Source organism: Pseudomonas sp. NPDC090755 (assembly GCF_044769005.1).
Taxonomy (GTDB): Bacteria; Pseudomonadota; Gammaproteobacteria; order Pseudomonadales; family Pseudomonadaceae; genus Aquipseudomonas.
Genome location: NZ_JBIVXC010000004.1, coordinates 235,206 through 292,876 on the forward strand (window position 1 = coordinate 235,206; position 57,671 = coordinate 292,876).

A 57,671-nucleotide genomic window follows, 5' to 3' on the forward strand; every position below is an offset into this window, starting at 1 on the left:
CGAGTTTTTCGCACAACTGGATGGCCACGGTGTTGGCCATGTCCGAGAACGGGTTGGAATAGGCCAGCTGGCGTACCTGGTCGGCGATGGCCAGGGCCATTTCCTCGCGGCCCAGGCCGATGTTGGTGCACCACATGCCGCCGACGGCATCGAGGAAACGGTTGCCCTCGGAGTCACGAATGTAGGCGCCCTCCCCGGCGACGATGTTCAGCGCACCCTGCTCGCGGTGCTCGTCGAACATGTGGTAACCGTGCATGTAGTGGGCCTTGTCGGCCGCCACCAGCGGGTCGTGGGCGATGGGCGTGACGAATGCTTTGCTTGGCGTAGCCATGGGCAGTTCCTTGGCGATGAGAATCGAAAGGGTTCAAAAACCGGTCTTGACCGTGCTCCAGACCCGGGTGATGGCGCGCATGTCCTTCGGCTCGTGGGACTTCTGGGCGAACAGGCGCCCGCGGGTGGCGTCGTCGGGGTAGATCGCCGGGTCGTTGCGAATCTCGCGCGCCACCCGTTCGGTGGCCGCCGCGTTGCTGTTGGCGTAGTGGATGTAGTTGGTCACCTTGGCCATGGTCTGCGGTTGCAGCAGGAACTCGATGAAACGGTGGGCGTTGGCCGCGTGCGGGGCGTCCTTGGGCAGGTAGAGGTTGTCGAACCAGATCAGCGAGCCTTCGTCGGGGATGAAGAACGCCAGGTTGATATTCTTCTTCGCCTCGACGGCGCGGGCCTGGGCGGTGGCGTAGTCGCCGGACCAGGTCAGGGCCATGCACACATCGCCGTTGGGCAGGCTGGTGAGGTAGTTCACCGAGTCGAACTTGCGGATGTAGGGGCGGATGTCCAGCAGCAGCTTCTCGGCCGCCTTCAGGTCGGTGGCCGACGCGCTACGCGGGTCCTTGCCCAGGTACTTGAGGGCCAGGGGGATCACTTCGGTGGGGGCGTCCATCAGGGTCACGCCACAGTCGGCGAAGCGTGCGACGATCTTCGGGTCGAACAGCATGGCCAGCGAGCCGATGGGCGCATCCGGCATGCGCGCCTTGATCTTGTCGACGTTGTAGGTCACCCCGGAGCTGCCCCAGGTGTAGGGCGCCGAGTACTTCAGGCCCGGATCGTAGCCTTGCAGGTTTTCGACCACCTGGGCATCGAGGTTGTGCCAGCTGGGCAGTTGCTGCTTGTCCAGCGGCTGGAACACCCCGGCTTTGATCAAGGGTGGCACCAGGGAGGCGTTGAGCATGACCAGATCGTAACCGGAGCGGCCGGTCAGCAGCTTGGTCTGCACGGTCTCGTAGCCGTCGAAGGTGTCGTAGATGACCTTGATGCCGGTGGCCTGCTCGAAGTCGGCCAGGGTGGTTTCACCGATGTAGTCGGTCCAGTTGTACAGCCTCAGCGTGTTACCGGTGTCCGTCTCGCTGGCCGATGCGGCCGTGGCGGTGGATAGCAGCAACAGCGTACCCATCACCTTCAGTGCCTTGCGCATAGCAACTCCATCGTGTGATCGCTCCGGGGTGAGCCGATGGACGTACTATCGGGTGATTCGATTGGCCGGGCCATAACCCGAATGGGTAGGTGGTGGTTGGTAGGGGAATGGCGACCGCTGCGCGGTCGATCGCAGGCTTCGCCAGCTCCCACAACACCGGTGTACGCCGACCCCCTGTGGGAGCCGGCAGCGCCGGCGATGCTGCGCAGCAGCCCCGGGCCGGTCAGGCCAGCGGGTACAGCGCCTCGTCGAACTGCGACAGGCGCGGGAACGCCAGCGGCTGGTCATCCGACAGGTGCTCCAGGCGCTGGCGGTAGGCCTGCAGGAAGTCCTTGCGCGCCTCATCGCTGATGTACGGCACATGCCAGGCCACGAACGGTTCCAATACGTCAAAGCCGACATAGGCCAACGTCCCGCGCAGGATCGGCCGCAGCATGTCTTCCAGCGGCCCGTGGATAGCCCCCTCACCGAACATGTGCTCACGCCCGCCCAGGGTCACGGTCACCAGGGCCTTCTTGCCTACCAGCCCGCCCTGGTCATAGAAGCGCTTGCCGCCATAGCAGATGCCGGACACCAGCACCCGATCGATCCAGCCCTTGAGCATGGCCGGGGCCGAGAACCAGAAGATCGGGAAGTTCAGCACCACCAGGTCAGCCCACAGCAGCTTGTCCAGCTCTTGCTGGATGTCGGCGGCGATCGACTGGCTCTTGACCCCCAGGCGCTGCTCCAGGGCATAGACCAGGTAGTCGGGGTTCTCGCGGGTGACGAAGTCGCCCGCACTGGCCACCGGGTTCCAGTTCATCGCATACAGGTCGCTGACCTGCACCTGGTGCCCCTGGGCGGTGAAGGTCTCGACGGCCTGGTCACGCAGGGCGGCGGTGAAGGATTGCGGCTCGGGGTGAGCGTGGACGATCAGTACATTCATGAATACCTTCCTTTAAACAGGTTGCAAGGTGCCAGGGACGGCACGTTTGGCCAGCAAGCGGTCCAGCCAGTCAGGGTCCATTTCCGGCTCCGAGGACAGCAGCAGGCCGGTGTAGTCCCGATGCGGCGGGGTGAAGATGGCATCGCGGCTGCCGTGGTCGACCACCCGCCCGCGCTGCATCACCAGCACTTCATCGGCGATAGCGCGGACGGTGGCCACGTCATGGGTGATGAATAGATAGGCCACGCCCAGTTGCTGCTGGATGCGGTTGAGCAGCTTGAGCACCCCTTCCGCCACCAGCTGGTCCAGGGCCGAGGTCACTTCGTCGCAGATGATCAGTTGCGGCTCGGCAGCCAGCGCCCGGGCAATGCAGATACGCTGCTTCTGTCCGCCGGACAGCTCGCGCGGCTGGCGCTCCATGTACAGCGCCGGGTCCAGTTCGATCATCTCCAGCAGCTCGGCCACCCGCTTGCGCATGGCCTGGCCCTTGAGGCCCAGGTAGAACGTCAGCGGCCGGCCGATGATGTCGACGATGCGCTGGCGCGGGTTCAGCGCGGTGTCGGGGATCTGGTAGATCATCTGGATGCGCCGCAGCTGCTCCTTGCTGCGCTGGCGAAAATCGTTCGGCAAGGCTTCACCGTCGTACAGCACCCCGCCGCTGGTGGGCGGCAAGAGGCCGGTGATCAAGCGCGCCGTGGAGCTCTTGCCGCTGCCGGACTCGCCGATCACCGCCAGGGTCTGGCCCCGGTGCAGCGTGAGCGAAACGTCGTGCAGCACCGGTTGATCACCGTAGCTGGCGCTGGCCTTGCGCACTTCCAGCAAGGGCTTTTGCTGCCCCGGGCAGGCCTTGGGCTCGGTACGGAAACTGCGCACCGCCCACAGCGACTTGGTGTAGTCCTGCTGCGGCGCATCGAGCATGGTGCGGGTATCGGCTTCCTCCACCAGCTTGCCGTGGCGCAGCACCATGATCCGGTCGGCCATCTGCGCCACCACCGCCAGGTCGTGACTGATGTACAGCGCCGCGCTGCCATAGGTCTTCACGGCATCGCGGATGGCCGCCAGCACTTCGATCTGGGTGGTGACGTCCAGCGCCGTGGTCGGTTCATCGAAGATGATCAGGTCCGGGTGGCAGGCCATGGCCATGGCGGTCATCACCCGCTGCAACTGCCCGCCGGAGACCTGGTGCGGATAACGCTGGCCGATATGTTCGGGGTTGGGCAGGCGCAGCACCCGGTACAACTCCACCGCCTCGGCTTCGGCGCGGGCGCGGTCGATGCCGCCATTTTTCACGGCCGTTTCGACGTGCTGGTCGATCAGCCGATGGGCCGGGTTGAACGAGGCGGCGGCGCTCTGTGCCACATAGGCGATGCGCAGGCCGCGCAGCTTGCGCAGGGCCTCGCTGCCGGCACCGACCAGTTGCATGCCGTCGAACAGCACCGAGCCGCCGGTGATCCGGCAGCCATTGCGCACATAGCCCATGGACGCCAGGCCCAGGGTCGACTTGCCCGCCCCCGACTCGCCGATCAGCCCCAGCACTTCGCCGCGCTGCAGGGTCAGGTCGATGCCCTTGATCAGGGGATGCCAGGCGTCTTCGTAATGGCCTTCGATACGCAGGTCACGGATTTCCAGCAACGGTTTTTCAGAAACAGTCATGTTCAGCACTCCTTCAGGCCGCTGGATTGATGCAGCACCCAGTCCACGACAAAGTTGACGCTGACGGTGATCAGCGCCACCGCCAGTGCCGGCAGCAGTGGGCTGATGTCGCCGAACGTGATCAGTACGGCGTTGTCGCGGACCATGCTGCCCCAGTCGGCAGTGGGCGGCTGGATGCCCAGGCCCAGGAACGACAGCGCACTGATGAACAGGAAGACAAAGCAGAAGCGCAGGCCGAACTCGGCAATCAGCGGCGCCGCGGCATTGGGCAGCACTTCACGGGTCACCAGCCACCACAGCCCTTCCCCGCGCAGGCGAGCGGCCTCGACGAAGTCCTGGACCACCACGGTCATCGCCACTGCCCGCGCCAGGCGAAACACCCGGGTGGCATCGAGCAGCGCGATCACCAGCACCAGCGAGGTGGCGGTAGTGCCGACCACACTGAGGATCAGCAAGGCGAAGATCAGTTGCGGAATGGCCATGAGGATGTCCACCACCCGCGACATGCCCTGGTCGATCCAGCCGCCCTTGATCGCTGCCACCAGGCCGCAGAAACCGCCCAGGGCAAAGGCCAGGGTCGTGGTCAGGAAGGCGATGCCCAGGGTGTTGCGGGCGCCGTAGACCAGGCGGCTGAACATGTCGCGGCCCAGGTTGTCGGTACCCAGCAAAAATTCGCCGCCCCAGGGCGCGAAGCCCTCGCCCACCACCTGGGTCTCGCCGAATGGCGCCAGCAGCGGTGCGAACAGCGCCACCAGCACGTACAGCAGAATCACCAGCAGGCCGAACTTGGCGCTCAGCGGCGCGCGCAGCAGTTGTTTGATCAGGCTCATGGACTACCCCTTCGGATGCATCAGGCGTGGATTGCTGGCAATCGATAGCACATCGGCCGTGGTATTGAGCAGGATGTAGGTGGCGGCGAAGATCAGGCTGCAGGCCTGCACCACCGGGATGTCGCGCTTGGCCACCGAGTCCACCAGCAACTGCCCCAGGCCCGGGTAGACGAACACCACCTCGACCACCACCACACCGACCACCAGGTAGGCCAGGTTCAGTGCCACCACGTTGATGATCGGTGCCAGGGCATTGGGCAAGGCATGGTGGAAGATGATCCGTGCCTGGCTGATGCCCTTGAGCCGGGCCATTTCGATGTAGGGGCTGGCCAGGAGGTTGATCAGCGCTGCGCGGGTCATGCGCATCATCTGCGCGATCACCACCAGGCTCAGGGTCAGCACCGGCAGCAGCGAGCGCTCCAGCACCTCGGCAAGGCTTGCGCCCGGCGCCAGGTTGGAAATGCTCGGCAGCCAGTTGAGCTTGACCGCGAACACCAGGATCAGGATGTAGGCGACAAAGAACTCCGGGAACGACACCGCGCTCAAGGCACTGGTGTTGAGCAGCCGGTCGAACCAGCTGTTGCGGTACAGCGCCGCCAGCATGCCCAGTACAAGGGCCACCGGCACCGACACCAGCGCCGCCAGCAGGGCCAGGCTGAAGGTGTTGCCCAGGCGCGCACCGATCAGTTCGGCAATCGGCCGCTGGTTGGCCAGCGACACGCCCAGGTCACCGTGCAGCAGTTGCCAGGCCCAGTGGCCGAAGCGGTTGAGCGCCGGCATGTCCAGCCCCAGCTGCGCCCGCAGCGCCGCCACGGTTTCCGGGGTGGCGGCCTGGCCGAGCATGGCCTGGGCGACATCGCCCGGCAGCATGCCGACGGCCAGGAAGATGATCACCGCCACCGCCAGCAGCGACAGCAGGCCCAGCGCCAGACGCTGGCCAAGCAATTTGCAAAGACTATTCACCGTACAGCTCCTCGCACAGGTACACCGAAAGAAGGCTTGAAAGCACCGGCACTCAGGCCTGCCACCAGCGTTCGATCAGGCGCAGGCCGTCGAGCTCGCCATAGGGTGCAGTCAGCCCTGCGTGGGTGACCCGCTTGGAGCGCGCCGCTACGGAGCTGGCGAACAGCGGCACGATGGCCCCGCCTTCATCACGGCACAGCGCCTGCATTTCGTTGTACATCTCCTGGCGCAGCGGTGCGTTCATCTCGCCACGGGCGGCGGTGAGCAACTGGTTGAAACGGGCGTTGTCCCAGTGCGTTTCGTTCCAGGCCGCACCCTTGGCGTAGCCGATGCTGAACATGCGGTCGGCGGTCAGGCTGCTGTACCAGAAGGAAGTGGTGAAGGGTTGCTTCATCCAGACGTTGGTGAAGAAGCCGTCGGCCGGCTCGCGCACCACGTCGATGTCGATGCCGGCCTGGCGCGCCTGCTCCTTGAACAGCACCGAGGCATCCACCGCGCCGGTGTAGGCGGCGTCGGAGGCCTGCAGGCGTACCTTGAGCGAGTCCAGACCGGCCTGGCGCAGGTAGAAGCGCGCCTTGTCCGGGTCGTAGCTGCGCTGCTCCAGGGCATTGTTGATGAAGCGGCTGCCGGGCTGGATCGGGTGGTCGTTGCCGATCTGGCCGTAGCCATAGAGCACCGAGGCCAGCAGGGTTTCACGGTTGATTGCGTGCTTGAGCGCCAGGCGCACGTTGTTGTCCTGGAACTGGCTGCTATCGGTGAGCATCGGGAAGGTGTAGTGCTGGGCGCCCTTGGTTTCCTCGATGGCAAGATTGGGGTTGCGCTTGAGCAGCGCCACGGTTTTGAGGTCGACCTTGTTGATGACATCGACTTGGCCGGTGACCAGGGCATTGACCCGGGCGGCGCCGTCGGCGATGGCCAGCAACTCGGCGCTGGCGAAGTGCGCCCTGCCCGGCTTCCAGTAGTCGGGGCTGCGCTCAAGGTCCATACGCACACCCGGCTCGAAGGCCTTGAGGCGATAACCGCCGGTGCCGACCGCGGACTGCCAGTCGGCCAGACCGTCTTTGGACGGCATGATCACCAGGTGGTAGTCGGCGACCACGTAGGCGAAGTCGGCGTTGCCCGAGTGCAGCTCGAACACCACGCTGTCGCTGCCCTGGGCGCGCACCTGGGCGACATCGCCGAGCACGGTCTTGGCCGCCGAGGTGGATTTGTCGCCCAGGTGGTGCTGGATCGAGGCCACCACGTCGTCGGCGGTCAGGGTCTTGCCGTTGTGGAAGGTCACGCCCTGGCGCAGGGTGAAGGTCCAGATGCGCGCATCGGGGCTTGATTCCCAGCGCTCGGCCAGCTCCGGAATGGCGTTGCCGTCCACGCCGATCTCGCTCAGGGTGTTGTACACCGCCGAGAAGCCGACGAAGGTGAAGGTGTCGCTCCAGGAACCCGGGTCACGCGAGTCGGTGGTGCTGCCACCGGCCAGGCCCATGCGCAGCACGCCACCGGCCTTGGGCGTCTCCTCGGCCCATCCACGGGTGGGCAGGCCGAGGGAGAACGCACCGGCAACCGCTGCCGCTGCCGCGCTGTATTTGAGAAAATCCCGACGCGGTAGTCCGCCGTCGTGCATCGCTTGAGTAATCTTGTTGTTGTTATCGCTCATGGCATTGCCCCTGAAAAACCGCAGAGAAAAGGATTCAGTCGACCTCGCACGCATCGATGGTGCAAATATTTGTATTTGTCATCGTGACAATTACATTAGACTCAACAGCACACCGCTGCCAAGCCCTGCAAAAAGGTTTTTCGCAGGGTGTATATTTTCGATTTGCAAAGGGACTTTTCAGCCGATGAGCCAGTCGACCCGCCTGATCACCGCCTCGTACATCCTGTCGTTCGTGGCCGCCAACGCCCCGCAGAAGCTGCGTACCGAGACCATCGCCAAGTGGGTCAAGACCCACCCCACCCGCGTGCGCAGCCTGGTCTCGCTGATGGTCAAGGCCAATATCCTCAAATCCTGGCGCGGCGCCCATGGCGGCCTGACCCTTGCCCGCCCGGCCAGCGAGATCACCCTGCGCGAGGTCTACGACGCGGTGCAGGAAAGCTCGCTGATCGCCGAGAAGATCGACAACCCCTTCTCGGGCCTGGAAGACCACTGCAAGGTGTTCGAGGTGTTCACCCGCCTGTTCGCCATGCTCGAAGCCAACATGCGCCTGGACCTGGGCAGCATCACCGCCGACCAGCTGTTCGTGGCCTTCGACAAACCGGTGGAAAAAGCCGAGCAGGCCTGAGCCTGCTCGATTGTTGCGACCTCAAACCTGCATGGCCTTGATCTCGACGAACTCGGCCAACCCCTCCTCGCCCCACTCGCGGCCATTGCCCGACTGCTTGTAACCGCCGAACGGTGCCTGGTAGTTGAAAGCGGCGCCATTGATGAAGCATTGCCCGGCACGCAGTTGCCGCCCCAGCGCCATGGCCTGCTCGCGGCTGCCGGCCCAGACACCGCTGGAGAGGCCAAAAGGCGAATCGTTGGCCAGCTCGATGGCCTGGGCTTCATCGCGGTAAGGAATCAGGCACAGTACCGGGCCGAAGATCTCCTCCTGGGCGATGCGCATGCGGTTATCGACGTCGGCGAACAGGGTCGGCTGCACGTAGAAGCCACGCTCAAGCCCCGCGCCACCACCGCACAACAACCGTGCGCCCTCCTCCTGGCCGATGCGGATGTAGTCCAGCACCGTGCGCCGTTGCCCGGCCGAGCACATGGGGCCGAGGAAGCTGCGCGGATCCTGCGGGTCACCCATGACCAGGCGGCGGGTTTCGTCCAGGGCAATGTCCAGCGCCTGGGCATAGCGGCTGGCGGGCAGCAGCATGCGGGTCAGGGCCGTGCAGGTCTGCCCGGAGTTGATCATCACGTCCTGCACGCCATAGCGCACGGCGGCGTCGAGATCGGCATCGGCGGTGACCAGCAACGGCGACTTGCCACCCAGTTCCAGGCACACCCGCTTGACCGTCGGCGCCGCCGCCTGGGCCACCCGCACGCCGGCGCCGGTAGAACCGGTGAACGACACCATGTCCACCTGCGGATGCTTGGCCAGCGCCTCTCCGACCTTCGAACCCGGCCCGCTGACCAGGTTGAACACCCCGGCCGGCAAGCCGATGGCCTCGATCATCTCGGCCAGCAGAAACGCGTGCAGCGGGGTTTCCTGGCTCGGCTTGACCACCACGGTGCAGCCTGCGGCCAGGGCCGGAGCCAACTTGCCGATCAACTGGTGCAGCGGATAGTTCCAGGGGTTGATGAAGGCACAGACCCCCACCGCCTCGCGGTACACCAGGGAGTTGCCGACCTCGCGCACCTCATCCATCAGCCCGGCCAGCTCGATGTACTGCTCAAGGCCGACGATCGGCCCCTCGACCTGCACCGCCTGGCACCATTGCACGGGCATGCCCAACTCGGCCGTGATCACCCCGGCCATTTCCCCGGCACGTTGCTTGAGTTGATCGGCCAGCGCCCGGATGTAGCCGGCGCGCACGCTGGACGGCGTGCGCGACCAGCCGGCAAAGGCCTGGCGCGCCGCCGCCACCGCCCGGTCAACGTCCTGTTCGTCGCCCAGCGGCACCCGGCCGACAGCGGTTTCGCTGGCCGGGTCGATCACCTCGGCCAGGCCACGCCCGGACGGCATCTGCCAGGCGCCATCGATAAACAGCCGCGCGTACTCACGCATGGGCCTTGCCCTCCATCAGCTGCGTGGTGCACCGGGCGATGCGCTGGCAGGCATCGCGCAGCGGCTCGGTGTCCAGCACCAGGCCGAGGCGGATATGCCCGGCGGCGCTCGGTCCGAAGGCTTCGCCGGCCAATACCGACACACCATGGCGCTCCAGCAAGTGCTGGGAAAACGCCTGGGCACTGAGCCCGGTTTCGCGGATGTCGACCATCACGAACATGCCGCCATCGGGCTTGAGCGCCTTCAGGCCCGGGCAATCGGCCAGGCATTCGCAGACCAGGTCGCGGCGCTGGCGGTAGGCCTCGCGCATGGACTCAAGCTCCGGCAACGGCTGCTCCAGGGCCACCACGGCGGCATCCTGGATGAAGTCGGGCGAGCCGTAGAGCATGCACAGCGCAAGATTTTCCAGGTGCGCGGCCAACGCCGTCGAACCCACCACCCAGCCTACCCGCCAGCCGGTCATGGCATGGGACTTGGACAGGCTGTTGAGGGTCGCGGTGCGCTCGGCCATGCCCGGCAGGCTGCCAGGGCTGATGTGTTCACCTTCGTACAGTAGCTCGCTGTAGACCTCATCGGAGATCAGCCACAGGTCATGGCCGATGCACAGTTCGGCCAGGGCCTCCCAGGTGCTGCGCGGCAGGCTCGCCCCCGAAGGGTTGTGCGGGCTGTTCAGGGCCAGGGCGCGGGTGCGCGGGGTGATGCGCGCAGCGACATCCTGCGGACACACGCGAAAGCCGTTCTCCGGACGCACCGGCACCGGCACCACCGTGGCACCACAGGCGCCGAACACCGCCTCGTAGGTGACATACATCGGCTCGGCGACGATCACCTCGTCGCCAGGGTTGAGCACGCACTGGGCCACGCAGAACAGCGCGCACTGGGCACCGGCCAGCACCGTCACCTGGTCGGCGTCGACCGCCTGGCCGCTGCGCTGCTGGTGACGGCGGGCAATGGCCTGGCGCAGGGCCAGCTTGCCGCGCACGTCGGCGTAATGGGTATGACCGCCCTTGAGGCTGTCGATGGCCGCCTGGACGATGGGCGCCGGGGTATCGAAGTCCGGGTCGCCAACCGACAGCAGGAGGATGTCCTGGCCCTGGGCCTGCAACTCCAGGGCGCGGTAGTGGATGTCCCAGGCGGCGGCGCCGTCACCGGCAATACGTTGGGTCAGATCGGAAAAGCGCATGGCAATCTTCCTGAATTAAGGTGTAGGTCAGCGAGCGCAGGCGTGCTTGAGCTCGATCAGGGTCACGCCGTTGCGGGCAAAGCCGGCCGCCAGCTCGCGTTGCAGTTCATCCAGGCTGCGCGGCTGGGCGACGGTGCAGCCGAAGGCCCGGCCGAGCCCTGCGAAGTCCGGGTTGCGCGGCAATACGCCGATGGGCTCGATGTCCAGGCCCAGCATGTCGTCGCGGATCTGCCCCAGGGCATCGTTGTTCCACAGCAGCACCACCAGCGGGCGGTCCAGCTCTTCCACTGCCGTGGCCAGCTCCTGGGCGGTGTAGAGGAAGCCGCCGTCACCGACCAGTACCAGCCCCGGGCGATCGTCGGTTGCGAACATGCCGCCAATTCCGGCCGGCAGGCCGTAGCCCAGGGTGCCGTAGCCGGTGGGGTGCAGCCAGCTGCGCGGCGCCCGGCTGGCGAAGGCGTAGTTGCCGGTGTAGGCCAGCTGGGTCATGTCGGTGCTGATGAAGGCGTTGTCCGGCAGTACGGCCTGGATGCGGTCGAGAATGGCCTGGTGGATCGACTGCAATGGACCATGGCCTTCGCGCAGCGCAACACGCAAGGCCGCCACGGCTTCGATGGCCACCGCAGGATCGCGGTCGATCTCCGGCAGATGGTCCAGCAAGGCGGCAACGGTCTGTTTCGCATCTCCCTGCAAGGCCAGCGCACAAGGGTAGAAGTCGTTGAACTTGCGCGGGTCGATATCCACCCGCAGTAACTCGCCGTTAAGCGGCAGGCGCTCACGCCAGAAGTCGGTATCGGCCATCTCGGTGCCCACGGCCAGTACCACGTCGGCCTCGCCGATCAGATTCCAGCCGGGCTCGACGCACAGGCTTGCACCGGCGTTGAGCGGTGCGTGCGCAGCCAGCAGGCCCTTGCCGGCCACGCTGGTGAACAGCGGCGCGGCCAGGCGCGTGCTCAGTTGCTGCAGCACCTGGGCGGCCTGTAGCGCACCACCACCGGCAATGATCATGGGGCGTTTGGCCGCTGCCAGTCTGGCGGCAGCCTGTTCCAGCACGCTGCTGGCCGGCACACCCCGGCCGGGGCGGCGTACCACCTCACCGCTCCAGTCTCGCTTGACCGGTGCGGCCAGCACATCCAGCGGCACCGAGATATGCACCGGGCGCGGGCGCTCGCTGTCGAACACCGCGTAGGCGCGGGCGACCAGCTCCGGCAGGTCTTCGGCGCTCAGGGCCACGGCGGAGAACGCCGTGATCGGCGCGGTCATGGCGCGCTGGTCCTGGGTTTCGTGCAGGCAGCCCCAGCCCTTGCCCAGGCTCGCAGTGTGGTTGACGCTGGAGATCACCAGCATCGGAATCGAGTCGGCATAGGCCTGGCCGATGGCGGTGGCGGCGTTGGTGACGCCAGGGCCGGTGATGACGAAGCATACCCCCGGCTTGCCGCTGACCCGGGCGTAGCCGTCGGCCATGAAGCCGGCGCCCTGCTCGTGGCGGGTGAGCACGTGGCGGATGCCGCTGCCGGGCAGGCCGCGGTACAGCTCCAGGGTGTGCACCCCGGGAATGCCAAACACGGTGTCAACGCCGTAGTTGGCCAGCAGGCGCACCAGGGCCTGGCCGCCAGTCAATGGAGTAGTCATGTTCAGCTCCTCACGCCTTGCCCAGGCGGATCAGGGCGTCGACCGCGGTACTACCGCGCGGGCCGACCATCAGGGGGTTCACATCCAGTTCCAGCAACTGGTTGGCGTTCTCGCAGGCGTAGTCGGCCACTGCACGGATCGCCGCCACCAGGGCGTCGAGATCGGCAGCCGGACGGCCACGGAAACCTTGCAACAAGGTGGCGCTGCGCAGGCCCAGCAAGGCCGCGCGGATAGCCCCCTCGGTGGTGGGCAGCAACAGGCTGGTGCTGTCCTTGAGCAGTTCGACCAGCACACCGCCAGCGCCAATCACCAGCGCCAGGGCGAAGTCATTCTCGCGCTTGATGCCGACGATCAGCTCGGCCAGTGGTGCCTCGGCCATGGGTTCGAGCAAGACCTGATCGAACGCCACCCCGGGGGCATAGTCGGCAATCCGCCCACGCATCTGTTCCAGCGCGCGGCCCAGGGCGTCGGCATCGCGCAGGTTCAGCGCCACGGCGCCGGCCTCGGTCTTGTGCGGCAGTTGCGCGCTGACGGCCTTGAGTACCAAGGGGTAACCCACTGCTTGGGCATCACCTACAGCCTTTTCAGGTGAACTCAAGCGGCCAGCGGGAATGGGCAAGCCGAACGCCTGCAAGGCCTTTTTCGAGTCCCACTCATTGAGCAACTGGCTGTCACCTTCAAGCGCTTGCGGGCAAAGCGGCTCCAGGGCCGACTCGCCGCGTGCGAGCAACGCCTGGCGGTTGACCTGGTAGGCCGCGATTCGGCCCCAGGCCGCCAGGCCATCCTCGACCCCTTGCAAGGCGGCGATGCCATGGCCGTGCAGACGCTCACGCGCACTGGCCGGCAGCAGCTCGGGAAAGGCCGAAGTCACGAAGCCGGTCTTGCCGTGACGCTTGAGGGCCGCGCAGTAGAGTTCCAGCAGCAGGTCGCATTCCTTGCGCTCGCCGGTGAATTCTGCCGGATAATCGAGCACCAGCATGGCCGCGTCGGCCTCGGTACGCAGGGCGCTGTCGAGCATGCGTTCAAGCGCTGGGCCATCGCCCCAGATCGCCGTGGTGAAGTCCAGCGGGTTGACCAGGTTGGCGTAGCCGGGCAGCACCTGGGCAAGCTCAGCCACTTGCCCCGCGTCCAGCTTCGGCAGGCTCAGCTGGTTGCGCTCGGCATAGTCGGCAATCAGCCCGGCATCACCACCGGAACAGGCCAGGGCGATCAGGCTGCCGCCTTTGGGCAGGTTGCCACAGGCCGCGGCCTTGAGGGTTTCGGCAAAACTCACCGGCCCACTGACGCGAATCACCCCCAGGCGCCGGAACAGGCTGTCGTACAGGGCGTCGGAGCCGGACAGCGAGCTTGTATGACTCAAGGCCAGCTCGGCACCGATCTGCGACACGCCGGTTTTCAGGGCGATGATCGGAATACCCTTCTCCAGCGCCTTGTGCGCCGCGCGGGCAAAGCCCGGCACATTCTTCAGCCCTTCCAGGTGCAGGCCGATGGCGGTCACCCGTGGCTCGTCGAGCAGCGCCTCCATCAGCTCGGCAATGCCGATCTGCCCCTGGTTGCCGACCGAAGCCATGTAGGCCACCGGCAGCGAGCGGTCGCTCATCGACAGGTTGTAGGCGAAGTTGCCGCTCTGGGTCAGGATCGCCACGCCCTTCTCGACCGCCTTGCCGCCATGGGCCACCGGCCACAGTGCGCTGCTGTGCAGGTAGTCGAGCAAGCCGTAGCAGTTGGGCCCGAGCAAGGCCATGCTGCCGGCGGCCTCGATCAGTTGTTGCTGCAATGCCTGGCCTTCGGCGCCTGTCTCGGCAAAGCCCGAGGCGTAGCAGATCGCCCCGCCCGCGCCCTTGGCGGCCAGCTCGGCGACGCAGGTCAGGGTCAGCTCCCGGTTGGTGGCGATGAACACCGCGTCCGGGCCACAGGGCAGCTCGGCCACGCTGCGCACGCACGGCACGCCATCGATGCTGTCGTGCTGCGGGTTGACCAGCCACAGCTGGCCCTGGTAGCCACCTTCGGCGCAGCGCTTGAGCGCCCGGGCCATGCTGCGGCCACCGACGAAGGCCAGGTGACGCGGCGCCAGCAGGCGCTTGAGGTTGTCACGAATCGACTGCGACATACTATTCTCCGACCCGATCAACGCAGCAGTGGACGCAGCAATTCGCGGGAAATGATGTGCCGCTGGATCTCCGAGGTACCCTCCCAGATCCGCTCGATCCGCGCATTACGCCAGATCCGCTCCACCGGCCCCTCGTCCATCAGCCCCATGCCGCCGAAGATCTGCACCGCCTCGTCGGCGACCTTGCCCAGCACTTCACTGGCAAACAACTTGGCCATGCCGGCCTCGCCGTCGGTCATGGTGCCCTGGTCCATCTTCCAGGCGGTGTGCAGGGTCAAAAGCTCAGCGGCGCGGATCTGCGTGGCCATGTCGGCGAGTTTGAACGACACGCCCTGGTAGGTGCCGATCGGCTGGCCGAACTGCTTGCGGTCCGCCGCCCATTGCAATGACACATCCAGCGCCCGTTGGGCCTGGCCGACGCAGTTGGCCGCGACCATCACCCGACCTGCGGTAAGCCAGGCGTTGGCCACTTCCCAGCCCTTGCCCACTTCGCCCAAAACCTTGCTGGCCGGCACGCGGCAGTCGTCGAAGAACAGCTCGTAGGTGTGGTAGCCACGGTTGCTCACGCACTTGGGCCCGCGGCGGATGGTCATGCCCTTGGTGCCACGGTCGACCAGGAAGGCGGTCACGGCGTTGCGCTTCTTGCCATTGTGCTCGTAGGTGTCGGTCACGGCGAACACGATGGCGAAGTCGGCATGCCCGGCGTGGCTGATGAAGTGCTTGCTGCCATTGAGGACGAAATCGTCGCCCTCGCGCACGGCACGGGTCTTGATGGCGTTGGCGTCGGAGCCGGCACCCGGCTCGGTGAGGGCGAAGCAGTCGACCTTCTCGCCCTGGATGCACGGCAGCAGGTAGTCGTTGATCTGCTCGCCCTTGCAGGCCATGAGGATTTTCGAAGGGCGAGCGACGAACACGTGCACCGCCCAGGACACCTTGGACAGCTCGCGCTCGATCAGGGCCTGGGACAGGTAGTCCAGGCCACCACCGCCGACTTCCTCGGGCATGTTGAAGGCGTAGAACCCGGCGGCGATGGCTTTGCCGCGGATCTGTGCGGCAAGTTCCGGAGAGACTTCATCGGCGCGGTCCACTGCTTCCTCGTGAGGCAGCAACTCCTTGGCGACAAAACTGCGTACCGCTTCCACCAACATTTCTTGTTCTTGGGTCAGTTGGAAATTCATGAGTCGTTCCTGAAGAAAGTCTTCTAAGTTGTTGTTTACAAAAATTATTTACCGACGAAATGCGCGGCACGCTTCTCGATCGAAGCGCGCAGGGCCTCGGCCCCGTCCTCGCTGCGGCCACAGAGCAAGCCGGCCGCCATTTCCGCCTGCAGCTGCTCGGCCAGGGTGCGCTGGGCGCCGTCGCGAATCAGGCGCTTGGTCTGGGCGAAGGCGAAGGTCGGGCCATTGGCCAGGCGGCCTGCCAGCTCCGCGGTGACCGCCAGCAACTGCTCGTCGGCGCAGACTTCACCCACCAGCCCGGCTGCCAGGGCCCGCTCGGCGCCCCACAGCTCGTCGAGGAACAGCAGGCGCTTGGCCTGTTCGCTGCCGATCAGGCGCGGCAGGTGCCAGCTGGCGCCGGCATCCGGGCTGTAGGCCATGCTGGTGTAGCCGGCCTTGAAGCGGGCCGAGGCGGCGGCGATGCGCAGGTCGCAGCACAGGGTGAGGTCCATGCCGGCGCCAACGGCGGTGCCGTTGATGGCGGCGATGGTGGGTTTGTCGAGGCTGTGCAGGCGCTGCATAAGGGCATGGGCGGTTTCGGTCCAGCCGTAGGTTTCCAGGGCGCCACGGGCCTCGGCCTCGGCCCACTCGGCCAGGTCCGCCCCGGCGCAGAAGCTGCGCCCGCTGCCGGTCAGCACCACCACCCGCACGGCAGGGTCGCTGTTGAAGCCTTCCAGCAGGGCATGCAGTTGCTTGAGCGCAGGGATGTCCAGGGCATTGCGCTGCTCGGGACGGTTCAGGGTGATCCAGGCGACGCCGGCTTCGACCTTGCTGAGCAGAGACGGGGATTGAGTCATGGGGGCCTCGAATTATTGTGGTAGGTGCGAGGGGTAGGACCTGGAGAGATACTAAACGAGTGTTCAACAAGGAGACAATCGGGGGTTAATGTTGCTGTAACAGATTAAGTTACCTATCTATCAATCTGTTTTTATTGATGTTTTTTCTTCTTAAACTTCCAGTATCCGAAGAGCTGTTACAACTTTGTACAACTGCCTGAAACGCATCGCGGGGCAAGCCCGCTCCTACAGGCGTCCTGTAGGAGCGGGCTTGCCCCGCGATAGCGATATCAGACCGTAGGCGCAGTAGACGCCAGCACCCCCTGACGCTTGCGATTGATGATGAAGTACGCCGCGTAACACACTGCAATGAAACCAAAACCCCAGTACAACGAAGGCCGCTGGGTCTCATCCATCGCCAGGAACACGAACAGCGAACTGCACAAGGTGATGCACAGCAGCGGCACCAGCGGGTACAGCGGCGCACGGTACTTCAGCTCGCTGAGCTTGCCGCCATCACGCAGGTAGGCGCGGCGGAACTTGTACTGGGCCAGGGCAATCACGATCCAGGTCACGGTGCCGGACATCCCGCTCACCGCCATCAGCACCATGAACAGGGTGTCGGCGGCAACGAAGCTGGTCATCAGCGACACCAGGGCAAAGCACAGGGTGATGCTCAGGGCCCGCAGCGGCACACCGCGCTTGCTCAGCGGCGACAGGCTTTTCGGTGCCATGCCGGTCTTGGACATGGCCCAGAGGATGCGGGTGGAGGCATACAGCCCCGAGTTGCCTACCGAGAGGATGGCGGTGAGGATGACGAAGTTCATCAGGTCGGCCGCATAGGGAATGCCGACCATGTCGAACACCTGCACGAACGGGCTTTCCATCAGGCCCGCCTGCTGCCAGGGCACGATGGCCGACAACACCACGATGGCCAGCACGTAGAAGATCAGCACGCGGAACACCACGTTACGCACGGCGCGGGGGATGCTCTTTTCCGGCTGGTCGGTTTCACCAGCGGCCACGCCCATGATCTCGCAGCCCTGGAAGGCATAGACCACGGTCATCATCACCGCGAACACCGCAGACAAGCCGTTGGGGAACATCGAGTCGCCGATCAGGTTGTTCATCATCGGCGCCGGTTCGCCGCTGGTCAGCGGGATGGCGCCGAAGATCACCAGCACGCCGACGATGATAAAGCCCAGGATCGCCGCCACCTTGATCCCCGAGAACCAGTACTCCGCTTCACCGAAGGCGCGGGTGGCCAGGGCGTTGAGGCTGAACAGCACCACCACGAACAGGGCCGACCAGTACCAGATCGGCACCTCCGGGAACCAGCGCACCATCAGCATGCCGGCGGCCGTGAATTCAAGACCCACGGTGGTGGCCCAGCTCATCCAGTACACCCAGCCGATCATGAAGCCGGTGGCCGGGCCGATGTATTTGGTTGCGTGGGCCTGGAACGAGCCGGACACCGGCATCTGCACCGACAGTTCACCCAGGCAGACCATCACCAGGTACATCAAAAAACCCGCCACCAGGTAGGCCAGGATCGCGCCCATGGGCCCGCCCTGGTTGATGGTCACGCCCGAGCCCATGAACAGCCCGGTACCGATCACCCCGCCCAGCGACAGCATGAAGATATGCCGGCTCTTGAGCGCACGGGTCAGGTGAATGCCTTTACGTTCGGTAGATTCGCTCATGTCGGCACCTCAACAGTGGCGCAGGTGCGAAAGGGACATGGGATACGACGGGGGAAGATCAGCTTTACGGCAGTTCATTATTATTATCTCCAATAAGCTTCGAAGACCGCGTGCAGCGCGGTTGACGTCGATTATTGGAAAGCGATGTAAGGTGCTGTTGTACGTAAAGATCGAAGATGTAAAAAGTCGTAAGATTTTTGTACGTCAGCCCTGCAGCAGCCGTTCCAGGGTCTGCCGGGCCTGCTGCACCTGCGCGTGGAGCGGTGCATTCAGGCGCTGTACGGCCAGCGGGTCGTTACTCAGCGCCGCTTCTTCCAGCCCGCGCAGCACGTTGGCCAGCCCACGAAAACCCAGGGAATCGCTGCTGCCGGCCAGGCGATGGGCCAGGTGCGCGATCTCGGTAAAGTCCATGGCCTTGAGCGCTTCACCCAGCGCCTCCTGGTGTTGCCCGATCGCCTCGTGCAACACCGCCAGCAGGCCCTGCACTTTCTGCTCGCCCAGCAAGGTGCGGTGGGTCTGCAGCAACGCCCAGTCCATGCCCGGGTCAGCCTGGGGTTGCTCGATGGAAGGTGCCTCTTGCGCCAGCGCCTGGCGCAGGCTGTCCAGCTTCAGCGGCTTGGCCAGGATCCCCTGCATGCCGGCATCCAGGTAGCTGCTCACCAGTGCCGGCTGGACACTGGCGGTCAGCGCCAGGATCCGGCTATCCCGGTTGGGGCCCGGCGTCGCGCGAATCTGCCGGCACAACTCGACACCGCTGATACCCGGCAAGTGCACGTCGAGCAGGATCAGGTCGAAGCGCCGCTGGCTGCACAGCACCCGGCCCTGTTCGGCCTCCTCGGCCAGCCACACCCGATGGCCGTCGCGCCGCAGCAGGCCGCGCACCACCTCACGGTTCAGTTCCACATCCTCGACCACCAGGATGTCCAATGCCGCAACCGGCTGTGTCCCAGGCAGCGGTGCGACGCTGTCGCCAGCGCGTTGCAAGCCGACCTCGAACCAGAAGCAACTGCCCTGCCCCTCGTGGCTTTCCAGGCCGATGCGCCCCCCCAGCTTTTCGACCAGATGCTTGCAGATCGCCAGGCCCAGCCCGGTCCCGCCGTACTGGCGGGCCACCGCCTCGCTGGCCTGGACAAAGCGATCGAAGATCCTCGCCTGCATCGCCGGGGCAATGCCGATGCCATTGTCGCTGACGCTGATACGCAGGTGCTGGCGCTCGTCCTGCTCACCCAGCACCTGGACTGCGACCTTGACCTGCCCGGCCGCGGTGAACTTGATGGCGTTGGCCAGCAGGTTGCTCAGCACCTGGCGCAAGTACTGCTCGGCGCCATGCTGACGCTCGGCCAGGTGCGGATCGATGTGGCACTCCAGGGTGCTGCCGTTGCCCAGGGCCCGGGGTTCGAGCAGGGTCATGACCTCTTCGCACAGCTGGCGCAAGGAGAAGTCCACCGGTTCCGGGCGGCTTTGGCCTTCTTCCAGGCGGGCGAAATACAGCACTTCATTAAGGATCGTCAGCAGGCCTTCGGCGGCTTTGTACAAGGCGTCCAGGCGCTTGCTGTCCTGGCCGTGGAGCCCGGCACCGCGCAGCAGCTCGGCCATGCCGAGAATACCGTTGAGCGGCGTGCGCAGTTCGTGGCTCATGGTGGCGAGAAAGCGCGACTTGGCCAGGTTCGCCGCCTCGGCATCGTCCTTGGCGCGCATCAGGCTGGCGGTGCGGCGCTCGACCATTTTCTGCAGCTCATCGCGCTTGTCCTGCAAGGCCAGGCGGTCTTCTTCACGTCGCTCGATATCGCTGAGAATCGCCCGGCGCATGTCATCCAGGGCGTTGGCCACCATGTCGATCTCGTCGGGGCGTGCCGAACGGCGCTTGCCCAGGCGCAAGGGTTCCTGCCAGTCACCGGCGCCCACCCGCCGGGCGAATTCGGCCATGACCTTGAGGTGGCGCGTCACCAGGCGATAGAACAACCCCGACAAGGCCACGGCCAGGCCGCACAGGAACACGCTCATCCACAACAGGCTGGTAAGCCCCGTGGCGAACAGGCGCCGGTGTACCGCCCCGAGGTCGATGCTCACTTCCAGCTCACCCAGATGGCGCAACGGCCCCGACGGCGGCTGGAAATCCAGGGCGAAGCGCTCGATACGCAGCGGCCCCGACGGATTGGCCTCGCCCTGCAACAGGTTGAAGTCACTGCTGTTCAGACGCACCCGGGCGACATCGGAGAAGTCCACCAGACCGCGCAGTTGCACATTGAGTTGTTCCTGGTCGAGGTCCCAGAGGCTGCGTTCCAGGCTGGCCAGGTAGCCGCCGCGGATCAGTGCCATGCGCGCGTCGATGTCGCGCATTTCGCGGCGGTACTCGAAATACAGCTGCACGCTGCTGGCCAGCACGGTGAAGCACAGGCTGAACAACAGGATGAACAGCAGCAGGCGCCGCAGCAGGCCTCCCGGGGGCAGGCGCTTCATCGGGCATCCGCCGGCAGGTTGATCATGTCGCGGTAGGTGACTTCACTTTGCTCAAGCCAACGCTCGATCTCGCCGGCATCGGTCATGCGCTGCAGCTGCTCGTCGATCTGCGCCATGCGCTGGCTCAGCTCGCTGTGGCGTGACACCGCGACGCGCAGGTAATCCACGCTCAGGGCCCTGGGCAACACCTGGATGTCCTCGGCGCCCGGCAGGCGCTCGATATACAGCTGGCCGGTGCGCCGCTCCTGGATGACGAAATCGATGCGCCCACGAATCAGCTTGCCGAAGTTCTGCTGGCTGGACGACACCCATTCGATGTTCTGGTGGCGGGCGACGAAACGATCGAACTCGGCCCCGTAGCTCTCGCCGAACAACAAGCCGCCCCGGTAACTGGCCAGGTCTTCCAGACGCTCGAATTTCACCGGACGCTGGCGATTGAAGAACACCGCGACCTCTTCGCGCAGCACCGGCACGGCGGAAAAGCGCATGCCCTGGTCGCGCTGGTCGCTGTTGTAGGCCAGCACCACATCCACCCTGCCCTCGGCGGCATCGAGCAGGCAGCGCTTCCAGTTGCCCAACACGACGATCTCCACGTCATAGCCCAGGCGCCCGAACAGCTCGCGGACCACGGTCGGTGCCAGACCGCGCACCTGCTTGCCGTCGCTCCAGGACACCGGCGGGTACACCGGGTAATCGCAATAGCGGATGCGTTCGGCCGCCTGCGCAGGCAGCATCAGCAACAGCGACAGCAGCCCGAGCAGACGGAGCATGGCCGTCAGGCCGCCACGCTGGCGGTGAACAGGTAACCTGCGCCGTGAATGGTGATGATCAACTGCGGCTCGGCCGGGTCGTCATGCAGCTTGCGCCGCAGGCGGCCGACCAGCACATCGATGGAGCGGTCGTTGGGCACCCATTCGCGGTTGCGGATCTGATCCATCAACTGGTCGCGGCTCAGGGTGTGGCCACTGTTGCGCAGGAACACGCTGAGTAGCTGGAACTCGCCATGGGTCAGCAGGGTTTCCGCGCCTTGGGAATCGATCAGCCGGCGGCGGTCGACGTCCAGCGCCCAGTCGGCAAATTGTTTCAGGGCATGGGTAGTGGCGGTTGCCGGCCGCGATGCCTGGGCGTGGCGCACGCGGCGCACCAGGTTCTTGGCCCGCGACACCAGCTCGCGGGGGTTGAGCGGTTTGATCACATAGTCATCGGCGCCACATTCCAGGCCAACGATGCGGTCGATGTCGTCGTTGCGACCGGTGATGAGGATGATGCCGACCTCCGAGCGCACCCGCAGCTCGCGGGTCAGGGTCAGGCCGTCCTTGCCCGGCAGGCGGATGTCGAGCATCACCAGGTCGACGCTGTGGCTGGCCAGGAACTGCTCGGCCTGCTCGGCGGTGTCGGCGCAGTGGACGTCGTAGCCTTCCTGGGACAGGTAGGCGTGCAGCAAGTCGCGAATAAGCGGATCGTCATCGACGATCAGTACCCGAGGCGTCATTGCGTGTTGTCTCTTATAGGAATTGTTCTAGACCTGCGTCAGCAGCCTAACCCTTGTTGAACAACCGATCAACAGCCCTCGATCAGGGTGAAGCGCCGCCGCCCGCCGGCCTGCAGGCCGTCGACCCAGGCTTCGCAGATCTGAATGCCCTGCTCCGGGGTGAAGGTACCGGGGTTGAGTCCCGACTCCAGCCACAGGCCATCGAGCAAGGCGCTCAGGCTGATGGCCGCAAGGTCGGCATCGAATGCCTGCCAGCCCTCGTCGACGGCGAGCTCGCGCAGCAGCCGGCCCAGTTCGTTGCGGTATTCGCCGTAGGAGTGATCGTGCACCTGGTTGATCGCCTCGGCGGTCTTCACCGCGCCCCAGAAGGCCAGCCAGGCGTCGAGCAGTTGCGGGTCGAGCAGTTCGGCGCAGAACGAGGCGCGAAAGAACGCCGAGAGCCGTTCGCGGGCAGTGGGCGCAGCCTGGGCCATGGCCTCGCGGATCAGGCCCATGACCCGCCCGGTGACCGCCATGTAGGCCTCGGCCACCAATTCGTCCTTGCCCGAATAGTGATGGCTGATCAGCCCCACCGAGACGCCCGCCTCGGCACAAATCTTGCGGATCGAGGCGCCCTGGAAGCCATGGCGTTTCAGGCACACCAGGGTCGCCTCGACCAGGTTGGCCTTGCGCAGTTCCGGGACCATACGGCTGTAACGGGCTTCCTGGGTCATGGGCGGTTCTCGAACAGTGGCATCGGCAAAGTTGAACGACTGTACAACAAGGCCGGACCGTCGCGATAGCCGTACAGGTTTTACGACCGCTACGCGGCCGATCGCAGCCTGGTGGCAGCGGCTACACCGGGCCAGTCATGTCGGGCTCGATTGGTGTAGCCGCTGCCGAGGAACGAGGCTGCGATCGACTGCGCAGCAGTCGCCAGCGAGGGTCAGTCGCGGTAGTCCGGCGCCACCCGGTCCAGCAACCGCAGCAAGGCCGCCCAGGCCAGTTGCATGCCGTCCGGATCGCTCAACTCCCCGGCCTTCAACGGTCGCGCCGGCTCGTTGAACTGGCGTTCGGTGTGGGCGCAGATGGCCTCCTGCGGCAACAGGATCTCCCCTGCCGCCTGCGCCGCCAACTGGATCTCGCAGGCCTTTTCCAGGTAGTACATGCGCAGGAACGCCTGGCTGACCGTCTCGCCAACCGTCAACAGGCCATGGTTGCGCAGCATCAGCACCGGCTTGTCGCCCAGGTCGCCGACCAGGCGCCGCTGCTCATCCAGGTCCAGGGCAATGCCTTCGTAGTCGTGGTAGGCGACCTTGCCGTAGAACTCCATGGAAATCTGGTTGACCGGCAGCAAGCCGCACTTGAGCGCGGCCACGGCACAGCCGGCCTTGGTGTGGGTGTGCAACACGCATTGGGCATCCTCGCGGGCGCCATGGATGGCACTGTGGATGACAAAGCCCGCCGGGTTCACCGGATACCGCGACGCCTCCACGGCACGCCCCTGCAGGTCGATCTTGACCAGGTTGGAAGCGGTGATCTCATCGAACATCAGGCCGTAGGGGTTGATCAGGAAGTGATGCTCGGGCCCGGGAATGCGCACCGAGATGTGGGTGAAGATCAGGTCGGTCATGCGAAAGTGCGCGATCAACCGATAGCAGGCGGCCAGTTCCTGGCGCAGGCGGATTTCCGTTTCAGTCGGGTTCATGGATTGTTGTTCTCAGGCTAAGGGCTGGGCTGACAATAGGGCTGGACATCGATCGATGTCCAGCCACCGCGGGTTACTTGCTGGCCCAGGCGTTGAAGCGCTCTTCCAGTTCATCACCGTGATCGACCCAGAACTCGACGTTCATCGACAAGGCGCCTTCAAGGTTCTCCTTGGAGGTCGGCACCCAGCTGGCCAGGGCCGGGTCCAGTTGCGCCGCTGCCTGGGTGTTGGTCGGGCCGTAAGGAATGGTCTTCACATAACGCACCTGGGTGTCCGGCTGGTTGGCGTAGGCGATCAGGCGCTTGGCCTGGTCGACATGCCTGGACCCTTTGATGATCGCCCAGTAGTCCATGCCGTACAGGCTTTGCGGCCAGACCAGGGCCAGGGAACTGCCCTGCTGCGCGGCCACCGCCACCCGGCCGCTGTAGGTGGAAGTCATCACCACATCACCGGCGCTGAGCCACTGCGGCGGTTGCGCACCGGCTTCCCACCACTGGATATAGGGCTTGAGTTCGGTCAGTTTGGCGAAGGCGCGGTCCACCCCCTGGGGCGTTGCCAGCACCTTGTAGACGTCCTGGACCTTGACCCCGTCGGCCATCAGGGCGAATTCCAGGTTGTATACCGCGCGCTTGCGCAGGCCGCGCTTGCCGGGGGTCTTCTTCACATCCCAGAAATCGGCCCAGGAGGTCGGCGCCTGGGCCAGTTTGTTGCGGTCGTAGGCAATGGCCACGCTCCACACCAGGGCGGCAGAGCCACAGGCCTGGGCGGCCTCGGGAATCAATTGTTCGGCATGGCCCAGGCGCGTCCAGTCCAGCGGCTCGTACATGCCTTCGTCGCAGCCGCGCATCAGGTCCGGGCCTTCGATCTGCACCAGGTCCCAGTCGACGTTGCCGGTGTCGACCATCACCTTGATACGGGCCATTTCACCGTTGTATTCGCTCTGGATCAACTTACTGCCGTCCTGGGCACTGAAAGGCTGGAAGATCGCCGCATCCTGGGCTTTCTGACCGGCGCCGCCGTAGGCGACCACCACCATGTCCGGTGCTGCCTGGGCGCTGCCGAGCGCCAGGGCCAGCAACCAGGGAGTGCGTTTGAGCAGGTTCGATGTCATCGATGGTTCCTCATGCTGGTACCACGCCGGGCGTGGTCCGTTTTCTTGTTGTGCGAGGTGTGCCCCAGGACGCGGGGTGATTCGAACGCTAGTCAAAGCCAAGTAAAAAAACAAGTTGATTTTTTACTGGCGGTACACTTCTATAGAAAAATAATAACAACACCCCCGCTGGAGCCTGCACAGCATGTCGACCTTCACGCACCTGTTCGCACCGCTGGAAATTCGCGGCAAGCGTCTGAAAAACCGCATCATGTCCAGTGGGCACGACACCTCGATTCCCACCGACAACCTGGTCAACGAGCGCCTGATCGCCTACCACAAGGCCCGTGCCGAAGGCGGTGTCGGCCTGATCGTGCTGCAGGTGGCCGGGGTGCACGACAGTGCCCGCTACACCTCCCATGTGTTGATGGCCACCGACGATGCCTGCATCGAGGGCTACCGTCGGCTGGCCGAGACCTGCCATGCCCATGGCACCGTGGTGCTGTCGCAGATCTTCCACCCGGGGCGCGAGATCATGGAGTCCAGCGATGGCTTGCTGGCCGTGGCCTACTCGGCCTCGGCGGTGCCCAACGAGCGCTTCCGGGTCATGCCGCGGGCGCTGGACCAGGACATGATCGACGAGATCGTCCAGGGCTACGCCGATGCCGCCCGGCGCCTGCACCAGGCCGGCATCGATGGCGTCGAGGTGGTCGCCAGCCATGGTTACCTGCCGGCGCAATTCATCAATCCGCGCGTGAACCGCCGCACCGACGGTTACAACGGCGAGCTGGAGCAGCGCCTGCGCTTTGTGCGTGAGGTGATCGCTGCTGTGCGCGCCACCACTTCGCCCGACTTCATCGTCGGCCTGCGCATCAGTGCCGACGAGCGCGATGCCGAAGGCCTGACCGAGGGCGAATCCCTGGCCGCCGTGCAGGCCCTGCAGGGGTCGCTGGATTACGTGCACATCGTCGCCGGCACCTCCGCCTCGCTTGGCGGTGCCATCCATATCGTCCCGCCGATGGCCATCGAGGCCGCCTACCTGGCCCGCGAAGCCGGGACCTTCAAGGCCAGCCTGTCGATCCCGCTGTTCGTCACCGGACGCATCAACCAGCCCCAGGAAGCCGAGCTGATCCTCGCCCGTGGCCAGGCCGATGTCTGCGGCATGACCCGCGCCCTGATCTGCGACCCGCAGATGCCGAGCAAGACCGACAGCGGCCGGGTCGAAGACGTGCGCGCCTGCATCGCCTGCAACCAGGCGTGCATCGGCCACTTCCACCGGGGCCTGCCGATCTCTTGTATCCAGCACCCGGAAACCGGTCGTGAACAACAATTCGGCCAGTTGCAACCGGCCACCTCGCGTAAACGCATCATGATCGCCGGCGGTGGCCCGGCCGGTATGAAGGCCGCGGCGGTGGCGGCGGCCCGTGGGCATCAGGTGACCTTGTATGAAGCCAGCGCGCAACTGGGCGGCCAGGTGCAACTGGCGCAACTGCTGCCCCGGCGCGCCGAGTTCGGCGGGGCCAGCACCAACCTGCAGCGCGAGATGCAACTGGCCGGGGTCGAGGTGGTGCGCAACACCCGGGTCGATCGCGCCCTGGTCGAGCGTGAACAGCCGGACCTGGTGATCGTCGCCACCGGCGCCGAACCCTACTGGCCGGCCTTCGAGCGCGGTGGCGAGCTGCAAGTGGTGGACGCCTGGCAGGTACTGCGCGATGAGGTCAGCCTCGGCCGCTCGGTGCTGGTGGTCGACTGGCGCTGCGACTGGATCGGCCCGGGCATCGCCGAGCGCCTGGTACGCGCCGGGCACCAGGTGCAACTGGCGGTCAACGGCACCCATTGCGGCGAGAGCCTGCCCCTGTACGTGCGTGACCAGATGGCCGGCGAGCTGCACAAGCTCGGCATCCCGATCACCCCCTATGCCCGTCTCTATGGCTGCGACGACAACACCGTGTACCTGCAACACACCGCCAGCGGCGAGCCGATGATCTTCGAAGACATCGACACCCTGGTGCTGTGCCAGGGGCATCAGCCGGTGGACAGCCTCGCGCACGAGCTGCGCGGTGTGGTCGAGGTCAAGCGCATCGGCGACTGCCTGGCCCCACGCACGGTCGAAGAAGCTGTCTACGACGGATTGAAGGTCGCCTGGACCCTGTGAGGCTGTTTATACTCCGGCGTTTTGACCCTGCGGTTCGGAGCACGCCATGAGCAACAGCAGCAAGACGCCGCCCGCGGCGAGCCAGGAAGGCGCCGCCGCCCCGCAGTTTCTCGGCACCCGTATTCGCGGCCTGCGCAAGCGCCGGGGCATGACCCTGGCCGAGCTTGCGCAGCAGAGCGAACTGACTGCCGGCTACATCAGCCAGCTGGAACGCAACCTCTCCTACCCTTCGATCCCGGCGCTGTTCAACATCGCCCGCAGCCTGGGCGTGACCATCCAGTGGTTCTTCGCCAGCGAGGCCAACACCGACCCTGACGACAACGGCTATGTGGTCCGCAAGCACAGCCGCCTGAGTGTTCACTACGAAGACGGCATCGTCGACCAGTTGCTCACCCCACAGCCCAACCGCCAGCTGGAAATCCTTCACTCGCGCTTTCCACCGGGCACCTACAGCCAGGAGAGCTACAGCCACGAAGGCGAAGAAGCCGGCTACCTGCTGGCCGGCAGCTTCGAGCTGTGGGTGGGCGAGCGGTATTTCCAGCTCAGCGAAGGCGACAGCTTCAGTTTCTCAAGCCAGGAGCCGCACCGTTACGGCAACCCTGGCGAGGTGGATGCCGTGGTCATCTGGGTGATCACGCCACCGACCTTCTGACCCTGCGACAACAACAATAAAAGGCACTTCATGAACGACCTGATCACCCGCGAGCTGGACAAGGGCCTGCTGACCCTGACCTTCAACCGTCCCGACAAGCTCAACGCCCTGAACAATGCCATGTACAGCCAGTTGGGCGACCTGCTGCTGGCCGCCACCGATGACCCGCAGGTCGAGGTGATCCTCATGACCGGCGGCGCGCAGTGCTTCAGTGCCGGCAACGACCTCAAGGATTTTCTCGACAACCCGCCCAGCGACATGGACAGCCCGGTGTTCCGCCTGATGCGGGTGGTCATGGACCTGGACAAGCCCTTGATCGCCGCCGTTTCCGGTGCAGCCATCGGCATCGGCACCACCCTGCTGCTGCACTGCGACCAGGTGTTGGTCAGCCGCACGGCCAAGCTGCGCATGCCGTTCGTGCCCCTGGGCCTTTGCCCGGAATTCGGTTCCAGCCTGCTGCTGCCGCGCCTGCTCGGCCATGCCCGCGCCGCACGGTTGTTGCTGTGCAATGAGTTGCTCACCGGTGAGCAGGCCGTCGAGTGGGGGTTGGCCAACGAACTGCACGACGATGGCGAGCAATGCCTGGCCGCCGCCCGGCAACTGGCGGCGCGCCTGCAAGCCTTGCCGCAGGAGGCGCTGCGGGTCAGCAAGCGGTTGCTCAAGGATGCCCATCGGGCAGAGCTGCAAGCCACGGTTCAGCGTGAGGGGCTGCTGTTCATCGAACGGCTGCATACCCCCCAGGCCAAAGCGGCGTTGCGGGCGTTGGTCAAGGATTGAGTCCGGGCCCCAGCTCCCACAAAGGCAGTTGCGCCCACAGAAACCGCTACCAGGTCAGCACCGCCCCCAGCGCCAGGGTGTCGGTGTCCTCGTTCTGCGCATCGCCCTCATGCCCGTCGATCTCGAACTGGTTGTACTCGGCCACCAGCTTGAGGTTGTCGTTGATGTCGTGGAACAGGGCAACCCCACGGGTCTGATAATCGGCCCCGGTGTTAACCGCACCGTTGCCATCATCCTTGGTCTTGCCATAGGACAGCGCCAGGCGGTTCTGGCCGAAACGGTAGGAGCCCTGCACCAGGTAACCGGTGCTGTCCACCTCGCGCAGGGTCGCTTCGCCGGCATTGTTGGTAAAGAACGGGTTGATGCCCTTGGCCGTGAAGCCGGAGCCTGCCAGCGACCAGCCGCCCATTTTCGCCTGCACGCCGTAGCCAACCCCTTTTGAGGTCACCGCGTCGACGCGGCTGTCGGTGTTGTCCGACGTCTGGTAGCTGCCGTTGACCCAGCTGTAGATCTGCGCGCCACCCAGGTCGAACTGGTAGGTGATCTCGCTCTCGGTGCGCGGGTTCTCCTGGTAGGCCTTGCCCACCGCACTGTCGTCGTTGGTGTCGACCGGGTCCATGATCCCCACGGCCACGCGCAAGCCCTCCATCACCGGTGTGCGGTAGGTGATCTGCGAGGTGGGGAACGGGTACGGGTAGCCGCTGCCGATGTTGCCGAACGACACCCCGCCACCATCGACCAGGCCCAGGGTGTCGCTGACCTGACCGTAGCCGGCGAGCAGTTCGTCGAGCAGGATGTTGGAGCGGGCGAACAGCCCGAAGTCCTTGCCGATCAGCACTTCACCCCATTCGGGGTTGGCCACGGTGCCGTAGAACTGGCGCACGTCGATGGCCGTGTCGGTGCCGTTGGTTTCGCTGTCGTTGATGGTCACCCAGAACGAAGCGCGTGCGCCCAGTTTCAGTGGGTCGGCCTGGCGGGTCATGTTGAAACCCAGGGTGTTGGGCAGAAAGCCCATCTTCACCCGCGACTGGCGACGGTCGTACTGCTCGCCGGCGCGATCGATGTCGCTGTTGACGTAGAAGGCGTTGATATAGCCGTCGGTGGAAAAGGTGGTCTGGTCCTTGTCATAGAGCATGATGTCGGCCCAGGCCAGGGAACCGAGGCTCATGACCCCAAGGCCAGTGAGCAGGGGCAGGATACGGTGGTTGTTATTGTTATGCATGACGCTCTCCGCGATCAGGGGGAACCGATGTCGGAGGCGATTATCGAAAGCCATGCCACAGGGCCATACGCTGCCTTGGCGGCAGCAAGCCCCTGCTTTGGGCCGGGCGTGTGGGGGCCTGACGGACGGAACTACTCCCTTGTCCGCCAGGGTCACAAGGCTAAAGTGTCAGTCGACGATCCAGAAGGCGCGCCCGCCGTGCAAAAATGCAGATTCAAACTGCAGTTTTATCGATTGTACTGGGCAAATTTGCACTGCTAGGATCCCCCGATCCTCTAGCGCTTATCCAGATCGTGATAATTCACGTGGAAAATCAATAACAAAGCAGGGAGACAGCGATGACCGCGCACGCGCAACCGCCCATCGAGGCGACCATTCTGGCCGAGGTCCGTAACCATATCGGGCACTTGACCCTCAACCGCCCCGCCGGCCTCAACGCACTGACCCTGGACATGGTCCGCCGCCTGCAGCAGCAACTCGATACCTGGACCACCGACCCAGAGGTCAAGGCCGTGGTCTTGCGGGGCGCCGGTCCGAAGGGCTTCTGCGCCGGCGGCGATATCCGCTCGCTGTACGACAGCTACAAGGCCGGCGACAGCCTGCACCGGGATTTCTTCGTCGAGGAATACGCCCTCGACCTGTGCATCCACCGCTACGGAAAACCCGTCCTGGCACTGATGGACGGCTTTACCCTGGGCGGCGGCATGGGCCTGGCCCAGGGCGCCGAACTGCGCGTGGTGACCGAGCGCAGCCGCCTGGCCATGCCGGAAGTGGGCATCGGCTACTTCCCCGACGTGGGCGGCAGCTACTTCCTCTCGCGCATTCCCGGTGAACTGGGGACCTACCTTGGCGTCAGCGGCGTGCAGATCCAGGCGGCCGATGCACTGTACTGCGGCCTGGCCGACTGGTACCTGGACAGCAGCAAGCTGACGCTGCTGGACGAGCGCCTCGATACCCTGAAGTTTGGCGATCACCCGCTCAAGGACCTGCAAGGCGTGCTGGCCAAACTCGGCACCCAGACCCTGGACGACGCCCCGCTGGCCAGGTTGCGCCCGGCCATCGACCACTTCTTTGCCCTGCCCGACGCCAGCAGTATCGTTGAACAACTGCGGGCCGTGACCGTGGCCGACAGCCACGAATGGGCGCTGCAAACCGCCGACCTGCTGGAGACCCGCTCGCCGCTGGCCATGGCCGTGACCCTGGAGATGCTGCGCCGCGGCCGTCACCTGAGCCTGGAAGACTGCTTCGCGATGGAACTGCACCTGGACCGGCAGTGGTTCGACCATGGCGACCTGATCGAGGGCGTGCGCGCACTGATCATCGACAAGGACAAGAAGCCGCGCTGGAGCCTGGCCTCCCTCGCCGACCTGAACCGCTCGCGCGTCGACCAATTCTTCGAAGGCCTTTAAGGGCTGGAGTACGCAGATGCAAGACCTTGAACTGACAGAAGAACAGATCATGATCCGCGACATGGCCCGGGATTTTGCCCGCGGCGAGATCGCGCCCCATGCCCAGGCCTGGGAAAAGGCCGGCTGGATCGACAACGACGTGGTCAGGAAGATGGGCGAGCTCGGTTTGCTGGGCATGGTGGTGCCCGAGCAATGGGGCGGCAGCTACACCGACTATGTCGCCTATGCCCTGGCCGTGGAAGAAATCGCCGCGGGCGACGGCGCCACCGGCGCGCTGATGAGCATCCACAACTCGGTGGGCTGCGGCCCCCTGCTCGCCTACGGCAACGCCGAACAGCAGCAGACCTGGCTGCAGCCGCTGGCCAGCGGCGAGGTGATCGGCTGCTTCTGCCTGACCGAACCGCAAGCCGGCTCCGAAGCGCACAACCTGCGCACCCGCGCCGAGCTGCAGGGCGATCACTGGGTCATCAACGGCGCCAAGCAGTTCGTCAGCAACGCCCGTCGCGCGGGCCTGGCCATCGTCTTCGCGGTCACCGACCCGACGCTCGGCAAGAAAGGCCTCTCGGCCTTCCTGGTGCCCACCGACAATGAAGGTTTCGTGGTCGACCGCAGCGAACACAAGATGGGAATCCGAGCCTCCGACACGTGCGCTGTGACCTTGAACAACTGCCGCGTACCGGCCGCCAATATGCTCGGCGAGCGCGGCAAGGGCCTGGCCATCGCCCTGTCCAACCTCGAAGGCGGACGCATCGGCATCGCCGCCCAGGCCCTGGGCATCGCCCGGGCCGCGTTCGAGGCGGCATTGGCCTACTCCCGGGACCGCATCCAGTTCGGCAAGCCGATCAACGAGCACCAGAGCATCGCCAACCTGCTGGCCGACATGCAGGTGCAGATCAATGCCGCACGCCTGCTGATCCTGCATGCCGCACGCCTGCGCAGCGCCGGCAAGCCGTGCCTGAGCGAGGCGTCACAGGCCAAGCTGTTTGCCTCGGAGATGGCCGAGCGGGTGTGTTCCAAGGCGATCCAGGTGCATGGTGGCTACGGCTACCTGGAAGACTATCCGGTGGAGCGCTACTACCGTGATGCGCGGATCACCCAGATCTACGAAGGCTCCAGCGAGATCCAGCGCATGCTGATTGCCCGGGAGCTCAAGCACTACGCCTTGTGACAGGGTACGGGGCCGCTTTGCGGCCCATCGCTGGCGATGCCAGCTCCCACCGATCGTGTGGGAGCCGGCGATCTATTCGGTGACATGCACGCTGTCCAGGTAACTGCGCACGGCCCAGAGCGCTTCCTGGCTCAGATAATCCGCCATCTTCGGCATGTACACCCGGCCATCGCGCACCGCGCCGTTGCGCACCCGCTCGACAAACCATTCATCACCGGCAGCGCCTTCATCGAGCAGCCGCAGGTCCGGGGCAATGCCGCCCGATTTGGCCTCAAGCCCATGACACGCCGCGCAGTTCTGGTTGTAGGCCGACGCGCCAATCGCCACCGCCTCGTCGTGGTCCTTGCTGTTGCGGTAGGGGTTTTCCGTACGCCACGCTTCTCCGAGTTTCTCAAGATTGCCGATGTTGACCGCCGTCGGTGTGACGTTGCCATGGGCGAACACCCCTGCACTGCTCATCAGGCTGCCGGCCACGATCAGGCTCAACCAGGCGTTTTTTGCTGTTGTCATTGTTCTGCCCTCGACTGCTGTTTGCACGCGAACCCCTCTCGGCTGAAAGGTTGTCCGACAGCTTAGGCGGGCACAGGTCCTGCCCCCATGCTGCTTTGGAGGTCGCGTTCTACTCCCTTGGTCGTAGGGCTTGTGGAGCAGTGCCAAATCAGGGGCCGTTTGGGAAGTTTTCCCGCCATGAGCGGGAGTTTTTCCGTATCAAGCAGGGCGCTGGCGTTCCAGGCTAGACAGGCCAAAACCTTCACTGGGAACTCCAACCATGACAATAAGATCGTTACCCACCGCCCGCTCGCCGCTGTCTGCCGCCGTGCACGCCGTCCTGCTGTTCGGCACGCTGGCCCTGGGCACCCCAGCCTTGGCCCAGCCGGTCAGCTGGGAGGACATCGCCGACGACCACAAGAGCACCGGCAACGTGCTGCAGTACGGCATGGGCACCAACGCCCAGCGCTGGAGCCCGCTGGCCCAGGTCAACGACAAGAACGTGTTCAAGCTGACCCCGGCCTGGTCCTACTCCTTCGGCGATGAGAAGCAGCGCGGCCAGGAGTCCCAGGCCATCGTCAACGACGGGGTGATCTACGTCACCGGTTCCTACTCGCGGGTGTTCGCCCTCGATGCCAAGACAGGCAAGCGCCTGTGGACCTACACCCACCGCCTGCCCGACAACATCCGCCCCTGCTGTGACGTGGTCAACCGCGGGGCGGCGATCTATGGCGACAAGATCTACTTCGGCACCCTCGATGCCCAGGTGGTCGCCCTGAACAAGGACACCGGCAAGGTGGTGTGGAAGAAGAAGTTCGGCGACCACGGCGCCGGCTACACCATGACCGGTGCCCCGACCCTGATCAAGGACCAGAAGAGCGGCAAGGTACTGTTGATCCACGGCAGCTCCGGCGATGAATTCGGCGTGGTCGGCCAGCTGTTCGCCCGCGATCCGCAGACCGGTGACGAGGTGTGGATGCGCCCCTTCGTCGAGGGCCACATGGGTCGCCTGAACGGCAAGGACAGCACCCCCACGGGTGACGTCAAGGCGCCGTCCTGGCCGGATGACCCAAGCACCGAAACCGGTAAGGTCCAGGCCTGGAGCCATGGCGGCGGCGCGCCCTGGCAAAGCGCAAGCTTCGATGCCGAAACCAACACCATTATCGTCGGCGCCGGTAACCCGGGCCCCTGGAACACCTGGGCGCGCACCGCCAAGGATGGCAACCCGCACGACTACGACAGCCTGTACACCTCCGGCCAGGTCGGCGTCGACCCGAGCACCGGTGAAGTGAAATGGTTCTACCAGCACACCCCCAACGATGCCTGGGACTTCTCCGGCAACAACGAGCTGGTGCTGTTCGACTACAAGGACAAGGACGGCAAGCAGTACAAGGCCACCGCCCACGCCGACCGCAACGGCTTCTTCTACGTGGTCGACCGCACCAACGGCAAGCTCAAGAACGCCTTCCCGTTCGCCGACAACATCACCTGGGCCAGCCACATCGACCTCAAGACCGGGCGTCCGGTCGAGAACCCGGGCCAGCGTCCGGCCAAGCCTGAGCCGGGCCAGACCAAAGGCAAGCCAGTGGAAGTCTCGCCGCCGTTCCTCGGTGGCAAGAACTGGAACCCCATGGCCTACAGCCAGGACACCGGGCTGTTCTACGTGCCGTCGAACCAGTGGAAAGAGGAATACTGGACCGAGGAGGTCAACTACAAGAAAGGGTCGGCCTACCTGGGCATGGGCTTTCGCATCAAGCGCATGTACGAAGATCACGTAGGCTCCCTGCGGGCCATGGACCCGAGCACCGGCAAGATGGTCTGGGAGCACAAGGAGAAACTGCCGCTGTGGGCCGGCGTGCTGGCGACCAAGGGCAACCTGGTGTTCACCGGTACCGGCGATGGCTACTTCAAGGCCTTCAACGCCAAGACCGGCGAAGAGCTGTGGAAATTCCAGACCGGCAGCGGCATCGTCTCGCCGCCCATCACCTGGGAACAGGGCGGTGAGCAGTACATCGGTGTCACCGTCGGCTACGGCGGCGCGGTACCGCTGTGGGGGGGCGACATGGCCGAGCTGACCAAACCGGTGGCCCAGGGTGGTTCGTTCTGGGTGTTCAAGATCCCGGCCTGGGACACCAAGACCGCCCAGCGCTGAGTCCGATCGCCGGCGCTGCCGGCTCCCACAGGGTCATTGCGATCCCTGTGGGCGCTGGCAACGCCAGCGATAGCCCTCTGACTGACCCAGGAGACCGCCATGAACTACCTCCCCCTGCTACTCGCCGCCGCCCTGCCCTGCGCCTTCGCCAGCGACGACGCGCCACTGACCGTCAACGGTTGCCTGATCGCCCAGGAAAGCCAGTGCCCCAACGCCGACCTGCGCGGCGCCGACCTGAGCAACCAGGACCTGCGCAAGATCAACCTGGCCGGTGCCGACCTGCGCGGAGCCAACCTGCGCCACGCCCGCCTGGACCTGGCCAACCTTGAAAAGGCCAACCTGCAGGGCGCCAACCTGACCCGCGCCAGTCTGCAGCAAAGCAACCTGCGCCTGGCCAACCTGCAGGGTGCGACCCTGATCGCCGTACAAGGCTGGGGCCTGTTTGGCCAGGGCGCCAACTTCAGCGACGCCAACCTCGGCGCCGCCTACCTTGAGTTCGCCCGCCTCTCCGGCGCACGCCTGCACAACAGCAACCTGCAGGCCGCCGACCTGGAAATGACCTGGCTGAGCAAGGCCGACCTCAAGGGCGCCAACCTCGCCGATGCCAACCTGCAGGAGGCCAAGCTGGGTGAAAGCAACCTGGAAGGCGCCGACCTGCGCGGCAGCCGCCAGCACTACGCCAACTTCCAGGACAGCAACATGGAAGGCTGCCGGGGCTGCCCCGACAGCTGGAACTAAGCGACCCGCTTGAGCAGGCCGGTCTCGATGGCCAGGTGCACCATCTCGGCCTGGGAGCCGACCTGCAGCTTGCTCTTGAGCAGGGTCAGGTAGTTGGACACGGTCTTGCTGCTCAGGCACAGCTGCTGGGCGATCAGGCGGCTGGAGCTGCCCTTGGCCAGCATGCGCAAGATCTCGACTTCCCGTTGGGTCAGCCCCTGCAAACGGGCGTGGCTGCCCGGCACCTGCAATGCCAGCTCGGTGGCCAGGGACTGCTCGATATAAGCATGACCACTCAACACCCGACGCACCGCTTCAAGCAATACGCCAGGCTCGACAGCCTTGGACAGAAAGCCACAGGCACCGGCATCCAGTACCTGGCGCACCAGCCCCAGCTCCCGGTGCTCACTGAAGAACAGCACCCGCAGTTGCGGCAGGCGCAGGCGCAGGCGGCGGAGGGTTTCCAGGCCGCTGATGCCCGGCAATTCGTAGTCCATGATCACCAGTCCCGGTACCTGCTCGGCGACGTTGAGCAACGCCTCTTCGCCGCTGCCCGCCTGGACGATGGCCAGGCCTTCGAGGCCCTGCTCCAGCACCCGGGCCAAACCCAGGCGCAGCATCGGATGATCGTCGACCAGCAAAATGGCCATGGCGGCGCTCCTTGGGTCAGCTGTGCGCAATCTGCCCCATGCTAGATCGCGGCTATCCCCTGCGGCCTACTACTTTGGTACTGTTTCAGTTGTCGATGGTCGCATTTCCAAAGCGCTGTGACTGGCCTGTAATGAAGGGGTGCAGCGACAACCACAACAATAAGGTGCAAAGCCATGTACAAGATTCTGATCGCCGACGATCACCCGTTGTTTCGCGAAGCCATCCACAACGTGATCAGCGATGGCTTTCCCGGCAGCGAAGTGATGGAAACCGCCGACCTGGACAGCGCCCTGGCCTTGACCGCCGTGCACGACGACCTGGATCTGATCCTGCTCGACCTGAACATGCCCGGCATGCATGGCCTGGGCGGCCTCATCAACCTGCGCAACGAGGCACCGACGGTGCCGGTGGTGATCGTCTCCGCCGAGCAGGACAAGCAGATCGTGCTGCAGGCCATCACCTACGGCGCGGTGGGCTTCATCACCAAGTCCTCGCCGCGCTCGCAGATGACCGAGGCCATCGAGCAGATCCTCAATGGCAACGTCTACCTGCCGCCGGACATCATCCGCACGCAAAAACCGGGCAATCGCCGCAGCCATGGCGAACATCCGGGGTTTGCCCCCGAACTGCTGCAGGCCCTGACCCGCAAGCAGCTGTTGGTGCTCGAACGCATGACCAAGGGTGAGTCGAACAAGCAGATCGCCTACAACCTGGACATCGCCGAGACCACGGTCAAGGCCCACGTCTCGGCGATCCTGCGCAAGCTCAACGTGCATAACCGGGTACAGGCGATCCTGAGCGCCGGCGACATCGACTTCACCGCCTACCTGCGGCGCTAGTGCCCCATCGCGGCCTTCGGCCGCTCCCACATTGTCCGCGCATGCACTGTGGGAGCGGCCGCAGGCCGCGATGAGCTGCAAGGCCGCCACCGATAGCCGGCGCTTGTCACAATCATGCAAATTAACCATTGAAACCACGCCCGGGCCTGAAGTAAGCTCGGGCTCATCAACTGGAGAGTCCCATGTCGCACACCCCCCTCACTCATGCTCGTCACACCGGTCGCCTGTCGCGCCCTGTGCTGGCTGTGGCCGAGTGCGCGACGGCGGCTCCCGCTGCGTTTTATTTTGGGTATTGGTTTAGCCACAGGCGCCGCTGATACCCACACCGGCGCCCACTTTCAAGGGGCCGCCGAACACGAGAATACTCAACCCCCGGTCGGCCCCCCGACCGGGGGTTTTGTTTTTCAAGGCCCCACGACAACCGAACAGACACCGAGGATTACCCCATGAACTACTCCACCTACCACCGTTACCCAAGCTTTACCTTCTGGCGATTTAGCCAATCCCGTTCGGGCCAGTCTGCCGCCTCCGTTCGGTCAATCGTTGGTGGCACACCTACACATGACGCCAATCAGGCCACCTGTCGAACACCTCGATAGGGCCGACAGCGCGGGCCAGAACCCGCCATCCGCCCAGGGATACCAGAACATGCAATCGTCCACACTCGCTCTGCCACTGTCCGAACCCACCGCTGCCAACAGCGCCGTCAGCCAACGCCTGCCGAGCCCGTTGTTGCTCAAGCAGCAAATGCCGCTCACCCCTGCCCTCAGCGCCCAGGTCCAGGCCCATCGCCAGGCCGTACGCGCCATTCTCGATGGCGAAGACAAGCGCCTGCTGGTGATCGTTGGCCCCTGCTCGCTGCACGACCCACGCTCTGCCCGCGAATACGCCCAACGCCTGGCCGAACTGGCCGCAGAGGTCAGCGACCAGATGCTCCTGGTGATGCGCGCCTACGTCGAAAAGCCACGCACTACGGTCGGCTGGAAAGGCCTGGCCTACGATCCGCACCTCGATGGCAGCGACGACATGCACGGCGGCATCGCCTTGTCCCGCGGCCTGATGCTGGCCATGCTCGAGCGCGGCCTGCCGGTCGCTACCGAGCTGTTGCAGCCGATGGCCGCCGGTTACTTCGATGACCTGCTGAGCTGGGCGGCGATTGGCGCACGCACCACCGAATCGCAGATTCACCGCGAGATGGTCAGCGGCCTGGGCCTGCCGGTGGGCTTCAAGAACGGCACCGACGGTGGCGTTGGCATTGCCTGCGATGCGATCCGCAGCGCCGCCCACAGCCATCGGCATTTCGGCATGGACATGCAAGGCTACCCGGCGATTGTCGAAACCCTGGGCAACCCTGACACCCACCTGGTGCTGCGCGGTGGCAACAAGGGCCCGAACTACGACCGCCAAAGCCTCGCCCTGGCCCGTCAAGGGCTGGCCAAGGCGGGCGTGGCGGCGCGGATCATGGTCGATTGCAGCCATGCCAACAGCGGCAAGGACCCGCTGCGCCAACCGGCAGTGTTCAACGAAGTGCTGGAGCAACGCCTGCAGGGCGACACCTCGCTGGTCGGCATGATGCTTGAGAGCCACCTGTTCGACGGCTGCCAGGCACTGGGGGCGCAGCCGCTCAAGTACGGTGTGTCGATTACCGACGGCTGCCTGGGCTGGGATTCGACCGAACGCTTGCTGCGTGAGGCGGCTGAGCGGTTGTGAGCCTTATCGCGGGGCAAGCCCGCTCCTACACTGTCACCTGTGGGAGCGGGCTTGCCCCGCGATTGCCATCAGCGTTAGGCTTGACGTTTTACCCAAGGAATCACTCCCATGGCCAAAGCCACTGCCCGTCACATCCTGGTTGCCACTGAAGAGAAGTGCAACGAACTCAAGGCCCAGATCGAAGCCGGCGCCGATTTCGCCGAAATCGCCAAAGCCAACTCCACCTGCCCGTCCAGCCGCCAGGGCGGTGACCTGGGTTCGTTCGGCCCAGGCCAGATGGTCAAGGAGTTCGACACCGTGGTGTTCAGCGCCCCGATCGGCACCGTCCAGGGCCCGGTGAAGACCCAGTTCGGTTATCACCTGCTGGAAGTCACCAGCCGTCAGGACTGAGTACTGCACACCTGATACAGTCCGGCAGGTGTGCAGATAAGCACCTGCCTGGCTAGCCCTGATGCGAGCCGATCATCCCGGCGCACCTGCATGCACAGCAACACGCCTTCACGCTGGACGATGGCATGCGCTGCTCCGGCACGAACACCTCGTCAGTGATATCGCTCAACGCCCCCCACAGCACATAACCGGGCTCAGTTCTGCGCGCGATCAAAGCCGAATACAGGCTGGACGATGATGGCGAGGCAGGAGGCATCTGCTTGATTGCGTAGAGTTCCTGCACCTCGCGCAGCAGGTACGGCCGCAATGGTTCAGGCACTTCACCGGCACCGCCCTGGGCAGAAGTAGCCCCCCAACTGACAAGGGCCCCGCGGAAGTTCCCTTGTTCCACCAGGACGGCGTAGGAGCGATTGGTGCAGTAGACCTTCTCGATGACGCTGGCCAACAACACCTGCTTGACTGAATCAGACAGCTTACCGCCCGAAAACTCCCCACCCCAAGCATGCACTGCGCCAGTAAGGCCAAGTGCGTCCCGAGCCCAGAGAAAAAAGCTTGAGTCATTGCTGTGCAGGCTGATTTCGCCTTCTTCGCTGATCAAGCGTGAACTTGTGCTGCCTGGCAGCTCACGCACTGTCCCCCCGGGCGCTTGCGCCATCTGCCTGAACAAGGCTTCCAGATGAGGCTTGCAACCGCTGTCTTCCAACGCCTGACCCGCATCGAACAGTGGGGTATCACCGCCATGGCCGACACTCCCCCATGCCTCGGCCTGACCGGATGAATTGACCATGCAGAAGGCCCAGGCCGATGCCTTGCACATCACGATGTTGCCGTGGGCATTGAGTGCCTTCGCTGGCTCGGAAAGCACCCCGCCGTAGGACGCATTACCCCAGACTTCAACCCGATTCGCCATGGTAATGACGCAGAACGCATCACGGGCAGCAATGACGTGGCGTACCCCGCCGGCGGTCATGATGCCAAGTGTTTTCTCGGCGCTCAACACTCCCCCCCCGGTTGCCGAACCCCAGGACACGAGATGCAACTCTTCGCTCCCCCCAACACGCAACGGACCGATGGCGCAGAATGCCGAAGCCGTCGCATAGATCTCCGTGACCCTGATCCCGTCAAGCTTTTTTCGGGTATCCGCTGGCATCCCACCGCCCTCGCCCTCCGCGCCCCAGGTACGCACATAATTGTCTTGGGTCAGCACCGCAAACGCCGAGGCGGTGCTGTAGATCGCCCGAGGCAAGTCAGCCATCAGCTGAAATTGAACCTCGAGGGGCACCTGCCCGCCGTTGGCGACATTGCCAATGGCGCCAATCTTGTAATCCTTGGCAGGCGGGTTGTTGTAAATGAACGCCATGGCCTTGGCGTTGCTGTAAACCGACTTGATGTTGCGTAGGCTCCCCTCGCCAGGCGTCATATTGACGCCCCATGCCAGCAACTGATTGCTGCCCTGGTTGCTGATCAGCACGGCGAAATCCTGTGAAGTGCTGAACATCCGCAGCGGCGGGTTATTGTCCAGCAGTTGGCGAATCTCACTGGGGATCAGCCCACCGGCATCGGCGCGGCCCTTGGTGTACACCTTCTGCGTGGGTTCATCGAACAACATCACCGCTGCCTGGCTGGTGACCATGACGCGCTGCGGCGGCTCGTCTTCATAGACGGAAAACTGACCGCTTTGCGCCAGGAAACAGTCGGCCATTACCCTGGCCGAGATCCCTTGCCCGTCGTCAAACACCTCCAGCACCAGCGAGCGTGCTTCCTCACCCGTATCGCCACTGGCGGCGCGTGGGGTGACCGCAAACTGCAGCAGCTTGCCCAGGTGCTCTTGGCCGAGCAGCAGTTCCAGGGTCTCGGGACCGGCCTGGGCATCGATGTACCAGCGAAAGGTCGAGCCCTCCTCCGGCTCGTCGTGCGCATTGCTGTAGCGGTAGCTGCCGACAATGCTGTGGCCGACCCGTGGTTCACCAAGCATCACGACATGGGTTGCAGTGGGTACGGCGCGTGATGCCTGGAGCATGGTCATATTGGTTCCTCAAGGGTGGATTGATACTCAGACAAGCGCGTACTCGCGCAACCACTTGGTCGCCACCCATTTCTCTCCGGCAAGCACAGGGCTACCGCCGTGAAGCGTGCGCGTCGAAGGATGGGCTTCGTCATAGCTGAAGAACACCGCGCTGCCGCACCTGGGCATCAGTTCAAGGCCGATGTCGGGAAACACCGTGGCGCCGCCACGCTCTGGCGCTTGCAGGTACATCAGCAAGGTCGCGACACGTTGTCCGCCCTGGCTCAATGCCTGACGGTTACCTTCGTGTTGAGGGTCGAAATAATCATAATGCGGGGCATATTCGGCCCCCGGTGCGTACCGCAGCACTTGCAGGCCCTCACCAGACACCAGTGGCCATCGCAAAAGAAGGGCGATGCGTTGTTCAAGTCTTGCAATCAGTTCATTCTCACCACGCTCGAAAAACATGCCATCGCTGCTACGCATTGCATCGAGTATGTTCTCGCCGGTGTCGCCATCGAGGACCTGCGAACGTTGCAGCCTTGAACGCGCAGCACTGATCAGTGCTGTGCATTCATCGGCGCTCAATAAACCATCGAACATCACCAACCGCGGGTGTTCCAGGGCTTGCACTACTTGAACATGGCGATCCCCTACATCGATATACAGCGGCGAACCACGCAGATCAGGCTCGGGCATTGGTTTTTCAGGTGCGCTTGTGACGAGTTGAGCGAAAGGGTCGCCCTCAGTCAGCGCCTGCTTTGCCACGTCCTTGCTCCAACCCGCCGCCAACAGTTGGGTATACAAGAGTTGCGGGGGGTAATGGGCCGCACGCTGACGCAAAATCCAATGGCGCAACTCGCTTGTTACGCTGTGCTGTTGTCCCATTTATTCAGCTCCTTGTTTCGCATTAATACAACGAACCAGGGCATGAACCCTGGCACCTGATGGCGCCAGGGTTCACTGTCGGCTCAACGCAGAAGCACTAATCGTTCGACTCGCTCGCCTCCTTGGCAGGCGGCCAGGGCTTGGGGTTGATTTGCACAGTTCCGCGCTGCTCCGGGTCGCTTGGGTTGTAATGCTGATTCTTAACATTGCCGCCCCAGACCACGTAGGTACCATCCTCCCGTCGCGCGGCAAACGACGGATCGGCTGGCCACCAGCTTGTCGGCGGGCGCCATGGGGGCGGGGGCCGAACCGGTGGTGGCGGCGGTGGTGGCGGTGGTGGCGGCTGGCGCACGTAAGGGAAGCGTTTGATCGAATAGAGCTCGATCACCCTGCCGTTCAGTGGCCCGATCAACTCAGGCGGAATTTCTCCGGCATCTTCCATGTCCAGGGTTGCACCCCAGACGTTGATCACCCCCGTTTCGCTGCCCTGCTGGGAGACCACGCCGTACGCACCATTGGTGCAATAAATGTCCTGGATGTTGGCACCCAGCAACACTTGGCGCAGCGACTCTGGCAAGTTACCGCCGTGGGTCTGAAAGCCCCAGGCTCGAATGTACGTGGTAATGCCACCAGGGCCCCGAGCCAGCAATACGAAACTGACGTCATTGGAAAATAGACTGAGTGCACCCTCGACAATGACTGTACGTGAACCGACCCGTTCAACGGGCAGCAGCTTACTGCGCTCGAACAGCGCGGCGAGCTCTGCCTTGAGCTCTGGTGTCAAGCTTTCTCCGCCATACCGGGTGTCACCCCATGCCTCGCAAGCACCGACACTGTCGAACATGCAGAAAGCCCAACGGGTAGAGCGACACAAGACGATATTGCCGCCTGTTGCCAATGCCTGGGCGCTGGGTGTAAAACTCCCACCTCTGGCCGGATCCCCCCAGACGTAGGCTCTTCGCCGGTTTTGCGAAATCGCGCAGAAGGCGTTTTCGGCACCGATCACGGTGTTCACTCCCCCTTCGTCGAGAAGGGCCTGACGCACGTTGTTCGGTACCTCGCCACCGTCGCCGCCCCACGCCACCAGGTCCCCATTACTGCCCACCGCGCAGAACGCGTTGGCCGTGGTGAAGATTCGCTCGACAAACATGGCATCGAGCCTTGCCTGGGTTTGCAGATCGATCACGCCACCACTGCTCAACGACCCCCAGGCATAGACCTTGCCTGCGGCGGTGCGTACCGCAAACCCACCCTCCGTGGCATAGATGGCCTGCGGGGCATCGAGCTGCAACTCCGCCTGGATACGCTCTGGCACAATGGCGCTAAAGTCGCTGGTGCGGCCCGCCGCACCGATTCGATTGGCGCCGTCCTGCGGGTTGCGATAAATCCAGGCGAACGCCGAGCGGTTGGAGTAGACGGCTTCGACCTGCAGGCGCGAATCAAAGCGCTGCATGTTTGGCCCCCACAACAGCAGTTGGTTGCGACCGCTAGCGTTGTAGACCATCACCGCGAAATCCATTTCGGTAGCGAAGATCAGCACGCCAGGGTTGTTCAGCAGGAAATTCTCGATCTCCTTGGGAACATCGCCCCCCCAACCTGCCTGGCCCTCCACCCACAGGCTCTGGGTGGTGGCATCGATCACCGCGAAGGCACCACCGGTGGAAGCAAATATCCGATCCGGAGGTTCGGGGACATGAAAGGAGAAATTACCTTCCTGCTTGAAAAAGCTATTTTCGTTCTCTTCGTTACTGATGCCCTGGTAACCCGAGAGCATCCGCACTTCTTCGGAGAACGTCTCAAACCCGCTCTCAGCATTGGCTGCTCGAGGCTCGACAGAAAACTGTATCAGCTTGTTGGCGTAATCACTGCTCAGGCGCAGGTCCTGCCGGGTCGACACCTGGACACCGTCCACATACCAGCGGTAGGTCGAGCCCGACTCCGGTGAACTTGCGTGTTTATAAAGGTAGCTTCCGCGCACACTGCCACCGACCATGGGTAAACCAATGATGGTTACCTCCTCGGCGATTGGCGGCGCCTTCAGCTCACGGCGCTGGGGAACAGGGCGTCCCCCTCGACAATTGCTTCTGTACATTGCAGGGTTCCTTTTTTAACGAACCGCATACCAAATTCCAATGCACCCATGGCGCGTCATTTTGTTTGCGCAGTCTCTTCATTCTCTGGTTGAAATGCTTCGTTAACGAAGTCAGCCCCACCTCCCCAGATGACATAACGAAGGTTTTTCAAGCGGGCAGCAAAGGCCGAGTTAACGGTTGCGGTGGTAGCGCCATGGGGTGGAATCCGCTTGACCGAATACAGTTCCAGAACATCCCGCGTCAGCTCTTCCGCCAGATCCTCGGGCACCTCACCGGCACCCAGCTCTGCGAGGCGAGCGCCCCAACTGATGAGCGCGCCGCTGACACGGCCCTGAGTCGCCAACACGCCAAACGAACGGTTGGTGCAATAGACGGTGTCAATTTCGCTGGCTTCCAGCACTTGCTGTGTCCCAGCTGGAATGCGCCCACCTGCGGAGGGCTGCCCCCAAGCACTGGCAAGCATCGTCTCGCCAAATTCGCCCTGGGCCAGGACGAAGAAGCTTGAGTCGTTGCTGTACAGTGAAATCACATTTTTGCTGATGATCAAACGCGAAGCGTTTTGCGCATCCGGGCAGTGACAAGCGCCGACACCGGTTCGTGTCTGCGGCGGACAGCGCCTGCGGCCAACACGTTTATCGATACCCAGCCGCTTGAACAACGCTTTGACATCTTCTTTGCAACCGCTGGCGTCCAGTGCCTTGTCGGCGTCCATGACTTCCGGAGCTTTCTCCCCTGTCGGTGTGGTGCCATATCCCACTGTGCCCCAGGCGGCCATTTCACCCCAGGCATTGACCATGCAGAACGCCCATGCCGACGCTTTGCATAACGCGATCTCGCCCTCGGCATTAAGCGTCTGGGCCTGTGCAGACAACACGCCGCCAGAGGCCGGGTCACCCCAGACAACCACCTTGCCGCGCAACGCGGTAATGGCGCAAAACGCGTTGCGGCTGGCAATCACCTCGGTGGGCCCCAAGTTGTCCTGCAACTCGTTGAGTTGAGCGGGTGTAATCACCCCGCCCATGTTTGCTGCGCCCCAGACGGCGATGGATTTCCTTGGGTTACCAACGCGAGTACCAATGGCGCAAAACGCGCCCGCGGTGGCGATGATTTCCGTGACAATCATGTTGTCCAGTCTTTCTCGCGCTTCGGCTGTGATGAGCCCCCCCGACGCCTGATTACCCCACGCATAAACTTTGCCCTGCTCCGTCAGCACGGCAAAGGCAGACTCTGTCGCATAAATGGCTTTGGGCGCATCGAAGAAGAGCATGGTTTGTACCTCCAGCGGAACCACACCGCCATTGGTAGCGTTGCCAACGGCATTGATACGGTCGGCATTATTGGGGGGGTTGTTGTAGATGAAGGCCAACGCCGATCCGTTGCTGTAGACATACTTGATGTTGGCCAGGTTTGGCAGCGGACGATCAGGAATGTTGCTACCCCATACCAGCATGCGGTTACTGCCGCTGGTGGTGACTACCGCACCAAAATCATTGCCGGTGGAAAACATCCGGGTCGCAGGATTGTTTCGCAAAAAGCGTTGGATATCCGGCGGTATCTCGGCGCCGAAGCTGCGATTGCCCTTGGAGTGGACGCTCTGGGTCCGACCATCGAGCAGGGTCAATGCACCTGCACTGCTGACGATCAGGCGATCGGAGGGTTCGACCTCATGGAGTGAATGGTTGCCGTCCTGAGACAGGAAGGAATTGGCAATCTCCTTAAGTGAAATACCTTGGTGCTCCTCCTTGACTTCAGTCTCGTTATCAGCCCAAACCGTTGCGCCAATTTCACCCGTGGAGGCTACCGGGGTCACCTCGAACCTGAGCATCTTGCCCACATCGTCACGCTGTAACCTCAGCTGCCGTTCGGTCCCGGCCGGCTCGTGGTCCAATGTCCAGAGATACCTTGATTCCCCTTCAGGGTTCTGCTCCTCGTTACTGTACACATAGCTGCCTGTAACGGTCGCGCCAACCAGCACTTGGCCGATGATTGTCACCTTCGAAGCGATGGGGACCGCTTTGGCGTTGTTCATATCGTTCATATTGTCTTTCCTTCTTGTGTGTTTACTTGGCTGAATCCGCCGGCTCTTCGCCCAGCAGATAGGAAACCTGCCCAGCCACGGGCGTAAGATCGGGGGCATCGCTACCCCAGGCCTGTAGTTGGCTATCGCCGTGTAGAGCCACCAACGAGCTACCACTGGTGTAAATGCATTGAGCACCCAAGGCGGTGGTCGCTTGTGTGTTACGCCCCCATGAGGTCACCGAGCGGTCGCTATGCAGTGCAGCGAAACCGCCGTAGGTGGCTGTCAGTGCCTGCACAGTCGGTAGCCCTTCCGGCACAGTGGCGCCCTCGCCGGACTGGCCCCAGGCAATGACCGAACCATCGCTCTGTAGGAGGGCAAAGGCTGTAGTTGCGCCCTGCAGATGAATCGCAGTGGCCAGCGTTGCACGCAGGTGGCCGGGGAACTCACCGCCGAAGCGATCGTCACCCCAGGCGACGATGTCGCCATTTCCCCGGACTACCGCGAAGGCGCCACTGGTTGAGGCCAACTGGCGAACATCACTCAAGTCACGGGGCGCGATACCACCGTGCTCGGCCGATCCCCAGGCATGCACACCACCATCCTCTTTGAGCGCTGCGAATGCCTGATTGGTGGCACTCAGGTGTACCGCGCCAAAGGCGTCAGCGACCTGCCCTTGGCCAAGGCTGCCCCAGAAAAACACCTGGCCATTAATGTTGCGTGTCGCAAAGCCATTGCTGGTTCCGACGATCTGCAGCACGTCGTGCAGGTTCACCTTGATCCCTCCCGGGATAGTCCCTCCCGCGTCAGGCAAGCCCCAGGCCTCGACGCGGCCATTTCCCAGCAACGCCGCAAAAGCCCCACCGCTGGCAGCGATCATCTGCACATCGACCAAAGCCGCCTGTACCACTTCAGGGATGTTCCCGCCCGCCTCCGCCACACCCCAGGCTACAACCCCGCCACTTTTGGTGATCGCCGCATAAGCCTTCCCGCCCCCGACCACAAAACGCGCATCGGTGATATCCCCAGGCGCCTGCAGCCCGTCACTGTAATTGCTCCATCCAAACAGGCTGCCGTCATCCTTGACCAGGCAGCCGCTGTCATGGCTGCCATGCATCAGCACCCCGGCGACGTTGCCCGGGCGCAGGCTCAGTGTGCTGGTGCGTCCGCCCGGTTTGCGGCTGGTGTAGGTCACCTGCAGCACGCGCTCGGGGGCGGTGTCGATAAAGTCTTCGCCGGTATGGCCTTCGCCTTCGACCCCTTCATATTGCCAATGCACCGCGCCGCCACTGCGCGAGCTTGCCACCAGGCGGTTGTAGTTGGCGTAGTAATACGCCCCGCGCTGGGAGCGCGCGCCGTAGACTTCGAAGATCTCGCCGATCACCCGTACCGTGGTCTGCCATGAGCGACGGGTTGGTTCCCCTGTACGCAACAAGTCATAGGACACCCGCGCCAGACCGAGAACGATTTCGCGTACCTGCGCATTGGCGACTTCGAACTCCAGGCCGTTGCCGTCCACCACTTCCAGGGTGAGCATTTCGGACACCGAGTTACCGCCGCTATCGATACCGTCCCAATGCAGGCGCACCAGGTTGCCGGGGGCAAACTCAGGTGCCGGGGTTTCGACCTTGACCCTGGCGGCACGACTGCCCAGCGCCGCCACATCGAGAAAGCCATCGACCGCGTCCAGCACCAGGGGCGCGGGCAAGTCGCCTGCGCGCACCACCACCTTGATCAGCGTGCTGGGGGAGTACCCGGACCAGTTGTTGACCTCGTCGTGCACCTCGTAGAACAGCGGCAGCGCTGCGCTGTTGCCCGCTTCAAGAATGGTTGCTGCAGGCACGGTGATGATCACCGGGGCCAGCGGGTCATCGATCACTACTTGCTGGCGTACCGGTACGCCGCCCCAATACAGGGTGATCCACTGCACCGGTGAGCGGTTGACGAAGGGCGGGATCGTTACCTCGACGCCCGCCTCCAGATGCTCGGGACCAACGCCAAAGCGGGCGATCTCCTCGGGCACCTGCGGCGCCTGCAGGCCATCGCTGATTCCGGTTGCAGGGTCCGGCTCGACACAGCCGGGGCGATCGAGCTTGATCAGCAGCCGGTAGCGCTCCGAGGGCTGGGTGTTGATGTCGTCGACGCTGTAGTGGATCTCCAGGGTGCCGGCGCGCAGGCGCTGGCGCTCGATAAAGAGCAGCAGGTCCTGGTTCTGGTGGTCTTCAAGTATCGTATGGGACAGCAACCAATTTGGGTCGTCATTGAGGTACAGGTGCAACACCTGGCCGGGGGCCATGTCCAGCCAGGCGTACACGGTTATCGCCAGGTCTTCTTTGGCCTCGGTGATGCCGATGCCCCCATCGTAACCTTCCACTTCGCGCGCCTTGAGCACCAGCGGGGGATGCAAAGGGGGCCGTTCGGTGTTCATGCATTGATCTGCCATCGTTCGCTCCTGCTACGCTCAAGTCACGAGGAATGTGCTGCGAGGCAGATTTAGCGCCCGATGGCGGCGCACCGTAAACTGACAGAAATGCTAGGTCCCCAAGCTTGCTCGTTCAGGTTAATCTCGATGCGCAGTGTCCTATCCGGCGTCATCCTTGGCATTTTCATGCCCCTGGCCTCGAGCGCCCTGGCATCGCATTCGCCCTGCTGAAAACGCAGGGCGACTACGTTACTGTCAGCCACTCCTCATGGGCGTTAGGCTTGGCGATTTACCCGAGGGCTCCTCAAGGATGGATGGGGACTTGTGCGAACACTCGCTCGTGCAGCCCTTCACCCGTTCAAACACGTTGGCCTGGATTTCACCTTTCCATGCTTGGCCGGGTTGGCCGGGTCATAGAACTGGTTGTCGACGTTCCCGCCCCACAGCACGTAAGTGCCGTCATCGCGCCTGGCCGCGAAGGAAGGGTCATTGTGCGGTGGATTGATTGGCGGGTTCTGCCAGAACGGATAGCGTTTGATCGAGTACAGCTCGGTGACATTGCTGCTCAGGTATGGCGCCAGTTCGGGAGGAATTTCCCCAGCATCCTCCATGGCCAGGGTCGCGCCCCAGACGACGACGGCACCGGTGATATCACCCTGCTGCAGCACCGCACCATAGGCACCGTTGGTGCAGTACACATCCTTGACCAGGCTGCCCATCAATACCTGCTGTACCGGCCCGGGCAATTCCCCGCCATGCCTGGCAGATCCCCAGGCAATCGCCGCCCGGGTGCGCCCATCCGGGAATCGGCTCAACAGGAAGAAACTGACATCGTTGTAGTACAGCGACAGTGCGCCGGGGACGATGATGGTTTTCCCCTGTTCAACCGCAAAACCCTCGAACACCGACTGGATCTGATTCTTGACGTTCTGGGTCAATGAGGCGCCGCCATACTGGGGGGCTCCCCAAGCCTCCGCCTGCCCGCGTCCGTTGATCATGGTGAACGCCCAGCGGTTTGCCTTGCAGATCCGAATGTCGCCTCCGGCTGCCAGCAGTGCGGCAGTCGGCGACATCGTTCCGCCCACCTGGGGGCCGCCCCAACTCACAGCGATGCGGCTTCGGCGGGTAATGGCACAAAATGCCCCGGTCGCCGCAATGACGGTCTCGACGCCGCCATCACGAATGATCTCTCCATACTTGTCTACCGGGATGTCGCCACCGTCCGGGCCTGAACCCCAGGTCGCCAGTTCACCGTTGGTACCGATCGCACAGACGGCGAAGGCCCCAGTGATAATCTTCTCGACAACCATGCCATCAAGCAGCGCCTGAACGTTGGGCGCAATACTTCCACCGTTTCGAGGATTGCCCCAGGCGTAGACCTTGCCGCTGACGGTGCGCACGACAAAGGCGTCCTCAGTGGCATGGATGGCCTTGGGTGCATCGAACAGCAGTGCCTGCAGAATAGCCGGTGGCACCGTCGCGCTTGGGTCATTGACCCGCCCTACCGCACCTATCCGGGGACCCGCACCGGTAGGGTTGCGATAGATGAAAGCAAAGGCGTTGCGGTTGCTGTAGACCGCATCGATGTTGCGCAGTGGCGGCAGCGTCGTCGGCATGTTGCTGCCCCAGACCAGCAACTGGTTGGCCGGGGTTCCCTGGATGTTGGCCAGCACACCGAAGTCCCGCTCGGTGGAATACAGCACCACACCCGGGTTGTTGACGAGAAAATTCTTGATCGGCTCCGGTACCGCGGCGCCCCAATCATTCTGCCCTTCAACGTAAATGCTCTGGGTGTTCCCGTCGATCATCGCAAACGCGCCGCCTGTCGAGGCGAAGATGCGATCTGCGGGCTCTGGTACATGAAACGAAAAGTTGCCTTGCTGCTTGAGGAAGCTGTTGCTGTTTTCTTCCTCGCTGATGCCCTGGAATCCACGCTCCATGCGCACAGGCGCAGAAAAGGTTTCCAAACCTACCTCGCCGCCTGCGGTACGCGGTATGACCGAAAACCTCAGGGTGCGATTGGCATAGTCACTGACCAGCTTGAGATCCAGTGCTGTGCCAACCACTTCGTTGTCTACGGTCCAGCGATAGATGGAACCCGCTTCCAACCGGGATTCGAAATGTGGCGTATGGGAGTAGCGATAGCTGCCACGGACGCTGCCGCCAACAATCGGCCGGCCAATGATGGTCACATCGGTCGCAATGGGGCGAGCCCTGGACTTGCGTGGCAACGGGTCAGCACCGGGCCAGTCAGACCAGTCCGTATTCGGTGGACAATGCCTGCCTTGCTGGGCCGTCTCGATCTGTTTCGGGTCGAGCAGACCGTTCTCGATCAGGTTGCCTGCCCCCCAAATGACGTATTTGTGGTCGTCGCGTCGTGCAGCATGCGCCGCCTGGTAGACCTGCGAAGTCACGTTATACGCAGGCATCTGCTTGACGGAATACAGCTCCACGACCCCCTCACGCACATGGGGCTGCAGTGCATCAGGAATTTGCCCGGCGCCATTTTGTGCGAGCGTCGCGCCCCAGGTCGTCACGGCCCCGGTCACACTGCCCTGGGTGGCGATCACCGCAAACGAGTTGTTGGTGCAGTACACCGCATTCACCAGGCTGCCCATCAGCACCTGGTGAACCGGTTGAGGCATGGTGCCGCCCGAAGCACTGTAGCCCCAGGTGAACAGTTCATGGGTCAGGCCGTAGTCGTCCTGGGCCAGCAGCAAGAACGCCGAATCATTGGCATAGAGACTGATGGTCCCTTCCGTGCTGATCAATCGCGAAGCGCTGCTGCGGTCGGGACAACCACACTCATCAACGCCGCGCAAGCCTACGGATTTGCCTTCCGAGCGTCGTTGATAATCTTCATCGACCGCCCAGCGCTGAAACAACGCCTCCAGCTTCGGTTTGACGCCACTGAGCTTGAGTGCTTCTCCCGCATCCAGGGACTGCACATTGGCGCCAGTCGGTGTGTTGCCACCGTAGCCAACGGCGCCCCAGGCCTCTGCCTGACCGAAACGGTTTACCATGCAAAATGCCCAGGCCGAGGCTTTGCAAAGGACGATGTTGCCGCGCGCTGCCAGCTCACGGGCGGCGGTGGACATGACGCCACCGTGGCTGGCGTGGCCCCAGGTCACCAGCCGTCCCCGGCGTTTGGTGATCGCACAAAACGCGTTTCTGCTGGCAATGACTTCCACCACGCCATCCAGATCATGCAGCATCTCGATATGTTCTGCATCCAGCACACCGCCACTGTTGCGCGGCCCCCAGGTAGCGATGTGCTGAACCTCTTCGTCTTCGCCGATGTAAGGCCCAATGGCGCAAAACGCTCCAGCAGTACCGATGATACGGTTGACGTTCATACGGTCCAGATGCTGACGCGTGATGTTGCCAATGGTCCCGCCACTCGCCGGATTACCCCAGGCATAGACCTTGCCGCCTTCGGTCAACACCGCAAAGGCATCTTCGATGGCATAGATGGCGCGCGGAGGGTCGAAGAACAGGTGGGTCTGAATCTCGTCCGGAACGACACCGCCATACGTGGCATGCCCGACGGCGCCGATCCGGTGCTGATTAGCCGTACGGTCCTTGTAGATCCAGGCCAGGGCGTAGCGATTGGTGTAAACCGCCTTGATGTTGTTCAGGTCCCCCGGCAGTTGACCAATGTTACTGCCCCACAACAGCAAGCGGTTGTTGTCACCGGCGACCCGGACCAGCGCGCCAAAGTCCCTTTCCGTTGAGAACAGTCGGACAGCGGGGTTGTTGCTCAGGAACTGCTTGAGCTCATCGGGCAGTACGCCGCCAAAATCCCGGGCTCCGCTCACATGCACGTTTTGACTGCGACCATCAACCAGGGAGAAAGCCCCCGAAGTCGAGGTGAAAATGCGGTCGGACGGCTCGCTCTGGTAGAGCGAAAAGTTGCCGCGTTGCTTGAGGAAGGAATTGCTGTTCTCTTCCTCACTGATGTTCTGTACCCGGGTTTCAATCAGGTAGGCCATTGAAGCAGCTGGCGCGGCGTGCTCACCGGAAGCGGCCCGGGCGGTGATCTGGAAAATCAGCCGTTTATCGGCGTAGCTTTCCAACAGGTACAGATCGATGCCCGTTTCCTCAAGGGCAACACCATCGACATACCAGGTGTAAGTGGAGCCCTCTTCAGGGTTTTCGGCCTCGTTGACGTACTGATAGCTGCCGCGCACTGTCGCGCCGACCACCACATCACCGAGGATTGCCACCTGACGCACGATCGGGGCGGCGAGTGGATTGTTTGACTCATACATAGTGTTATTCCTGATTACAGAGAGGGGCAGCGCCTAACGGGCTGCCAGGTTTGTTTCCAGTCGATACGAAATTTTTCCATCCCGCGGGGACAGATGCGGGGCGTTGCCGCCCCAGGCGAGCACATGCATCGAAGCCGTCCACTTCACATGCGTTGAGCACCAGCGGGGGATGCGAAGGGAGCCGTTCGGCGTTTTTACGTTGATCTGCCATCGTTCGTTCCTGCTACGCTCAAGTCACGGGACATGTGCTTCGAGGCAGATTTGGCGCCCGATGGCGGTGCACCGTAAACTCGCAGGAGTACGAGGTACCCAGGCTTGCACCTTCAGGTTAATCTCGATGCGCAGAGCTCTATCCGGTGTCATCTTCGGCGTCTTCCTGCCCCTTGCCCTGAGCACCCTGGCGGCACCGCAACACGCACTGACGGTGTATGGCCAGGCACCGCGCTACCCTGCAGGCTTCAACCATTTCGCCTACGCCAATCCAGCAGCCCCCAAGGGGGGAAGCCTGCGTCGCTCGGCCATCGAGATCGGCCAGTTCGACCACATCATTCCCTACATCGACAAAGGCATCGGCGTCGCCGAGGTCGACGGCTGGTTGTACTCGCCGCTGGCCGTGCGCTCCCAGGATGAGCCGTACACGGTCTATGGACTGGTGGCCGAACGGCTTGAGCGCGACCCGGACGGCCACTGGCTGCGTTTCTACCTCGACCCACGGGCGCGCTTCGCCGATGGCCAGCCGATCCGCGCCGAGGATGTGCGCTACACCTTCGAGCTGTTGATGCGGGCGGGCAACCTCAAGTACCGCACCCAGTTCGCCGAAGTCGAACGGGTAGAAGTCGAAGGCCCGCGACAGGTGCGTTTTCACTTCAAGAACAACCAGAACCGCACCCTGCCCCTGGACCTGGCCACCTTGCCGGTGCTGCCCGAGCACTGGTGGAAGGATCGCGACTTCGCCAGCGGCGCTGGCTTCGAGGCGCCACTGGGGAGTGGGCCGTACCGGATCGGGCAGATCGACAACGGTCGCAGCATCACCTTCGAACGCGACCCCACCTGGTGGGCGAAGGACCTGCCGGTCAACCGCGGGCGCTACAACTTCGACCACCTGCGCATCGAGTACTTCGGCGACACCGAGGTGGCGCGCCAGGTGCTGCGCGGCGGCGGCTTCGACTACAACCGTGAGTTCTCCGCCACCGGCTTCACCATCGGCTATGCCAGCCCGGCCCTGGACGATGGACGTCTGCAGCGGGCCCACCTGGGCAAGGACGCGCCGCAGACCGCCCAAGGGTTTGTCTTCAACTTGCAGCGCCCGGTGTTCAAGGACCGCCGGACGCGCCAGGCGCTGGCCCTTCTGTGGGACTTCGAATGGAGCAACCGGCAGATGATGCGCAACCTGTACATCCGCCAGCAGAGCTTTTTCTCCAACAGCGCCCTGGCCGCCCGCGCCCTGCCCGATGCCAGTGAACGGGCGCTGCTCGACCCCTTGCGTGCGCAGGTACCGGCCGAAGTCTTCACCCAGGTGTTCGAGGCGCCGCGCACCGATGGTTCGGGGATCATCCGCGACAAGCAATTGCAGGCCCTTGCGCTGCTTCAGGAAGCAGGCTGGAAGCCCGAAGGCGATCAACTGGTCAACGCCCGGGGCGAACCCTTGCGCTTTACCTTCCTCAACGGCCAGGCCGGTTTCGAGCGCCTGCTGTTGCCGTGGAAGCGCACGCTGGCGCAGATCGGCATCACCCTGGACATCCGCCGCATCGATGCCTCGCAGTACGTCAACCGGCTGATGGCGCGCGACTACGACATGATCGTCACCGGCTACCCGGTGTCGCCGTCCCCTGGCCCTGAGCTGTACAACTTCTTCGGCTCGGCGGCGGCCACGGATCCGGGCTCGAACAACTACATGGTGCTGCAGGATCCGGCGGTCGACCGCCTGATCGACGGCCTGGTCAAGGCCAGCACCCAGGCCGACATGCTGCGCCATGCCCACGCCCTGGACCGGGTGCTGCAGTGGAACTACTACTGGATCCCCAACTACTACCCACCCGGCTCCTCCACCGTCTGGTGGAACCGCTTCGGCCTGCCCAAGGTACAGGCCAGCAACGATGAAGGCCTGGACAGCTGGTGGGAAGTCAGCCCCACGGCGCTGACCAACGCGCAGATGGCCGAACGCATGAAGGAGCAGCCATGACCGTCTACATCCTGCGCCGGTTGCTGCTGATCGTGCCGACCTTGCTGATCATCCTGCTGGTCAACTTCGTCATCGTCCAGGCCGCCCCCGGCGGTCCGGTCGAACAGGCCATCGCCCGCCTGCAAGGCATCGGTGGCGGTGCACCGGGGGGCAGTATCGAAACGGTGCACAGCGGATCCCGGGCCAGTCGCGGCCTCGATCCCAAGCTGATCGAGGACATCAAGCGCCAGTACGGCTTTGACAAGTCCGCGCCCGAACGACTGTGGTTGATGCTCGGTCAGTACGCCCGCCTGGACTTCGGCAACAGCTTCTTTCGCGGCGCCAAGGTCACCGACCTGATCCTTCAGAAGATGCCGGTGACGCTGTCCCTGGGCCTCTGGGCCACGCTGATCACCTACCTGGTGTCGATTCCCCTGGGCATCCGCAAGGCCGTGCGCCACGGCAGCGCCTTCGACGCCTGGAGCAGCAGCCTGATCGTGATTGGCTACGCCTTGCCGTCGTTCCTGTTCGCCCTGCTGCTGATCGTGGTGTTCGCCGGTGGGACCTCGTTGAACTGGTTTCCGGTGCGTGGGCTGGTGTCGGAGAACTTCGACCAGTTGACCCTGCTGGGCAAGCTGGCCGACTATTTCTGGCACCTGGTGCTGCCGGTCGGCGCCCTGGTGATCGGTGGTTTTGCCACCCTAACCCTGCTGACCAAGAACGCCTTTCTCAACGAAATCACCCGCCAGTATGTGATCACCGCCCGGGCCAAGGGCCTGAGCGAGCGCCGGGTGTTGTACGGCCATGTGTTTCGCAACGCCATCTTGCTGGTGGTGGCCGGCATTCCCCAGGCGCTGATCAGCGTTTTTTTTGCCGGTTCCCTGCTGATCGAGGTGATCTTCTCCCTCGATGGCCTGGGGCGCATGAGCTACGAGGCGGCGGTCTCGCGGGACTACCCGGTGGTGTTCGGCTCGCTGTTCATTTTCACCCTGTTCGGCCTGCTGATCCGCCTGGTGGGTGACCTGTGCTACACCTTGGTGGATCCGCGCATCGACTTTGCCACGAGGGCACACTGATGTTCAGTTTGTCGCCGGTTTCGCGCAGGCGCCTGCAGCGCTTTCGGCGCAATCGCCGTGGCTGGTACTCGCTGTGGATGTTTGGCGTATTGCTGGTGCTGAGCCTGGGCGCGGAGCTGGTGGCCAATGACAAACCGCTGCTGCTCGGATACCAGGGCCAGTTGTACTTTCCGGCATTCAAGCGCTACACCGAGCAGGCATTCGGCGGCCAGCTGCCGTTCCAGCCCGACTACCGCAGCCAGTACGTGCAGACGCTGATCAAGGACCAGGGCGGCTGGATGCTGTTCGCCCCGGTGCCGTTCAGCGCCGACACCCCCAACTACGACCTGCAGCAACCGACCCCCAGCCCACCTACGCCGGTGAACTGGCTGGGCACCGACGACCAGGCCCGCGATGTGCTGGCACGGGTGCTGTACGGTACCCGGGTGTCGATCCTGTTCGCCCTGGCGCTGACCTTGATCAGTACCCTGATCGGCATTGCCGCCGGGGCTTTGCAGGGCTACCACGGCGGCTGGGTCGACCTGATCGGCCAGCGCCTGCTGGAGGTCTGGTCGGGTTTGCCGGTGCTGTACCTACTGATCATCCTCAGCGGGTTCGTCGAGCCGAATTTCTGGTGGTTGTTGGGGATCATGGCGCTGTTTTCCTGGCTGGCGCTGGTGGACGTGGTGCGCGCCGAATTCCTGCGCGGACGCAACCTGGAGTACGTGCAGGCCGCCCGCGCCCTGGGCCTGCCCGACCGCTGGGTGATCCTGCGGCACATCCTGCCCAATGCCATGAACGCCACCCTGACCTACCTGCCGTTCATCCTCACCGGCGCCATCACCACACTCACCGCCCTGGATTTTCTCGGCTTCGGCATGCCCGCCGGCAGCGCCTCTCTGGGCGAGCTGGTCAACCAGGGCAAGCAGAACCTGCAAGCGCCGTGGCTGGGCTTTACCGCGTTCTTCGCCCTGGCCCTGATCCTGTCGTTGCTGGTGTTCATTGGCGATGCCTTGCGCGAAGCCTTCGATCCACGGGCATAATCGCAGCCTTCGAGTTTCAGGGAGCGGTCCATGCCTGCCAATGACAGCCTCAAGGATTACCAGCAGGTCCGCCAGCTGGCCATCCGTTCGCTGTTCGAGATCATCGAGCAGTCCAGTGAAGGCACGATTATCGTCGATCGCGACGCACGGATTGTCTGGATCAACGAGCGCTATGCCCGGCGCTTTGGCCTGGGCGACGCCGCCAGCGCCATCGGCCAACCCTGCGAAAGCGTGATACCCGGCAGCCTGATGCGTGAGGTGCTGGCCAACGGTCGACCGATCCTGCTGGACATGCTCGACACGCCCAAGGATCCCCTGGTGGTCATGCGCCTGCCGGTGCACGACGGCGACGGTGCGCTGATTGGCGCCATCGGCTTTGCCCTGTTCGATGAGCTGCGCAGCCTGTCACCGTTGCTCAAGCGCTATGCCAGCATGCAGCAGGAACTGGCCTCGACCCGCTCGCTGCTGCGCGCACGCCAGGCCAAGTAC

Annotated in this window: 44 protein-coding genes (2 of these 44 cut by a window edge); 15 read left to right on the plus strand and 29 right to left on the minus strand. The window is 63.8% G+C overall.

What is annotated here, in order from left to right; translation table 11 throughout:
- The 7 genes from ACIQUS_RS09415 to ACIQUS_RS09445 form a co-directional block, all read right to left on the minus strand.
- Window positions 1-331, minus strand: the 5' end (the start) of a protein-coding gene (locus tag ACIQUS_RS09415) for an aminotransferase (protein ID WP_403045898.1). It extends 1,088 nt beyond the left edge of the window; only the first 331 of its 1,419 coding nucleotides appear in the window; the start codon lies at window positions 329-331; its stop codon lies off the left edge, out of view.
- Between the two features lie 33 nt (window positions 332-364).
- Window positions 365-1,468 carry a polyamine ABC transporter substrate-binding protein gene (locus tag ACIQUS_RS09420; protein ID WP_403045900.1) on the minus strand — a complete coding sequence of 368 codons (1,104 nt, stop codon included), beginning with the start codon at window positions 1,466-1,468 and terminating at the stop codon, window positions 365-367.
- Between the two features lie 223 nt (window positions 1,469-1,691).
- The gene (locus ACIQUS_RS09425; RefSeq protein ID WP_403045903.1) at window positions 1,692-2,393 is read right to left on the minus strand and encodes an NAD(P)H-dependent oxidoreductase; all 702 of its coding nucleotides are present in this window, start codon (window positions 2,391-2,393) and stop codon (window positions 1,692-1,694) included.
- Between the two features lie 12 nt (window positions 2,394-2,405).
- Entirely contained in the window at window positions 2,406-4,046 is a 1,641-nt protein-coding gene (locus ACIQUS_RS09430; protein WP_403045905.1) for an ABC transporter ATP-binding protein, read from the minus strand.
- Between the two features lie 2 nt (window positions 4,047-4,048).
- Window positions 4,049-4,876, minus strand: a complete 828-nt coding sequence (locus ACIQUS_RS09435; protein ID WP_403045908.1) for an ABC transporter permease — start codon at window positions 4,874-4,876, stop codon at window positions 4,049-4,051.
- Window positions 4,877-4,879: 3 nt separating this feature from the next.
- On the minus strand, window positions 4,880-5,839 hold the full coding sequence (locus ACIQUS_RS09440) for an ABC transporter permease (RefSeq protein ID WP_403045910.1): 960 nt from the start codon (window positions 5,837-5,839) through the stop codon (window positions 4,880-4,882).
- A 52-nt stretch (window positions 5,840-5,891) separates the two neighbouring features.
- The gene (locus tag ACIQUS_RS09445; protein ID WP_403045912.1) at window positions 5,892-7,490 is read right to left on the minus strand and encodes an ABC transporter substrate-binding protein; all 1,599 of its coding nucleotides are present in this window, start codon (window positions 7,488-7,490) and stop codon (window positions 5,892-5,894) included.
- 184 nt (window positions 7,491-7,674) lie between these two features.
- Between ACIQUS_RS09445 and ACIQUS_RS09450 the strand changes: the two genes are divergently transcribed.
- Complete coding sequence (locus tag ACIQUS_RS09450; protein ID WP_403045915.1) at window positions 7,675-8,115, plus strand: Rrf2 family transcriptional regulator; 441 nt, start codon at window positions 7,675-7,677, stop codon at window positions 8,113-8,115.
- Window positions 8,116-8,136: 21 nt separating this feature from the next.
- On the opposite strand, the gene ACIQUS_RS09455 is transcribed toward ACIQUS_RS09450, so the two are convergent.
- The 13 genes from ACIQUS_RS09455 to ACIQUS_RS09515 form a co-directional block, all read right to left on the minus strand.
- Window positions 8,137-9,546 (minus strand): aldehyde dehydrogenase family protein, encoded by a 1,410-nt coding sequence (locus tag ACIQUS_RS09455; protein ID WP_403045918.1) that lies wholly within the window; start codon window positions 9,544-9,546, stop codon window positions 8,137-8,139.
- Window positions 9,539-10,729, minus strand: a complete 1,191-nt coding sequence (locus ACIQUS_RS09460) for a pyridoxal phosphate-dependent aminotransferase (protein WP_403045920.1) — start codon at window positions 10,727-10,729, stop codon at window positions 9,539-9,541. The genes ACIQUS_RS09455 and ACIQUS_RS09460 overlap by 8 nt, the downstream gene beginning before the upstream one ends.
- A gap of 27 nt (window positions 10,730-10,756) precedes the next feature.
- Window positions 10,757-12,361 carry a 5-guanidino-2-oxopentanoate decarboxylase gene (locus ACIQUS_RS09465; RefSeq protein WP_403045922.1) on the minus strand — a complete coding sequence of 535 codons (1,605 nt, stop codon included), beginning with the start codon at window positions 12,359-12,361 and terminating at the stop codon, window positions 10,757-10,759.
- Window positions 12,362-12,371: 10 nt separating this feature from the next.
- Window positions 12,372-14,471 (minus strand): acetate--CoA ligase family protein, encoded by a 2,100-nt coding sequence (locus ACIQUS_RS09470; protein WP_403045924.1) that lies wholly within the window; start codon window positions 14,469-14,471, stop codon window positions 12,372-12,374.
- Between the two features lie 17 nt (window positions 14,472-14,488).
- The gene (locus ACIQUS_RS09475; protein ID WP_403045926.1) at window positions 14,489-15,649 is read right to left on the minus strand and encodes an acyl-CoA dehydrogenase family protein; all 1,161 of its coding nucleotides are present in this window, start codon (window positions 15,647-15,649) and stop codon (window positions 14,489-14,491) included.
- A 44-nt stretch (window positions 15,650-15,693) separates the two neighbouring features.
- Window positions 15,694-16,485: an enoyl-CoA hydratase/isomerase family protein gene (locus ACIQUS_RS09480; RefSeq protein WP_403045929.1), complete on the minus strand. Its 792-nt coding sequence runs from the start codon at window positions 16,483-16,485 to the stop codon at window positions 15,694-15,696.
- 269 nt (window positions 16,486-16,754) lie between these two features.
- On the minus strand, window positions 16,755-18,167 hold the full coding sequence (locus ACIQUS_RS09485) for an amino acid permease (protein WP_403045932.1): 1,413 nt from the start codon (window positions 18,165-18,167) through the stop codon (window positions 16,755-16,757).
- Between the two features lie 204 nt (window positions 18,168-18,371).
- Entirely contained in the window at window positions 18,372-20,627 is a 2,256-nt protein-coding gene (locus ACIQUS_RS09490) for an ATP-binding protein (RefSeq protein WP_403045935.1), read from the minus strand.
- Window positions 20,624-21,397: a substrate-binding periplasmic protein gene (locus tag ACIQUS_RS09495; protein WP_403045937.1), complete on the minus strand. Its 774-nt coding sequence runs from the start codon at window positions 21,395-21,397 to the stop codon at window positions 20,624-20,626. Before ACIQUS_RS09495 ends, ACIQUS_RS09490 begins: the two co-directional genes overlap by 4 nt.
- A gap of 5 nt (window positions 21,398-21,402) precedes the next feature.
- On the minus strand, window positions 21,403-22,119 hold the full coding sequence (locus ACIQUS_RS09500) for a response regulator (RefSeq protein WP_403045940.1): 717 nt from the start codon (window positions 22,117-22,119) through the stop codon (window positions 21,403-21,405).
- A gap of 68 nt (window positions 22,120-22,187) precedes the next feature.
- Complete coding sequence (locus tag ACIQUS_RS09505) at window positions 22,188-22,832, minus strand: TetR family transcriptional regulator C-terminal domain-containing protein (protein ID WP_403045943.1); 645 nt, start codon at window positions 22,830-22,832, stop codon at window positions 22,188-22,190.
- 212 nt (window positions 22,833-23,044) lie between these two features.
- On the minus strand, window positions 23,045-23,806 hold the full coding sequence (locus tag ACIQUS_RS09510; RefSeq protein ID WP_403045945.1) for a class II aldolase/adducin family protein: 762 nt from the start codon (window positions 23,804-23,806) through the stop codon (window positions 23,045-23,047).
- Between the two features lie 73 nt (window positions 23,807-23,879).
- Window positions 23,880-24,917 (minus strand): ABC transporter substrate-binding protein, encoded by a 1,038-nt coding sequence (locus ACIQUS_RS09515; protein ID WP_403045948.1) that lies wholly within the window; start codon window positions 24,915-24,917, stop codon window positions 23,880-23,882.
- Window positions 24,918-25,101: 184 nt separating this feature from the next.
- On the opposite strand from ACIQUS_RS09515, the gene ACIQUS_RS09520 reads away from it, so the two are divergent.
- From ACIQUS_RS09520 to ACIQUS_RS09530, 3 genes are read left to right on the plus strand one after another with little or no spacing between them, the layout of a single operon-like run.
- Entirely contained in the window at window positions 25,102-27,051 is a 1,950-nt protein-coding gene (locus ACIQUS_RS09520; RefSeq protein ID WP_403045950.1) for an FAD-dependent oxidoreductase, read from the plus strand.
- A gap of 46 nt (window positions 27,052-27,097) precedes the next feature.
- A complete protein-coding gene (locus tag ACIQUS_RS09525) occupies window positions 27,098-27,703 on the plus strand; it encodes a cupin domain-containing protein (RefSeq protein WP_403045952.1) in 606 nt (201 codons plus the stop codon).
- 30 nt (window positions 27,704-27,733) lie between these two features.
- A complete protein-coding gene (locus tag ACIQUS_RS09530) occupies window positions 27,734-28,480 on the plus strand; it encodes an enoyl-CoA hydratase (protein WP_403045954.1) in 747 nt (248 codons plus the stop codon).
- A gap of 46 nt (window positions 28,481-28,526) precedes the next feature.
- Here ACIQUS_RS09530 and ACIQUS_RS09535 read toward each other — a convergent pair whose 3' ends face one another.
- Window positions 28,527-29,702 (minus strand): porin, encoded by a 1,176-nt coding sequence (locus tag ACIQUS_RS09535; protein ID WP_403045957.1) that lies wholly within the window; start codon window positions 29,700-29,702, stop codon window positions 28,527-28,529.
- 338 nt (window positions 29,703-30,040) lie between these two features.
- Between ACIQUS_RS09535 and ACIQUS_RS09540 the strand changes: the two genes are divergently transcribed.
- Window positions 30,041-31,111, plus strand: a complete 1,071-nt coding sequence (locus tag ACIQUS_RS09540) for an enoyl-CoA hydratase/isomerase family protein (protein WP_403045960.1) — start codon at window positions 30,041-30,043, stop codon at window positions 31,109-31,111.
- A 16-nt stretch (window positions 31,112-31,127) separates the two neighbouring features.
- Window positions 31,128-32,279, plus strand: a complete 1,152-nt coding sequence (locus tag ACIQUS_RS09545) for an acyl-CoA dehydrogenase family protein (RefSeq protein WP_403045962.1) — start codon at window positions 31,128-31,130, stop codon at window positions 32,277-32,279.
- A gap of 72 nt (window positions 32,280-32,351) precedes the next feature.
- On the opposite strand, the gene pedF is transcribed toward ACIQUS_RS09545, so the two are convergent.
- Window positions 32,352-32,789, minus strand: coding sequence for a cytochrome c-550 PedF (gene pedF / locus ACIQUS_RS09550; RefSeq protein WP_403045965.1), 438 nt, complete (start codon window positions 32,787-32,789; stop codon window positions 32,352-32,354).
- 259 nt (window positions 32,790-33,048) lie between these two features.
- Between pedF and exaA the strand changes: the two genes are divergently transcribed.
- Both exaA and ACIQUS_RS09560 read left to right on the plus strand, forming a co-directional pair.
- Window positions 33,049-34,920, plus strand: a complete 1,872-nt coding sequence (exaA, locus tag ACIQUS_RS09555) for a quinoprotein ethanol dehydrogenase (protein ID WP_403045968.1) — start codon at window positions 33,049-33,051, stop codon at window positions 34,918-34,920.
- Window positions 34,921-35,019: 99 nt separating this feature from the next.
- The gene (locus ACIQUS_RS09560) at window positions 35,020-35,658 is read left to right on the plus strand and encodes a pentapeptide repeat-containing protein (protein ID WP_403045970.1); all 639 of its coding nucleotides are present in this window, start codon (window positions 35,020-35,022) and stop codon (window positions 35,656-35,658) included.
- On the opposite strand, the gene ACIQUS_RS09565 is transcribed toward ACIQUS_RS09560, so the two are convergent.
- Entirely contained in the window at window positions 35,655-36,287 is a 633-nt protein-coding gene (locus tag ACIQUS_RS09565; protein WP_403045973.1) for a response regulator, read from the minus strand. The genes ACIQUS_RS09560 and ACIQUS_RS09565 overlap by 4 nt on opposite strands.
- Before the next feature lie 174 nt (window positions 36,288-36,461).
- On the opposite strand from ACIQUS_RS09565, the gene ACIQUS_RS09570 reads away from it, so the two are divergent.
- From ACIQUS_RS09570 to ACIQUS_RS09580, 3 genes are all read left to right on the plus strand, one after another.
- Window positions 36,462-37,127 (plus strand): response regulator, encoded by a 666-nt coding sequence (locus tag ACIQUS_RS09570; RefSeq protein ID WP_403045976.1) that lies wholly within the window; start codon window positions 36,462-36,464, stop codon window positions 37,125-37,127.
- Between the two features lie 648 nt (window positions 37,128-37,775).
- Complete coding sequence (locus ACIQUS_RS09575; protein ID WP_403045979.1) at window positions 37,776-38,837, plus strand: 3-deoxy-7-phosphoheptulonate synthase; 1,062 nt, start codon at window positions 37,776-37,778, stop codon at window positions 38,835-38,837.
- Window positions 38,838-38,945: 108 nt separating this feature from the next.
- A complete protein-coding gene (locus ACIQUS_RS09580) occupies window positions 38,946-39,227 on the plus strand; it encodes a peptidylprolyl isomerase (RefSeq protein ID WP_403045981.1) in 282 nt (93 codons plus the stop codon).
- A 52-nt stretch (window positions 39,228-39,279) separates the two neighbouring features.
- Here ACIQUS_RS09580 and ACIQUS_RS09585 read toward each other — a convergent pair whose 3' ends face one another.
- The 6 genes from ACIQUS_RS09585 to ACIQUS_RS09610 all read right to left on the minus strand — a co-directional run bounded on the left by ACIQUS_RS09585 (window position 39,280) and on the right by ACIQUS_RS09610 (window position 52,923).
- Window positions 39,280-41,253: a hypothetical protein gene (locus tag ACIQUS_RS09585; protein WP_403045983.1), complete on the minus strand. Its 1,974-nt coding sequence runs from the start codon at window positions 41,251-41,253 to the stop codon at window positions 39,280-39,282.
- Between the two features lie 27 nt (window positions 41,254-41,280).
- A complete protein-coding gene (locus ACIQUS_RS09590; protein ID WP_403045986.1) occupies window positions 41,281-42,120 on the minus strand; it encodes a 2OG-Fe(II) oxygenase in 840 nt (279 codons plus the stop codon).
- Window positions 42,121-42,217: 97 nt separating this feature from the next.
- The gene (locus ACIQUS_RS09595; protein ID WP_403045988.1) at window positions 42,218-44,212 is read right to left on the minus strand and encodes a hypothetical protein; all 1,995 of its coding nucleotides are present in this window, start codon (window positions 44,210-44,212) and stop codon (window positions 42,218-42,220) included.
- A 56-nt stretch (window positions 44,213-44,268) separates the two neighbouring features.
- The gene (locus ACIQUS_RS09600) at window positions 44,269-46,251 is read right to left on the minus strand and encodes a hypothetical protein (protein WP_403045991.1); all 1,983 of its coding nucleotides are present in this window, start codon (window positions 46,249-46,251) and stop codon (window positions 44,269-44,271) included.
- Between the two features lie 22 nt (window positions 46,252-46,273).
- Window positions 46,274-48,673, minus strand: a complete 2,400-nt coding sequence (locus tag ACIQUS_RS09605) for an RCC1 domain-containing protein (protein WP_403045993.1) — start codon at window positions 48,671-48,673, stop codon at window positions 46,274-46,276.
- A gap of 329 nt (window positions 48,674-49,002) precedes the next feature.
- Window positions 49,003-52,923, minus strand: a complete 3,921-nt coding sequence (locus tag ACIQUS_RS09610) for a hypothetical protein (protein WP_403045995.1) — start codon at window positions 52,921-52,923, stop codon at window positions 49,003-49,005.
- A gap of 337 nt (window positions 52,924-53,260) precedes the next feature.
- Here ACIQUS_RS09610 and ACIQUS_RS09615 point away from each other — a divergent pair, with 337 nt between their 5' ends.
- The 4 genes in view from ACIQUS_RS09615 to ACIQUS_RS09630 are tightly spaced (at most 30 nt apart) and all read left to right on the plus strand, a layout consistent with a single transcriptional unit that may run on beyond the window.
- The gene (locus ACIQUS_RS09615; RefSeq protein WP_403045998.1) at window positions 53,261-55,105 is read left to right on the plus strand and encodes an extracellular solute-binding protein; all 1,845 of its coding nucleotides are present in this window, start codon (window positions 53,261-53,263) and stop codon (window positions 55,103-55,105) included.
- Complete coding sequence (locus ACIQUS_RS09620) at window positions 55,102-56,160, plus strand: microcin C ABC transporter permease YejB (protein WP_403046000.1); 1,059 nt, start codon at window positions 55,102-55,104, stop codon at window positions 56,158-56,160. The genes ACIQUS_RS09615 and ACIQUS_RS09620 overlap by 4 nt, the downstream gene beginning before the upstream one ends.
- Entirely contained in the window at window positions 56,160-57,182 is a 1,023-nt protein-coding gene (locus ACIQUS_RS09625; protein WP_403046003.1) for an ABC transporter permease, read from the plus strand. The genes ACIQUS_RS09620 and ACIQUS_RS09625 overlap by 1 nt, the downstream gene beginning before the upstream one ends.
- A 30-nt stretch (window positions 57,183-57,212) precedes the next feature.
- On the plus strand, window positions 57,213-57,671 hold the 5' end (the start) of the coding sequence (locus ACIQUS_RS09630; protein WP_403046005.1) for a sigma-54 interaction domain-containing protein. The gene runs 933 nt beyond the window's last position; 459 of the gene's 1,392 nt are visible here — the first part of the coding sequence; it begins with the start codon at window positions 57,213-57,215; its stop codon lies off the right edge, out of view.

Excerpts from the sequence above, each read along its gene's own strand:
- ACIQUS_RS09575 (WP_403045979.1), top strand. The coding sequence starts at position 37,776 with ATGCAATCGTCCACACTCGCTCTGCCACTGTCCGAACCCACCGCTGCC.
- ACIQUS_RS09435 (WP_403045908.1), bottom strand. The coding sequence starts at position 4,876 with ATGAGCCTGATCAAACAACTGCTGCGCGCGCCGCTGAGCGCCAAGTTC.
- ACIQUS_RS09445 (WP_403045912.1), bottom strand. The coding sequence starts at position 7,490 with ATGAGCGATAACAACAACAAGATTACTCAAGCGATGCACGACGGCGGA.
- ACIQUS_RS09570 (WP_403045976.1), top strand. The coding sequence starts at position 36,462 with ATGTACAAGATTCTGATCGCCGACGATCACCCGTTGTTTCGCGAAGCC.
- ACIQUS_RS09425 (WP_403045903.1), bottom strand. The coding sequence starts at position 2,393 with ATGAATGTACTGATCGTCCACGCTCACCCCGAGCCGCAATCCTTCACC.
- ACIQUS_RS09460 (WP_403045920.1), bottom strand. The coding sequence starts at position 10,729 with ATGCGCTTTTCCGATCTGACCCAACGTATTGCCGGTGACGGCGCCGCC.
- ACIQUS_RS09510 (WP_403045945.1), bottom strand. The coding sequence starts at position 23,806 with ATGAACCCGACTGAAACGGAAATCCGCCTGCGCCAGGAACTGGCCGCC.
- exaA (WP_403045968.1), top strand. The coding sequence starts at position 33,049 with ATGACAATAAGATCGTTACCCACCGCCCGCTCGCCGCTGTCTGCCGCC.
- ACIQUS_RS09450 (WP_403045915.1), top strand. The coding sequence starts at position 7,675 with ATGAGCCAGTCGACCCGCCTGATCACCGCCTCGTACATCCTGTCGTTC.
- ACIQUS_RS09580 (WP_403045981.1), top strand. The coding sequence starts at position 38,946 with ATGGCCAAAGCCACTGCCCGTCACATCCTGGTTGCCACTGAAGAGAAG.
- ACIQUS_RS09590 (WP_403045986.1), bottom strand. The coding sequence starts at position 42,120 with ATGGGACAACAGCACAGCGTAACAAGCGAGTTGCGCCATTGGATTTTG.
- ACIQUS_RS09475 (WP_403045926.1), bottom strand. The coding sequence starts at position 15,649 with ATGAATTTCCAACTGACCCAAGAACAAGAAATGTTGGTGGAAGCGGTA.
- ACIQUS_RS09465 (WP_403045922.1), bottom strand. The coding sequence starts at position 12,361 with ATGACTACTCCATTGACTGGCGGCCAGGCCCTGGTGCGCCTGCTGGCC.
- ACIQUS_RS09500 (WP_403045940.1), bottom strand. The coding sequence starts at position 22,119 with ATGACGCCTCGGGTACTGATCGTCGATGACGATCCGCTTATTCGCGAC.
- ACIQUS_RS09620 (WP_403046000.1), top strand. The coding sequence starts at position 55,102 with ATGACCGTCTACATCCTGCGCCGGTTGCTGCTGATCGTGCCGACCTTG.
- ACIQUS_RS09480 (WP_403045929.1), bottom strand. The coding sequence starts at position 16,485 with ATGACTCAATCCCCGTCTCTGCTCAGCAAGGTCGAAGCCGGCGTCGCC.
- ACIQUS_RS09515 (WP_403045948.1), bottom strand. The coding sequence starts at position 24,917 with ATGACATCGAACCTGCTCAAACGCACTCCCTGGTTGCTGGCCCTGGCG.
- ACIQUS_RS09615 (WP_403045998.1), top strand. The coding sequence starts at position 53,261 with ATGCGCAGAGCTCTATCCGGTGTCATCTTCGGCGTCTTCCTGCCCCTT.
- ACIQUS_RS09560 (WP_403045970.1), top strand. The coding sequence starts at position 35,020 with ATGAACTACCTCCCCCTGCTACTCGCCGCCGCCCTGCCCTGCGCCTTC.
- ACIQUS_RS09565 (WP_403045973.1), bottom strand. The coding sequence starts at position 36,287 with ATGGCCATTTTGCTGGTCGACGATCATCCGATGCTGCGCCTGGGTTTG.
- ACIQUS_RS09485 (WP_403045932.1), bottom strand. The coding sequence starts at position 18,167 with ATGAGCGAATCTACCGAACGTAAAGGCATTCACCTGACCCGTGCGCTC.
- ACIQUS_RS09420 (WP_403045900.1), bottom strand. The coding sequence starts at position 1,468 with ATGCGCAAGGCACTGAAGGTGATGGGTACGCTGTTGCTGCTATCCACC.
- ACIQUS_RS09505 (WP_403045943.1), bottom strand. The coding sequence starts at position 22,832 with ATGACCCAGGAAGCCCGTTACAGCCGTATGGTCCCGGAACTGCGCAAG.
- ACIQUS_RS09540 (WP_403045960.1), top strand. The coding sequence starts at position 30,041 with ATGACCGCGCACGCGCAACCGCCCATCGAGGCGACCATTCTGGCCGAG.
- ACIQUS_RS09610 (WP_403045995.1), bottom strand. The coding sequence starts at position 52,923 with ATGTATGAGTCAAACAATCCACTCGCCGCCCCGATCGTGCGTCAGGTG.
- ACIQUS_RS09520 (WP_403045950.1), top strand. The coding sequence starts at position 25,102 with ATGTCGACCTTCACGCACCTGTTCGCACCGCTGGAAATTCGCGGCAAG.
- ACIQUS_RS09545 (WP_403045962.1), top strand. The coding sequence starts at position 31,128 with ATGCAAGACCTTGAACTGACAGAAGAACAGATCATGATCCGCGACATG.
- ACIQUS_RS09455 (WP_403045918.1), bottom strand. The coding sequence starts at position 9,546 with ATGCGTGAGTACGCGCGGCTGTTTATCGATGGCGCCTGGCAGATGCCG.
- ACIQUS_RS09585 (WP_403045983.1), bottom strand. The coding sequence starts at position 41,253 with ATGACCATGCTCCAGGCATCACGCGCCGTACCCACTGCAACCCATGTC.
- ACIQUS_RS09595 (WP_403045988.1), bottom strand. The coding sequence starts at position 44,212 with ATGTACAGAAGCAATTGTCGAGGGGGACGCCCTGTTCCCCAGCGCCGT.
- ACIQUS_RS09430 (WP_403045905.1), bottom strand. The coding sequence starts at position 4,046 with ATGACTGTTTCTGAAAAACCGTTGCTGGAAATCCGTGACCTGCGTATC.
- ACIQUS_RS09600 (WP_403045991.1), bottom strand. The coding sequence starts at position 46,251 with ATGAACGATATGAACAACGCCAAAGCGGTCCCCATCGCTTCGAAGGTG.
- ACIQUS_RS09625 (WP_403046003.1), top strand. The coding sequence starts at position 56,160 with ATGTTCAGTTTGTCGCCGGTTTCGCGCAGGCGCCTGCAGCGCTTTCGG.
- pedF (WP_403045965.1), bottom strand. The coding sequence starts at position 32,789 with ATGACAACAGCAAAAAACGCCTGGTTGAGCCTGATCGTGGCCGGCAGC.
- ACIQUS_RS09525 (WP_403045952.1), top strand. The coding sequence starts at position 27,098 with ATGAGCAACAGCAGCAAGACGCCGCCCGCGGCGAGCCAGGAAGGCGCC.
- ACIQUS_RS09470 (WP_403045924.1), bottom strand. The coding sequence starts at position 14,471 with ATGTCGCAGTCGATTCGTGACAACCTCAAGCGCCTGCTGGCGCCGCGT.
- ACIQUS_RS09530 (WP_403045954.1), top strand. The coding sequence starts at position 27,734 with ATGAACGACCTGATCACCCGCGAGCTGGACAAGGGCCTGCTGACCCTG.
- ACIQUS_RS09535 (WP_403045957.1), bottom strand. The coding sequence starts at position 29,702 with ATGCATAACAATAACAACCACCGTATCCTGCCCCTGCTCACTGGCCTT.
- ACIQUS_RS09490 (WP_403045935.1), bottom strand. The coding sequence starts at position 20,627 with ATGAAGCGCCTGCCCCCGGGAGGCCTGCTGCGGCGCCTGCTGCTGTTC.
- ACIQUS_RS09605 (WP_403045993.1), bottom strand. The coding sequence starts at position 48,673 with ATGGCAGATCAATGCATGAACACCGAACGGCCCCCTTTGCATCCCCCG.
- ACIQUS_RS09495 (WP_403045937.1), bottom strand. The coding sequence starts at position 21,397 with ATGCTCCGTCTGCTCGGGCTGCTGTCGCTGTTGCTGATGCTGCCTGCG.